This is a genomic window from Streptomyces sp. NBC_00028 (assembly GCF_045041065.1).
In the GTDB taxonomy this organism is placed as follows: domain Bacteria; phylum Actinomycetota; class Actinomycetes; order Streptomycetales; family Streptomycetaceae; genus Streptomyces.
Map to the genome: position 1 here is coordinate 1 of NZ_CP108293.1, position 56,422 is coordinate 56,422.

The following is a 56,422-nucleotide window of genomic DNA, read 5'->3' on the forward strand; positions in this document are numbered from 1 at the left end:
CGAAGCCGCTACGCGGCTTCCCCCTGCGGGCGCTCCGCGCCCGCCTCCCCGGCGGCTCCGCCGGACCGGACCACTCCGTGGCCCGGAAGCCGAATCGCTCCGCGATCCGGCACCGGAGTCCGCTCCGCGAACTCCGGAAGAAGCAGCAACTAGGGGTCAGCGGTGGGAAGTTGACGTCTCGTCACTAAATGCTGACACAGCATCAGATCTGGGTCCGGGGTCGGGGATTCTCGATCATTCCTCTGTGGGCGCTGCTAGCAGATGTATCTACCTACTGTCATCGCGATGCCGAAGCCCGTCAGAACTCTGCCAACGGTGTGAGAGTACTGATGCATGGCCGAAGACAGATCAGATGCACGGCAGCGCGTGGGAAGGGTGCCGGCCGAGGTGGGCCGGACCGCCGCGGTGCAGCGCCTGATCGACCTCGATGACCGCGATGAACTGACGTCTGCTCATGTCCGCCTGGTGGCGCAGGCGTTGGGGCGTTCCGAACGGACGGTGTGGCGGTGGCTGTTCGCCGCGCGAGAGGAAGGCCGCTACGGCCGCGTTTCTGCGGCGCGGTTCACGGTGACACCGGAAGTGCGCACGCTGCTGGCCCTGTGGGGCGGCAACGCTTCCCGCGTTCACGCCGAGTTGGTCGAGCGGGCTCGCTTGGATCCTGCCAGCGGGCCGGTGCCGTCGTTGGCGACCCTGCACCGGGCGATCCGCCGGGACCTGACGGCGGGTGAGCGGGCCGGGCTGCGCCAGGGTGAAGCAGGTCGGCGGGTGCACGACGTCTTCGCTAGACGGCCGCCCGTCCACCGCAACGCTGTCTGGGAAGGCGACCACAAGCGGGTTCCCGTTGAGGTCGATGTCGAAGGGGAGCTGGTCTGTCCCTGGGTGACGTGGTTCATCGACTGTGCGACCAGGGTGGTTGTCGGTGTTGCGGTCACTCCTCATGCGCCCAGCCGGGACGCGGTGCTGGCTTCGTTGCGGTGCGCGATCGACCGGCGTGAGCCCTACGGTCCGGCCGGAGGGCTCCCTGGTGCCATCCGGGTCGACCGAGGCAAGGAATTCCTGTGCCGCACCGTGACTGCCGCCATGGGTGGCTTCGCCGTCGCAGTAGTGGATCTGCCCCCGTACACGCCGCATCTGAAAGGCACCGTCGAGGCGCTCAACGACGCAGCCGAGGAGATGCACTTCGTCCTCCTGCCCCGCTACCTGCACCGGCAGAAACTCACTGGGGGCAAGAGCGCTGACCCGGACGCGCCGGCTCTCGCCTTCGAGGCCTTCGTGGCCGGGCTGCTGGGCTGGGTGAACTGGTGGAACAGCCAGCACCGGCCTGCCGGCCTGGAGGGCAGGACCCCGTTGGAAGCGTGGATGGCCGATGCCACCCCGCTGGCTGAGGCTCCGTCCGAGCGGCTGGCTCACTTCTCGCTCGAAAGCGATGGACGGGAGCGGACCATCACCAGTCACGGCATCAGGTGGCACCGCCGCGACTACATCGCCGACTGGATGGTCGGCCGGACCGGCACGCGCGTCTCCATCCGGCACTTGCCTCACCATGACGACGTCATCGAGGTCTTCGCTGCCGACGGCACGCATCTGGGCAGCGCGTACCTGGCCGAGGCCGCCACGGCGGAGCAGGTCCGTGCGCTCAGAGCCGCCCGCACGGCATCGGCCCGCCGCCTGCGGGCTGATCTCAAAGCCGCTGAGAAACTGCGCCGGGAGCGGTTCAAGGCGCAGACCGTTGCCGGCCCGGCCGAACGCAGCCGTACCCCGGCCCGCGGTGAGGCAGCCGGAGAATTGGAGGGCGGGGCGCGACGGGACAGGCGCCAGTTGGCCCGGCCGGGTCTGATTCCCCACGGCCCGGCGCCGGAGCACTGGGTGCAGCTGGTGGATCCCAAGCAGCAGGACGGATGGCGCGATGAGGACTGACCTGGCTTACGGACGCCTGCCTGACGAGCGCGAGGACCACTTCCTCGGCCTGGAGGCAGCGCACCTGGTGGGGACCGAGGCGTTGCTGACCACTCGGGACAACATCGAGGCGGTCATCGAGGCCAAGGCGATGATGTGCGCCTATGGGCCGGCCGGATACGGCAAGACCATGGCCGTGAACTCCGCGCTGCGGGCCTTGGCGCCTGACATCACCTACCGTCTGGAACTGCGGTCCGGTCCCACTCCGCGTGACATCCGCCACGGACTGTTCAAGGCTCTGCGCCTGCCTGGTGAGCCGCCCAAGCGTCCGATCGAGTTCGACGCGCTCCTGAAGAACGTCCTCGCCGAGCAGTTCCGGGTCCTGGTCTGCGACGAGGCCCAGTGGATGAGCCGCACCGGGTTCGAGTTCTGGCGTCATCTGTGGGATGACCGGCACACGGACATCGCGGTCGTCTTCGCCGGTGGCGACAGTTGCTATCGGGTGCTGCGGCGTGAGCCGATGCTCGCCTCACGGATGTACATCTGGCAGGAGTTCGACCGCATCCCCAAGCCGGAGGTAGGGCAGGTCATCGCGGCTTTCCATCCGGTGTGGGCCACAGCTGAACCGGGGTTGATCGATGCGGTCGACGCCGAAGCCGCGCACGGCAGCTTCCGCAACTGGGCCAACATCACCCACCACCTCGTGGCAGGGATGAGGAAGACCGGCGCGGACACGGTCACCGAAGCCCTGGTCCACTGGGTCTACAGCAAGATCGGCGGCATGTAGCAGTGAAGCCAGGCAGTCGGCACAGGACAGACCCGGGCGCAGCATCACGTCATGCGGTACGAGCAGCATTCACCGTCCTCCTCGACACCGGCGATGACCCAGCCTTCACTCAGGCCGCACTCGCAGCGCACCGGCTTGGCGCGGGACGCCTGGTCGTCCACCCCACCCCGGCAGCCTCCCACCCGCCCGGCCTGGCCCAGGACGTCCTGGCCGCGCTCGGTAAAACCCTCCCCCGCCACCAGGCCGACGTCCCCCGACACCGCGCGGCATGGGCCGACATGGTCCGCCCCGCTTGGACCGCGGCCGCCAGCTGGATCCACGCACAGCGCATCGGCCACCTCATCCTCCTACGCGCCCACACCCAGACCCCCGCACGCTGGATGCAGCTGACCCGCCTCCAGCGGTGCACCGGGATCCACCTCACCCTCGTCTGGCACGACACCCCCGAGAGGCTCAACGACCGGGCACAGGCATGGCGGGAGGCGTCCTGGGCCCTCATCAGCGAGCAGGAAGCCGCCCAGCAGCGGCTACGCCGTTGCGGACAGCGGCCCGCCCTCGCCCAACACGGCCCGAACACCGCAGACACAGAGCCCGCAGCCCACGCCGTCGGGTGGCTGCAACAAGTCGGCCATCCACTGCACGCAGGGCTCCTCGCCGCCCAGCTCGCCTGCGGCCAGCCCACACCCCAGCAACTCGCGCGTGTCCGCCTCACCGACCTCGCCCCGGACGCGACCGCCCTGGCCCTGCCCCACCCCGGCCGCTACCGCTCCCCGACCGGACCTGGCACCCCATACCCGTATGGGCGCGCTCCGCACTCATCGCAGCCCGCGCCTGGCAACACCACAGCGGACACCCCTACAGCAGTCGGCGCTTGTTCCAGCACACCAACTTCCACCACCACAACCAGCTCTACGACCTCGCAGCCACCGCCGGCATCCACCCCGCCATCACACGGCTGACCGGCGACCCCGCCTGGCCCGCACCCCACGAGAACAGCAGACAACGCTCCTTGCGGCCACAGCGTGATAGCGATCGGCAACCAGCCGACCAGCACACTCTGCACAAGCTGTCAGCACAGCCTCAGCAGCTTCTGTCAGCCCTCATCAGGCACTGACCAGCACAAACAACCGGGTCTGCCACTGACACCCCAGCAACAAAACCCCACCGACAAAACACCACACAACACCACTCCGCAAGGGCGTTGATGGATCGTCACTCCGTGACGATGACCGGATCACTCCGTGATCCGGTCATCTGACCTTCGGTCAGATTCGTTCTGTGGCGGCCTGCTCCGCAGTCCGCCACAGAACCTGACGCCCCCTCCGGGCGCGTCAGAGGCACCTACAGGGACGGCCTGTCCCCCCTGCTCTCGGGGATACGCGTTTCCGGCCATCTTGAATGTGTGTCAGTTTGGCTCAATCGATTGATTCTGGCCTGATTCACTACCCCTGCCGCCGCTGCGTAGCGCAATGTAGCGAACTCCCTTGGGTTTTATAGGCGTTGGAAACATTCTGCTTATTGGGTGATCGATAGGCCATGGCTGGTTTTCCAGGAATATCTCAACTCTCTATTCTCTGAGGCCTGTTCGGAAAATACAATTGGGCTACCCGGTAAGGCGGCAACCTCACTGGGCGTACATTCCCGAAAAAGGAAACGAAGGGTAGTGCAATGGCGAAGTTGAAGCCGATTTCTCCGGCGCGGATCGCGGAGGCCCGTGAGGAGGCTATGCGGTGCTAGCCCGTCTGATGGGCCGTCTGACGCTGGGCGAGCACGTGGTGCGGCTGGGCGTGACCATGGACGGCGAGGAGAAGCCCTTGGCGGCGGCGCTCCGTATCACCGTGGAGGGTGACGGCGGCCTGGACGATCTCGTGGGCGCCGAGGAGAAGTACCTGGACAACATGGCGTTCTTGCTGATGGTGGGGCTGGCGCAGCCGTTGTCGTACGGCACGTTGTACCTGCGCTCCCCTGCGCCGGAGGCGGAGGGTGCGGCGTATGTCATCCGGGCCTGGCACTTGGCCTACTGCATGCTCAGCGAGTGCACCGCGTCGGAGGCGGCCGAGTTGATCGGTGAGCGTGAACCGGCGGTGTTCGTGGACGCGTTCGGGCTGCACGGCAGCGACGAGGACGACGAGGGTGAGTCGGTCTATCCGCCGGTGGCCTACACCGTCCTGTAGCTGCCCCGTGAACCGCCGGACGCGGGACAGGGTGGGTGGGGGCGCCGGTTGAGGACCCCGGCACCCCCACCCGCGTTCGACGCGGAGCGTCGTAGAGAAGCGAGGTAGGGGCGGTCCGCATCAGCGGGCCGCCCCTGCTTCGTGCATCGCGTAGCGATGCCACTGCCGATCCTGTCCGGGCGCGGAGCAGCCCGGGTATCCGCCGCGTAGCGGCGGCGCGACGCGTCTGCGGAGCAGACCGCGCGCAAAGAATTCAGGGAAGTCAGGGCAGGAAATAGGTGGCGCCGCGCCTCTTTTCAGGTGCTCCGTATTCTGCTGCGCCACCACGCCTTATTTGTGGATGGGATTGCCTGCTGGCGGGGAACGGCAGATCCGGTGGGTCGGCAAACCCGTCTATCGTAGGTGATGGCTTGCCGTTTGAGGGAGGCTGTGCGCTCGTTTGGTCGCGCGCTGTTGTCGGAAGCGGTGTCGGCGGGCTGGTGCCGGCTCGCTTGTGTGGGGATGTGTCGGGTTGGCTGCGGGAACGGGTTCGGGCTTAGCTTCTGTGGTCGGGGGATGCTGGTTGCGGCTCCTTTGCGGATGTCGACCGGGCGGTGCGCTTGAGCCGGGTCTGGCTCCGCACGGTCGGGGAAACCTGCTCGCCGCCAAATCGGCATGCCCAACGGAGCTGTTCGGTGTGATCATGCTGTGCGTCGACAGAGCGGGGAGAGCGTATGGCCGGCCTGACCGTGACGGTGTGTCTGCCGCCCGGGGTCGCGGACGATATTGAGGGGGCGCTCGGCGCTGCTCTCGCGCCGTTCGATCTGAACGGTGACAACCCCCCGGGTCGCGGTATGTGGGATTCACGTCGCGTCCTGGGTGGCAGCGACGGTCGGGGGTTCGCGGTCGTGCGCGGATACGAGGATGATCCCCGGCTGGTCCATGACGAGCCTCGATACGACGGCACTCCTGCTCTAAGCGCTCCGGGAGTCTGTGCCGGTGGACCGCGTGCCCTGCTCGACTTCTCGCGGCCTCAAGCCGCTTCCCAGCGAGCGCCAGCTGCGTCCTGGGACCTGTGGCAACGCTTGTCCGGGATACATCCTCCAGCGCTGCCCCTCGAGTCTTCGTGGAGCGTTGGCGAAAGGATCCCCATGCGTTCCCGGGCGGCCCGTGGGCCGACGGAATGGTCGCCGCCTACCGGGCCCAGCCACTGATCAAGGCATACCTCGATCACCCCTGGAGTCTCGGCTTGGGGTTTCCGGGCGCCCCGTTCCATACGGAGCATCCCGTCATCGGCTTCTCCCGCAGTCGTGCTGACTACATCCGTGAGTTCTCCTGGAAACGTCCGCCGGACACTGACGTACTCACCGTGGACGGCTGGTGGCTTGAGGGCGACGGAAGAAGTGCTGTTCACGCGTCCTGCGACCCGCAATCGTGTCCTCACGATCCCCCAGGACCCGCTGTATGGCCCGGCAGCGAGGCCTACCTGTCGCAACTGCCCGGCGCCACGATTGTGGTACGGGTGCACTGCCACTGCTGACGCCTCCACACGGTTGGGCCAGAGCCACTATTTCGCGCGCGGTAGCTGTCGGGTGGGGCGGCCGACCCGGGGTAGCGCGCCGGCTGGAAGGTCGGCGGGCTGCTCCCTGCCGCCTGGCCCGGACTGCGGGCCGGCTGTGTCCGGCCATGGCGCGGAGGCCCCGGCCGATGCGCAACGAGAAAAAGGGGACGGCGCGCCGATCCCCCGAGGCACGCCCCACCCGTCCCCGCCCTTTCCTTCTCCTTATCTTTTTTGCTTGTGGGGGCGTGGGGGGTGTGCAGAGGGGGATGTCGGGCTGCAGGCCATGCCTGGTCAGGTGTGGTGAGCTGCGGACACTCCATCAGACGGCGTTGAGGTGCGGGCTGTTGTGGGTGGGGTCTTCGGCGGGGTTAACGGCCGGGTTATGGGGCTGGTTGTGGGCGGGGTTATCGCATCGTGACGCTGGTCAGGCCCTCGTGGTCACCGTTGTGGTCAGGGGCAGCTGATGTCGTGGGTGGTGGGCACGGCGCCAGACAAAGTCGGTGTCGGCATCTATGGAGGGGCTCGCTGACGATGGATACGGATCCGGGTGCGGGTGCGGGTGTGAATGCGGGTGGCGGGGACCGGCTCGCGGTGGCGGTGCTGGCGCAGTACCGGATGGCGACCACCGAGCAGATGCACCGGCTGCTCGCACCCGAGGTGCGCATCGAGCAGACCCGGCGCAGGCTGGCCAAACTGCGCGCGGAAGGCCTCGTCGACCGGATCACGTTGCCGCAGGTGGGTCGGACCCGGGTGTGGTTCACTACCGACTACGGGGCCGAAGTCGCAGCTGAATGGCCCGAGTTACGCGGGTGGCGGCCCGCCTGGCTGGGCGCGGACCCTACCGCTGTGCGGCTGCGGGCCGGACACGGCCTGACCGTGACCGAGACCGGGCTCGCGTTCGTTGCGGATGCCCGCCGGTGTGGGGATGTGTGCCGGCCGTTGGACTGGCTCCCCGAAGTCCACCACCCGCTGGGTAGCGGAGAGGCCGTCATCCCGGACGCGCTGCTCTACTACCGGCGCCGTCTCGATGAGGGCGACAGTGAGGGTGAGGGGTGATGCTGCGGGCGCGTCGAAGTCGACCGCGCCACCATGGGGCCCGAGCGGCTCGCCGCGAAAATCCGCGCCTACGAACGGCTGTTCACCTACGTGCCGGTGACCGCCGGCCGGGCCCGCGCCCCGATGCGCGAAACACTGGCGGAAGAGGACTGGTGGCGCCGCTACCCGATCTTCCCGCGGCTGCTGTTCGTCCTGGACGGCACCGGCCCCACCGGTGTGGCCAACCGCCTCACCGCTCTGACCGCGAGTGCACGACTGACCGGGCCCGTCTTCCGCGCCAGCGTGCCCATCTACACCGCCTCCCTCACCGACCTCCTACACGACGGGCCCTCCGCACCCGTCTGGCAGCCTGCCACCACACCCCAGCAGCGCGTCAGGTGGACGGACTCGCAAAGCGACTGACCAGCTGGCGCTAGAAGTGTGTCGTCCGCTTTCCGATCGCCTGCGGTCCCGCATTCTGTCTCGGCTTGAGGGGTAAACACGAAGCGCCATGTGCCTGACCGCAGGCATTGTGCAGGCACGATGGGGGTGGGGTGCATGCGACCGGTGGTCAATCTGCAATCCCTTGAACAGAAGTTGCTGTTGCTAGCTCTTCTGTTCGTGATTGGCGGGTCGATTGTCGCAAACCTCTTCGCATGGGACGTGAAGTGGCAAATACCGCTCATCTATGCAGTGCTCTATGTCCTGTTGTCAGTCGTTGTTGAGGTCCGTGATCGGCAGGCCCCAACAGCTTCCACGCACTATCGCACCAGTGACGAATTCTTCCTGTCGTTTGCCCGTTTTGTGCGCACTGCCGAGCGTCACGTCTACACAAGCTACGTGCGCAACACACCGCCGCCGAGTTTCCAATCCCCTGCTGCACAGCAGTACTTCAGGGCTGCGGCCGACTGGACTCGTCGCAACCCCGGCGCCTCATTCCACCGCATCATTGGTGTCCCTGACCAGGAGCCCGGACGGAGCGAGATGCGTCTGTGGTTGCGAGAGCACTACGAGGAGATGCGCGATCTTGGCAACTACCACGCCCGCGTGGTGACCACCAACAGCGGTGTCGACGCGGTCAATATGGCGATCATTGACGACACGGCGGTCCTGTTGCTCCTGACTGCGGATGGATCTTTCATGAGCGGACACAGCCTGGAGACGGCTGAAGCCGTCAATTCCTTTCGGGACTATTACAGGTCATGGTGGGCGTCAGCGGAGCCACTGGAAAACTACGCACAGCGCACCGGCCTGATGGCTCCCGGCCCCTGAGCTTCACCGAGCCGGGGCCAGAGCTGCTTTCAAAAGGGCGTTATCGTACCGTCGTGGCGCTTCACTCGCCGTCCACTTCGGGGAGGGGCTCCTCCGCGCCTGCGTGGTGGCCCATCACACTCTCGGACACGCGGGTCAGCTGGACCCAAACGCAGGTACCTGACCGCCGAGGGTGCCGTCGATCCCGCCTGTGGCGTTCACGGACCAGGTAACGGTGGGCCTCCAGCTCCTTCAGCCCGGTGCGTACCGCGTCCCGGCCGTCCAGAAGGCGCCTAGATCGGTCAGGGGCCGTTCATGTGAGTGTTGACCGTCAAGGACTGCTGTTCCCCTTTGTTTCCCGGCCGAACGGGCACAGGTGGGGCACGGACTCACTCATTCGTCATCCGAACCTTCGAGCCCGAGACGGTCCGGCGTTTCGATGAGCGCCGCCTGCCTCTGGGCATCGGGCTCCCGGCTGGCTACCTCGCGGATCATCCGAGCAAGCCTGTGCCGATCATCGGCGGAGAGTTGGTTGAGAGTGGACGCGACGTCTTCGAGCCACGGCACGCAGACATCCGGATCAACGTCGTCGTCGCTCAAGTCGATGGAGACCATGAGGTTCGCCAGGGCATCAGCGAGAGCGATCAACAACGGGTCCGCCGTCGGCCGCCGAGAGGACTCCGGCAGTACCTCACTTACTGCGGCGATGAACTCAGCCTGGGTGTCACGCTGGAACCACGTGTACACAATCGCTTGAGGGTTGCCTCCAACTTTGGTCTTCGGAGGGTCGGTCCAGAAGTCCAGATGCGCCGGGTCCGGGTCCGTGGCGAGGTAGACCCAGCCGTTGAGCCAGCGTGTGGGTGGCTTCGATATGACCTTGACGAGTTGAGTGAAAGGAATGACGCTGCTCTTCGCACCGCCAACCCTCGCGCTCAGCGCTCGCTCGATCTCGACTCGATCGGAATAGACCACGGCTTTGCCGTTAAAGCCCCTGAAGGTCCGCAGCGTCAACACTCCTCCTAAGTGAGAGTGGACTGCGATGAACCTGGGCACCGCTCGGCCACACCGACAGCATGCACGCTGTGCAGTTTGGCTGGTAGGCCTCAGTTCGGAAGATCGCATATGTGGATGAAGCCTGCTGGCTTGCCTCGTCCTCGACCCACCGCTCACCCCGAAGCCCATCCCGTCTGCCGTCGGCCCACACACCGTGGAGCGGGCGTGGTTCCTGGCGTCCAGGTGGAGCGCGCCACTGTACGAACGACCTGGACGCCAGGGGCCGCGTCTGCTCGGCTCTGCCTGGGTCGACGGCGGACGGGGTGGGAGCACCACGCGCGAGCATTGGGGCGCCGGGTCGCATCTCCTTCTACGGCTGCCCCCTGCGATTGGCAGGGGGCAGTAGAGCGAGCACGTTAGCAGCGTGCGACCTGAGCGGTGTCACCCCAGGGAGGCGGAGTCTTCACAGACCGCATCGCGCTGGCCCAGCCTGCGGTGATAGCCGAGAAGGATGACGTCCGTGTACATGTTGTCCTCGCCCATGCCGAAGGCGACAATGTCCTGGCTCATCAGAGCCTTGTAGAAGGTGTTGGCCGGGGTGTTGTCGGTGGCCATGTCCGCGAAGTACCCGTTGTTCTTGTATCCGTAGAACATGAACTCCTGGATGACGCGGGAGTAGATGCTGGCGTCGTTCAGGCGGTCCCGCAGGGTGCGGCCGTCGCTGCCGACCGAGGTCAGCTTGTTCATCTGGAACATGTCGGCCGCGTGTGCGTTGGCGACGGTGGAGGCCCGGTCGACGATCGTCAACGCGGGGACGCCGTTGACCGCGCGTTCCTTGTTGATCTCGCACACGATCCAGTCGACGTCCGGGAAGTCAGAAGACTTCTTCACGGCGGTGATCGACGACTGGGTGGCAGATGCGACGGGTGCGGCCCCCGCCGGCACCGGGACCGCCGTCAGCACGGCGCACGCCAGCAAGGTGACGATGCCACGGCGCACACCATGCCGGGGAGCAGGAGACAGGGAAAGGATCATGCCTGCTCAACGCACATCCATCCGGACGGTTGCGGGGGCGTAGCCCATCAGGGCTGCCGTCGTCCACACGGACTGAACCTTGAGTGACGCAAGTCTGCGTGTCGTCGAAAGGAGGTGCCGAGCAACTCAGCGGGCAGCCTTCTTCTGTAGGGCCCATACGTAGTGCCATTTGCCGTGTGTGCGTTTGAGTCTGGTGTCAGCGAAGGCCTGAATGGTCGGCCACAGGCCAGTGGCACCGGCCGCGAGCGTCGAGCTGACACCGAGCGCACCCTGTAGAGCCTCAGGGCGGACTGCGGCAAGGACGGCGCTCGTAGTACCTAGTACAGCGCCAGCGCTGCTGAGGGCCCGGGACCGGGCCGCGCTGCTCATCTGCGCGGTAGCAGCATTAACCTCGTCACGGATGGAGAGCGCGATCCGTTCCAGGGCCACCTGGGAATCCACCGCTTCGAGCGCGTCGTCGAGTTCGAGGAGCCGGGAACGCATGAAGTCGCGATACAGGCGATAGGAATCGAACTCTTCCCTGGTGACCTGAGCGAAGTCGGTGAGGCTGAGACCGTCGATGAAGGGCAGATCGATCTCCAGGACCGGTCGAACCACACGGCTGGCAAGGGGCTTGGTTCCCGCCAGATCTACAGCTCGGCCATGCGACACCACGAAGTCGATGGACCGGTCACTGAACGAGGGCAGAGGCCCCGGTCTGCTGTCATTGCTGCCGTCGTCGCTATGCCTCAACCCCGAGCGTCCTCGCGTGTAGACCGGCAAGTACCAGGCAAGCCCGCTCCGCAGGAGGGGTTCAGCGTCCAGGAGCCACCGTCCCACCTGGGCAAGATCGCTGGTCACCATTCCGTAGTGATATGTCTCCGTGACGGATGGCAGGATCTCCTCTTCTCCGTACGTCCCCATGACGCTGCCGCCACCAGAGTCGCGAGAGTACTGCCCGATTTCGTGTACCGATCCGATGCCGTGGTCGGACAGCAGCATCGTGTCCGCGACCAAGGCGATCCTCTTGGTGACGTGAGTGAAGCTCCCCAACTCGGAGGACAGTCCGACGTAGTACGGGCAGGCAGCGGTGGCCTTCGCGTTCAGGAGGCGCTCGTAGTTGGGGTAGAGCGTGCGGGCGTAGAGGTGGGCGACGTCGCTGGGAGCGGCCCTTCTCCGCTCCGGAAGTGAGTCGAAGAACTCGTTCATCCGGACGGCTACAGCCCGGTTCTGGTACGCGCGACGATCCCGCCACGCTCGCCATCCACGTCGAAACATCCGCACAGCATTGCCGGTAGCCGAATCCCCCGTCCAGAAGTCGACATCCCAGCAGAGTCGATGCGAACAGGTGCCCCCTGTGCCTGCCCTGCGTGCCCGTGAGCACCTCAGCCGCTTCGACCGAGAGTGACCAATCTTCGGTGACACAGACTCGCGTCGATCAAGGTGCAATGGCACGCACTCAAGCTCCGATGACATAGGACAACGAGTGTCCACGGCACCCGATGGCAGGACCCTTCGGCACAGTCACAGGGCGGCGGACACTAAATTGCCGCGCTCATGAGGGACCCCTGTACGCCAGAGGGCGCCTCCCCGGGCGAGATCCGCCCGGGGGGCACGCATCAGGGGCGATCTATGGGTTCGGTGTGCTCGATGTCGACGTACTGGATTCGCAGGTACTCGTGCACCGCCTGCTCGGGAACGCGGAAGGACCGGCCGACGCGGATCGCGGGGAGGTGACCACTGCTGACCAGACGGTAGACCGTCATCTTGGAAACACGCATGACTGACGCGACTTCTGCGACGGTCAGGAACACCGCTTCGTTGAGCGGGCGATCCGGGTCGTCTGCGCCACGGTGCGGCCGACCTGCCGTCCTCGGGCTTTCGCGGCTCTCATCGGGCTGCGACGGTGCAGGTGCGGACGCAGTGTCGTCGGTCTCTGACGTCCAGCCGAGCAGCTCCTGCTTGCGCCGGGCCAGGCTCTCCTCATCAATGACCACGGCGGCCTCGGCCTGGTGCAACAGGTTACCGATCATGATGTCGGTGTCGATGGAGCGGCCCTGCTCGTTGTCCGTCATGCCAGCTCCCCCTCTCCCTCTTGAGACGTACCCGTCTCGACTGATTCCGCGTCAAAAATCCCGCCGACCACCGCGCGCAATGCCTCCCGGGTCTTTGCCCCGTGCTTGCGGACACCTGAGGGCTGAATATCCAATAGGTCCGCGATGCGCAGCTCAGACTGCTGCTCGATGAAGTACAGCAGCGCGACCTGCCTGCGCCTGGGCTGGAGTTCGCGAATCACCTGCCAGCAGCGCTCCAGATCCTCCCGGGCAATGACCGCATCGACCGGGTCGGGTCCGACGCGGGAGTACAGCCGGCCCAGTTCAGGCTGCAGGCCTTCCCCGCGGGCCTCTCGGCGCAAGCCGTCGATCCACTTGTTGCGGCACACGCTGCGCAGCCAGTTGCGACGTGCTTCCGCGTCCAGATCGGCGAGTTTTCCCACCCCTGGATAGCGGCCATGAACGTCTGCTGCACAAGATCCTCGGCTGCGGCCTGATCACCGCCGGTCCGCACCATGGCGTAGCGGGTCAAGCCGGCCGCTTCCAGATCCCATAAGGCGGACACCTGCTCCGCCTTGTCCTGACGTCGTTGCGTCACACCGTTCTCCCCCTGATCCGCTTCTGATGGAACGCCGACATACACCTGCATGGCGGGCCCCCGCGGCCTCGTTCCTGGACGACCACCGTGCCGTGCGGGGCTTTCTGTACCAACGCGATCAGGGTGGTCCTGCGCTTCCATTCCGCCAGGAACGCGGCAGCACCCGCAAGAGCGGCAAGCAGACACACCGTCAGCCAGAACCCGGGCCGGCCGACGAGCGGCCCGAGCCATCCTGTTCCGTACCCCAAAAGGCTGTTCACATCATGGAGTCGAATAAACAGCCCAAAGTGCTGCCTGCGCGCATCAAGATTCTTTTCCGGACTCGCCTCTGCTCAGCTCGCCGACAGGGACCGGCTGTTGATGGCGCCGGAGAGGCTGCGGCAGTGCCTGCACGCGGGCTACGGGCGAGAACGTCGATCTTGAGAGGTAGACGTCGAGGAACTGGATCTGTAGGAGAGCAGGTGCATGTTCAGGAACCAGGCGCTGCATCGTCCGATCCTGGCGCTCTGTCGGCGCGTAGGGCCTTCGCGGTCAGTTCGCAGGCCCTGGCCACATGCTCGCGAAAGGGAGCGACCCTCGGGTTGGTCAGACCAGGTGACGCTCGCCGAAGGCCCTGATGGCTGCCTTGACCTCGTCGCTGCCCTGCTCGTATGCCTCGTGCAGAGTGATCATGGGCCGCTCCCGGAGGATCCGGGCGGGCTGCCGGACCGTTCGGTGAGGCGGCGCAGCTCGTCCAGGACGTCGTCGAGCTAGCGGGCGATGAGCTTGGATCTGTTCGGTGATGACGTAGCCGGCGGCTGCGCGATGACGGCCGGAATGACAGTCCAGCCTGCGAGGGGCAAGGGCCAGGCACACCACGGACGGGTGGACGGTGTCGTCGGCGGGTCAGGTGATGCCGGTCATGACCTCATAGGCCAGCGCCCAGCCGGTCACGAAGCCCCGGCATCGCCCCGCAGCCGGCGCCGACACATCTACGAGAGGCAGCCGACTGGGCCGGTCACGACGTCTCGGGTGTGGTCACCCGCTTCCGGCCCCCGGCCTGCGAGACCCCCAAGGGGGGCGCCCCGAAGCACATCCGCGGCGCGAGATCGTCGACGCGATCCGCTACGTCGTCGACACCGGCTGCAAGTGGAGCGCCCTACCCAGCGACTTTCCGCCCCGGCGGACCTGCTACGGCTTAGACCACCTTTAAAGGGCCTTTAAAGGGTGTCGGAAGTAGGAGGGGCGCCCTGACCGACCCGGCATTGCGCGAGGTAATGGCATCCTTGGCCGGTGTTCTCATCCGATCATGCGGGCGCCGTGTTCTTCGATGTCGACGGCACCCTCGTCCCAGGTACGAGTTCGTCGGTCTTTCTGGCTGGCTTCCTTGGCCATCGGGACGAGTTGGCCAAGGCCGAGGACGCCTACGCCTCCGGCGTCCTGGACAATCGGCAGGTCTCCGAGCTGGACGCCGCCGGCTGGGCGGGAGTTCCCGAAGACCAGGTCTCTGGCTGGCTCGACGGGCTTCCCTTGGTCTCGGGCATCACGCAGACGGTGGCCTGGTGTTGGCAGAACGGATTGGTGCCCGTACTGGCAACCCTCGCCTGGTCGCCAGTCGGCAGCTACCTCACTGACCGCTTCGGCTTCCACGCGTTCAGCGGACCACGGCTGGAGACCACCGACGGCCAGTTCACAGGCCGGGTCGCCCGTCACTTCGACGAGTACGACAAACGAGATTTCGCCCTCACGCAGGCACGGGAGTTGGGACTGGCTCCCCGCTCGTGCGGGGCAGTCGGAGACAGCCGCTCCGACCTGCCACTGTTCGCATCCGTCGGGTTGAGCGTGGCGTTCAACGCATCGGCCGGAGCGCGCGAAACAGCGACCTTCACGGTGGACGACAACGACCTGCAGGGCGTACTTCCCGTCTTGAGCCGCCTGGTCACAGCCACTCCTTGATGGCCGCGACCAGGACGGTCGCCTCGTAGCCAACCGCGATCTTGCCCTACCTCGTGGCCACGGCCCGGTGCCTTTTGAGGCGGTTTGATACCGCACTCGACCGCGGGCCGCTCACGGTAGTCGACCGCGTCGAACTCCGACGACCGGCCGCCACGGGAGTCGCGTTTCTTGCGGTTACGGGCCTGGTCAACCTTGTCCGGGACGGCGCAGAGGATGCCGCGTCGCCGCAGGTAGGCGCGGTACTTGCGAGAGGCGTACGCCTTGTCCACGCGGACCCGGCGCGGCCGGGTGCGGGGCCTGCCCTGCCCCAGGCGAGGAACCCGGATGCGACCCAGGACGACCTCGAACTGCGGCGGGTCACCCCGCTGCCCTGCGGTGATCACGATGGGCATGGGCTTTCGCCGCCGCTCGACGGCCAGGTGCAGCCTCGTGCTCAAGCCGCCGCGCGAACGGCCGAGACCGTGGCCGGCCCGCTCGGTCCTGACGCCGCAGGACGACTCCTCCTGGAGGCCCCCTCACCCAGACGTCCGACCCGATTCCAGGGCGGCGACGAACGAGTACGGCCAGCCGGGCACGAACTGGTCCAAGGACCGGCCACTGCGGCCATAGACGTGACAGAACAGGCGGTCAGCGCTGGCCGGGGCGCCCGGGCGGAGCCAGTGGCTGATATCGACCGCGAGGACCAGACGCCCGTCGGCGGCCTGCGGCATGGGCAAGCCGGCCAGCACCTGCCGCAGGCGGGGCACATCGACGTTCCCGCCGTTCAACGCGTCGTACATCGCGCCGTACCCGCGCCGATGCTCGGCCACCAGCGTCAGGTCCACCGCCCTCACCGGCCCGTCCGCACACAGCAGCGCGTCCACCAACTCGAACAGTTCGTCCCCGCGCCCCGGTCAGGCAGCCGAATAGATCGTCCCGGTACCGGGGCGCCACCACCAACCGCTCTCCCCCTACACCTTGATGCAGCAACCCCACCCCGCGGCCTTCGCCTGTCCTATGTCTCTGTGCCGGACTCAGCATCAGACGAAGCTCCCCTTACTCTCGGGCAGTTCCCGTTTTGACGATCAAGTTCGAAGGACCATGCGAGTGGCCGAGGCCGCGACCAGGGTGCAGTGGTGCTACTCGACCCGCCACCAGCCCTGTCCGATGTGCCAGTCCCCCACCCAATGCAGGAAATCGCCCCCAGACTGAGCGGACGGGAAGTCGGTGGTCAGCGAGTCGCTGACCACATGGGCGGCGATCACCCTCATGACCAGGCGGCTGACCCGCCGCACCGCCCGGCCCGCCGAACGCCGCGACATCAGCCCCCACTACCTCGCACAGGCGCATGACCGGACCGGCCATCCGCCGCCTCCCACACCCTTCGGGTGTCAACAAACGTGAACGTTCCCGACCTCTTGCACAATGCACTCATGCAGCCGCTACCGGTTCCCTGCCCCGCCCACCTCATCCCCAACGCCAGCGGCACCAAGGCCTTCCACCAGGCATACCGGCAGGCCATGGCGCACGGCGTCGTGTTCGTCGCCGTCGAATCCGACGGCCCCCGCTGGACCGTGAAGGCAGACACCCTCACCGCGGGCCCCGGACACCCCGCCGACAACACCGTCAACGACGCCATCCGAGCCGCGATCCTCCGCCTGATCCACACCCGCGAGGTCGGCGCGGACGCCTACACAGGACCGATCTACTTCATGATGCACAACGTCCCCAGCGAGGAACGAGCCCGCGAACTTGCCGCCGCACTCCACGCCGCCCTGCACGGCAACCTGGAACCGCTCAACCGCGCCGTCCCCCAGACCTCCTGACAAACGCCCGCCAGCCCTCACGAACAGTGCCGACTCAGCCGGCCGGCGACAGCCCGGCCCCCAGCGCCGCCACCACCACTACCGACAGGGCGACCATCACCGTCCGCACAGCCGTCCCACCCTGACCCGCCGACCGCTCGTCAGCGAACAGGTCCGCACCGGCACCACACCACGAACACCCCGGGCAGCACCACGCCGAGGAACCGCCCATCAGCCAGCAGGCCCCGAGCAGCGCGGCCGGGCCAACGCTCGCCTCCACTCTCATGACCTGGGCAAAGAATCCTGCCCCCGCAAGGAAACGTCCACCGTCCACATCCGTCCACGCCTCGACAACTACGCCCACATGACATGACCGGCTCAGGAACAGGCGCTGACGTGCATGCCCCCTCGACCAGGACCCCGATGACCTCGGCGAGGAGGTCGAAGGGCCCGCCGTCCGGTGTCAGGGGGCGGGGCAGGTATGTCACCCGGGTGCGCTGCAACGAGTTGGCCAGCATGCGCGCGTTCCAGGAAAACTTCCACACCCGCAAGCTGGAGCTCGGCGACTGCACACGGCCCTACGCAGCCCCGTGCCAGCATGAGCACTCGTGCCAGCGCTGCCCGATGCCACGGGTTTCCCCCAGGCAGCGGCCCCGGCTGGCCGAGATCATCCGCAACCTCGCCGAGTGCATCGCAGATGCGCGGACGAATGGCTGGCTCGGCGAAGTCCAAGGACTCCACGTCAGCCTCACCAGGGCCAAGGACAAGCACGATGCCCTCGACCGCGCTCTGGAACGCGGCAACAACACCAGACGGGGCGGTCCCACCGACCCCGGCATGCCCGTGATCACCAGGCCGCAGTGATGTCCCACGAAGGCCAACGCGGCGTTCACCGACTCCCCGCTTCCGGGAAGCAGCAGGTGGCGACCAGGCCCGAGGGTTCAATGCGCGCAAGGGGCGGCGCTCCGAAGCGCGCCAGGCAGTGCCAGACCTTCTTGAGGTCCTGCGGGTCGTAACGGCCGCAGGAGGCCGCCTCGCCGATCATGCGGGGATCGATGCTGCCGTTGGCCGCGAGCTCGGCGCCCAGGTCGACGTACTTCTGTCCGCGGTAGTCCGGGTGGCGCCGCAGATGCTCCACGGTCAGGTGGTAGCCAGGGTGCCATTCGACAGGACACGGAAGTCTGCGGGCATCGGCATCTACGGCTGTCCCGCGGTAGCTGGGGTCCAGGACAAGTGCCTCCACATCACGGTCGAGCCTGAGGGTCCCGTGGATCTGTGCCTCGATGTGACCGTCCAAGGCGTCCAGCGCGTCGGCCTCGGCCAGGTCGATCAGAGCAAACCGGGTCGCGACACCGAACGCCGAAGGTCCCGTCGAGCTGTCCGGGTAGCAGAACGTCGCACGCTCGAGGGTGTGGGCGGCGAGCCTGAAGTACGAGGAGCCAAACCGAGGCGCCCCGCCGATGGAGGCGTGCCGGTAATTCAGCGCGCCGTAGACCGGCCGCTCGTCAGCTGCGGCGCAGTCATAGGCACCACCGAAGATACGGCTCTCCCAGCGCCACCGGTCCCCACCCCGATACGCACTCAGACCGCCGTTGCTGGTGCCGGTCACGAACTGCGAGCGGTAGACGCCGTCTTCCGCCATCCTGAGAAGGACCGGACGCCCGCCCACCAAACGGTCGGGATGGAAGTTCATCGTCAACCGCAACCGCGAATCGAGCGGGCGCCCGACCGACAGGCCCGCCACATGCCGCAGAGCCTTCTCCTGCAGCCACCAGGAACCGTCACCACCCATCCGCGCAGTGTCCACGAACGCCCTCCGTCACGACACCCGGAATATCGCGACCCCACGCCACCAAGCCGCAGTCCGAATATCGTCGCCCATCGCCTGGACGCGACGTCCGGGCGGCGCAGCAGACCAGAGGTCACCTCCGCGGCAACGGACTCGTCTCGTGTCAGCTCCTCGACGACCTCCACCTTGCCTGCCGCTTCAACCTTCGCGACGACGGCGGGACAGCGCAGGGTGTCCGGGGCGATCGCGGCAGCGACGTCGTCCTCGCGGGACAGTTCCTTGACTGAGAGTCAGACCGAAAATCCTTTGACCCCAGTGAACGGCCGAAAGAATGACCGTTGTCTGATCGTAGGGAGCGATCCGGATACGTTCGCGCTGCGGTCACCGTGACCGTTCGCCGTACGCCTCCTTCCGGGCCCTGAAGGCCCTCGTCACCCACCGCCGCGAGCAGCAGGCGGCGTTCCGGCCACCGATATCTATGACATGCACCGCATGCTCAACAGGCTCGGAGCGAAGTCCGCCGCGGGCACTGTACTGGCGGGCGGCCAGAGCCATGCTGACATTGTCAACGGTCAGCAAGTTGCGCTCAGGCAGGTCGATCTCCGCTGGTACCGGACCTTCTTCGGGCGGGCCATCGGGTTCTGCCGGCGGCCTCCTTTCCCTGTGCTGCAAGTCGTGTGGCCCGACGCGAATGACCGCTTTCACTGGAAAGAACACTCTGAGGCGAGGCATCGGGACTCACAGCCTCAGTCGTGGCTACCCCCGAGTGAGCACCCTGTCGGGATCTGGACGACCGAACTCTGACCTCTCACGTGCCGACCAGCGACACACCAACACCGTCGCGAAAGCTACTGAAGCAAGATCATTTTGCGGAGGAGTTCGAATCCGGCTCGGCCGTAGAGCTGCCTCTTGATCTTCTTGATGCGGTTCACGGCACCCTCGATGCTGCCCGAGTTCCAGTCCACGGTGAGCCCGGCTGTCACAGCGTCGAAGTCTCGATGCAGGTGGAGTGCGAAGCCGGTGAGGCCGGGTAGCTGGCTGGCGTCGACTGCGTCGATCCAGGTGGGGAGTGTCGAGCCGAGGCGGTCGGTGAGTATCTCGCCGAAGCCGCGGACATGTCCGGCGACCTTGTCCAGTTCGGAGCAACGGGCCAGGACATCCTTCAGGCCAGCCCTGTCTTCCTCGGTCAGGACCGTGGGGTGCCGGGTGAGCCAGCCGGTCACCTGCCGCACCGACGGCGGCCGCGGTGCCGCGGTGGCCGGAGTCCTGCGGAGGGTGGCGATGTGGGCGCGGACCATCTGGTGGGTGACGGGGGCGCTGGCGGCAATGAGCTCGCCGTGCAGTCGGGTGACGCTGGTACATCCCTCGGCGAATCGCCGCTCCAGGTAGGGCTTGTAGGGGTCCAGCCTGCTGGATCGGGGCCGGTTCTTGCGGAAGGTGTCCTGCCAGCGTGCGGCATTCGCGTACCGGAGCACGGTGTTGAGACCCCAGCCCAGGTGCCGGGCAATCGCCCGGCGTGAGCGGCCTTGGGCGAGGAGCTCGTGAACCAGGGCGTGTGCTGCCTTCTTCCGTTCGGCCCGCCGGCCGACGGGCGCCGAGTCGTCCTGCGGCCGACCGAGGTCGGGAGGGGTCGTGCCTGGCAGCACGCTGGTCGGCGACGGGTTGCGCAGGCACTCGCGGTGGGCGGCGACGCAGGTCTCCACGGCCCGGCCGAGGCCCTGCCACAGATGGAACCGGTCGGCGACCTGCAGAGCGGCGGGGGCACCGCGGCGGGCACCGTCTGCGTACGCGCCGGCTCGGTCCCGGCAAATGATCTCCACGCCTGGGTGCTCTATCAGCCAGGCGGCCAGTGAGCTGTTTCAGAGTGGCCACCGATGGGGTGACGGCGTCGAGGTCGCAGCGCACGAGGCACCCGTGCCGTTGAGGGAGGTGTTCGAAGTCTCAACTCGTCAGCGCAGGTGCCTCGTTGATTCGCCATCCTGCCGTACTCGACCTCCCGCATGCGTTGGTCGAGTGGGTCACCATGCTCATCGTCACCCGCGAGGGTGACCGCCGCTGCAAGCTCCCTCCGCACCAGCGTGCCCTGGTCGCCCTGGTGTACTTGCGCAAGAACGAACCCCTGCCCCAGATCGCCGCCGCTTTCGGGATCTCTGTCGGTACCGCACACGCGTACACCACTGCGGTCATCGGCCTGATCGCCGTGCGCGCCCCGGGACTGCTGAAGGTCTTGCGTGAGACCGACCCGGAGTACGTCCTGCTAGACGGGACCCTGGCGGAGTGCGACCGGGTCGGCGACAGCCGGGCCGACTACTCCGCCAAGCACCGCCTGCACGGAGTGAACCTGCAGCTGGTCACCGACCCGGCCGGCGCACTGCTGTGGATCTCGCCCGCACTGCCGGGCCGCACACACGACCTGACCGCCGCCCGCACCCACCGGATCATCCGGATCTGTGAACGCCAAGGAGTCCCGATCCTGGCCGACTGTGCCTACATCGGCGCCAGACCGTGGGTGACCACGCCACGGCGACGCCCGCCCAGAGGCGAGCTGTCCCCGACGCAACGGACAGTCAACCGAGCGCTGTCCCAGGCCCGCGCAGCGGTCGAGCGCGGCCCGGCACGACTCAAACGATGGCGGATCTTCCGCAAGGCACGTTGCAGCCCGAATCGAATGACGTCAGTCGCGGCAGCCGTACTCACTCTGGAGCGGCAACGCTGAAAGAGCTCAGTGGCCCGGCTTCGCGGGTCGGGAGCACATCGACCACGCGATGGTCTTCGACGCTGGTCAAGACAGTGGAGTAGGTCTGGCCGCGACGGATCGCGAAGTCGTCCACGCCCAGCACATGCGGCGTGCTGAACCGTGGATCGGGCAATGTCATGACCCTGCGTAACAAGGTCATCCGTCCCGCGCCGAGCCCAGCTGGGCAGCCAGCCGGGCGCCAGCCCGCCTGGCCAGCGCGAGCCCCACTCGCTCCAGGGCGTGGTTGAGCCGCGTGGTGAACCGTGCGTGCGGGGCAGCCAGCCGAGAGAAAGGCTCGGCGAACGTCCGGCGCGGGCAGTCCGCCACTCCGCAGATGAAGCGCCGGACCGTCAACCGGATCACGAAGCCCAGTTCAGCGAGCGGAAGGTCTTTCAGCCTGCACTGATAGCAGTTCGTGGACTCGGTCCGAGAAGCGACCACAGTCCGGACATGCCGCCCCCACCGCGCGGCCTCTCGCCACCACCTCGACTGTGCCGAACGCGGCTGTGACCGCCTCGACATCCACATCGTCGATTCCGTCGAACACCAGCGAGTCGCAGAGCGCTGCATCGGTCTGCATGACCAGCGCCATCACCGGCCATAACCGGCTGCAGCAGCGGGCGGCGGGGACCTGAGGGAGCGTCAATTCCGATCGCTGAACGACAAGGCGTACGCGGTCTCACGCGAATCCGTCTCCTCGCAATCGAACACCGCGATAACTCTCCGCGACCGCTCCCAAGATCTGTGCCAGAACCGAGTTTTGACACCGGTCGGCGCGGGTCAAAAGTGCGTGGCGATCCCGAAGACGCGGCGAAGTTCTGCCATGTCGTGCCGGTCGCGTTCCGTTGGTTCGTATCCCTGATGGAAGTAGACCTGCTGCTCGGCGGACAAGCACGGGATGGGCGTCCCCTGGATGGTGCCCGTCACGAAGCAGGAGGAGGGGTAGGCGAAGGGACGTTGCGGTTCGGGCGACGCCTGCACTGCTGAGCCGTCCTCACTGAAGACCAGCGGATGAAGGTCGATCTCCAGGCCGTCCGGAGCCGTCACGACGAATCGGATGGGCCTCCAGTTCAGGCTCTCCACGAAACCTGCCGCGGAGAGAGCCCCCAGCACGGCGGCTTCCTGGTCTTGCCGGTGCATCAAGTCCAGGTCGCGATGGTCTCGGGTCTGCTCGCCGATCAGAGCGTCGATGCCCCATCCGCCACCGACCCAGACGTCGGCCTCCGCCCGCTTCAAGAGGGCCAGGACGAACAACACGTCATCAGCTGTCATCACCCGACGCAGGCTAGAAGTGTCAGCGGCGGGCAGCGAACGAATTCTCTCGGCGGGGGCAGGGCAGGCCCCATCCAAGGAGGCCCGCTGAGGTCGTCAGTCAGCGGCCTGCTCGGCGACTGCGTTCCCGTCATCCTCTGCGCACCTGTCTCGATTCTCAATAACTGGTCGCGTATCCGCCTCCATGGGATCGCTGCCCGTCCACATGGAGCGCATGCCTTCGCACCCGGGTGTCGTCGGCAAGGCTGCGCCTACACGGCGATAAGCCTCAACCAGAACGCCAAGAAGGGCGGCGAAGGCCCAGAGGTAGCCGGTGTGGTTGAGCCAATCAAGTTCAGTACCCACAGGGCCGTCGCGATGATTCCCGCCAGCAGAAGGTGAGCCGACATTCCTGCTTCGGAAGCCGGCCATCTGACCTGGGGTGCACCTCGCACGCTGTCAGTCACTTCGGACGACCGGTGGAGTTCAGCGTCGCCGGCAGCGGTCCCGCAGCTCGTCGACGACTGCCTTCTCGTGAGGGTTGAGGTCCCCGTCGGCGGCGGCGACCCGTTCGGCAGCCTCGACAACGTCATGGAGATCCCCAGGCTCGGCGTCGATACGGCGCCACACCTCGTCCGGATCGATGTTGACGACGTTGGCCAGTTCCTCGTCATCGATCTGATGCCGTTCCCGGGCAAGCCGCGTCAGCCGGTGGAAAAGCAGGCTCTCGGCCTCAGTGATCTTCCCGTCCGCGTTGATGACGAGCCACGCGACCCACAGCATCAGCCGCGGATGCCGCGTGCCCCGGATCAACGTGTCGGCGAGCTCGATCACCCCTGCCTCGTCACGAAACACGGACCTGGCATGGCGTCCCGCAGCCACGGTCGTGTAGCGGTTCACGAGGATGGTCAGGGGGATGCCCACACCGGGGATGCCGAACTTGATGATGTTGCGTTGCAGGAGGTGTTTCCCGACGATCGGAAGGCTTTTCGCAGCGGCAAGGACTGGACCGGAGTAGTACTTCTTGAGGACTTGCCGCACCAGGCCGGGCACAAACTTCATACTGCCGCGGGCCACTTCTCCGGCCTTGATGCCGAACGCCACCCGGACAAGCTTCATCATGTCTTCGGGATCGTCCACGTCCAGAGGAATCCGATAGATCACCGCGATGTCGTGGGCCAAGCGCATCTGCAACTGGGTGATGAACGTCAGGTCAACCATGAAGGTGACGAGACCGGCCGGAACAGTGGCAGCGCTGGCGCCGCCCAACGACCCGACCGTCGCGGCGACCGTTCCGGTGTAGAGGCTGGAGGTGAGCCCGCCTTCAATCATGGCGTTCTTTGCCGCCAGCTTGATCTGCCTCTCGACGATACCGTCCGCGGGCACACCCTTGTACTTCTGCTGGAAGTACTCCCAGGTGGCCTTCTCGGTGTACGTCCGCAACGCCTGGGCGCAGAGTTTCGTGAACCATCCACCCGACTTGATGTCGTCCGCACTCAGCCCCTCGACGAACTCCCGCAGCCGCTCCCGTTCCTGTTCCACAGCAACGCGGTCAGCATCGTCGTCGCCAGCATTGACGGAGCCGGGCAGCACTTCGGTCACAGCGGGGTCCCCTCCCATCAGCGATCTGCAAGGCTGCCAGATACAGGCAACCAACCACCGCCCGAACGCCATATCGAGATCCAGAGACGCCCAGCAAACGCCCAGCGATCCACTGGCCTTCCCCCCACAGCAGGGCACCCCGCCACACCCGGCGCCGCATGCGCACACACTCGTCGCAGACACGTACGGCCCACCGGCATTCATCACGCCGGGCCTCGACAGAATGCGACCTCATCAACACCGAGCACGGTCAGCATCTGCGGGAGGCCCATGGCTCCTAAATCAGCCGCAGGAGCATCGGCCCGCTCACCGGCACGGCCACGTGCCCGCCGTGCGTCAACGCGACCTTGTACGGCAGACGTTCAAGCATCACCGAACGACGGCCGTGGCTGAACACCAGTCGGTCAGCCTGCCCGGCGAAGGTCCTCTTGCTGCAGGCAGGGTCGCCGCAGAAGAACCCGCGGACCTGAAGGTCGATCGCCGCTCCTGCCCTGCGACCACAAAATCTTCGAATCCTCGGCTGTACCGGCTGCGCGCAAAGCAGCAACCAAGTGATCGTGCTGCTGGCCCCGGCCGCATGTGAGATGACGCCGGCCGCCAAGGCGTACACCGAGACGGCCGAGGCCGCCGCACGCCACCGCATCTACCTGATCCCCGAGAGGTAGGCCCACGAGCCGCGAGTACGGCCGCCGGGGACAACCCCTGGGGCGCGGGCTGGACCCCCACCCGAAACTTCTGCCATAATTTGCTTTACGTGCCGGGGTGACCGGCGCACCGCTGACGGGAGGGTCGGTTCTGCCATGACCGCGCAACCAGAGCCTCGCCTGGCCGACGCCACCGAGATCGCGGCCGAACACGACCTGACACCCGCACGCATCACCAGCCTCTACACCCAGCACACCACGAACGCGGCCGGCGAGGCGTTTCCCGAGCCCGTCGGCAAGCGCGGCCGCGCCCGCCTGTGGGACCACGCCGCAGTCACCGAGTGGTTCGCCCACCGTCCGCCCACCCGGCTCGCCGAGCACAAGCCGCTGGCGCTCGACCCGCAGACGCTGCTGAACGCCGCGGACGCCTCCAGGTACCTCGGCTACAAGAACCCCAGCCAGGTCACCACCTTCGTACGCGACCACCCCGGCTACTTCCCGGAACCCGACGAGGTCGAAGAACTGGGCACCGCCGACAACCCCTACCGCCGCCAACTGTGGAAAGTGGCGACCCTCCAGACATGGATGGCCACCCGCCCCGGCCGCGGACGACGCGCCGGAACCAAGCAACGCCCGCCCCTGCCCAAGGTCTCCGCAGACGGCGACCCGGACGAGCTGCTCGGAGCAAGCCAGGCCGCGGCCCTGCTGGGCTTCGCAAGCGTCGGCTCCTTCTCCAGCAGCCTCTCCCAAGGCAACCTTCCCCTGCTGAAGACCACAGACGGGGTCGCCGAGAACGCCGGACGCCAAAACGGACGCCGCCGCTGGACACGCAGACGCATCCTCGAACAGGCAGCCCAACGGTCCAGGAAGTAGATACCTGGTGGTGAGTGGATATCCGCTCACCACCCCCGTGAAGGCGACCCCCGGTGTGGGGAGTTGATCCCTTGCGGGCCAGGCGCCGCACAATGGCCGACACGGCACGGCTTCACCACCACACCCAGCAGCAGACAATGCTGCGGACCGGCCATCTTCTTCATCCGTCCGGATGGCACGGTCAACTCGCAGTTGGTGGGCCCGACCATGCCCCGACCACACCCCTGACCACGAGACCGTTGCTGAGCCGTGACCTTGGTCAGGGTCCCGTGGTCGGGGTCATGGTCAGGGGCAGGGGGTTGTCTGCTGCTATGACCCGTTCCCCTTCAGGTGCTCCGGGCCCCGAACCGGCCCCAGCCCTGCTGAACCCCTGCGCCTGCAGGTCCTGACCGCACTCGCCCTGTACCGCATGGCCACCACCGGCCAACTGCGGCAGATGCTGCGCCCCCACAGCCCCCGCCAACTCATCTCCCGCGTCCTCAACTGCGCACCGCCGAACTGGTCGACCTCACCCCGCTACAGCAAGCAGACCGATCACGCACCCACGCCTGGTACCTCACCCCCGACGGGGCACGCCTCACCCGCGACCTCCCCCTCCTGCGAGGACGGCCCCCCCCCTACCCCATCACCTCCACCACCGCCGCCTCCCTCAAGACACCGCACACCTTGTGCGTCGTCCGCGCCCACCTGCCCTCCGCCACCGACGCCCGCCGACTCGGACACGAACACGGCCCCTGGGACTGGCCCCCCGAAGTCGCCCACCCCATCGGCGAAGGCGAACGCCTCGTCGCCGACGCCGTCCTCCACTACACCGCCACCGAAGGCCAACACCGGCGCAAGCTCCACGCGTTCGTCGAAGTCGACCGCACCACCATGAGCAGCGAACGCCTGGCCGTGAAACTGATCGACTACGCCAGGCTCTTCCAGTACGAAACCCAGCCCGTCGGCCGCCGCCGAACCGCCACCACCGGCCCGGCATGGCTGCGCTGGTACCCCGTCTTCCCCCGCGTCCTGTTCATCCTCACCGGCGCCACCCGAGGAAGGCTGGCAGACCGCATCAGCGATCTGCAGGCAATGACCGCCCAACACCCGCTCGTCGCCGGCCTCGCCCGGGAGGTACCACTCGGTGCCACCATCCTGGAGGACATCGAAAGGCACGGCCCGTCCGCACCGGTATGGGTACCGCTCGCCGGAGCCGATCCGCGCCCGTGGACCAGCTTGTGATCAGATCGACCGGATCTGAGTTCCGAACAGCCTGAGGCCTACGCGTTCCGGCCAGCAGTGCCAGTTCTCCGGCACCCATAGGGCTGAAGACCTATCCGCCTCGCGGAACTGGCCGTCCGAGCGCCCTGGCCGCAACCGTCCCGCGGACCTGCAGGGCTCTGGAACTGGGGGGCTCTCACGGCCCTCTGGCCTGAGCATCCTTTTGACCGAATCGCCCAGTCCAAGCCTCGACTGGCCATCGTTCGCTGAACAGAGTGGCCAGCGGTGATCCACGTGACTCAAGACCGCGGTAGTTGGCCACATGAAGCGCAGTGCACTTGGCGCGCCATCGATGAGATCGGGATGAGGCGAACAGGCTCCTCCATACGGAGCCCGGATACTTCTTCCCCCGTGTGGGCAGCAACGTGGTGCTCGATTGGCGTCACTGCAAAGAGGGGGACTCGGGTGGCGGACGATGACGACCCGCCGACGGGGTGGGGTGAGGGCGAGTGCCGGATGTGGGAGGCCTACCGGCGCGGTGAGTGGTGCGAGGGTGTGCCGGAGGTACGGGGAGAGGCCGTGCGCCAGCTGCTGTTGACCGCGCCGCCCCCGCGCTCGGGCCACCTCGCCCGGATCCGGCTGCGGGACGTGTGGATACGCGGGGAGCTGGACCTGTCCGAGGCGGCCGTACGCGGGGCCGTTCGGCTGCGGCGGTGCCGCTTAGATGAGGCGCCGCGCCTGGACGGCGCACAGTTGGAGGCGCTCGAACTCGACGAGTGCCAGCTCCCCGGGCTGCGAGCCCACAGCGCCCAAACCGCCCGGGAGTTCAAGGTCACCGGCTGCACGGTGAACGGCACCCTGGACCTGCGCTCGCTGTCCGTCGGCACCCATCTCTTCCTCGACGGCGCCAAGGTCCGCCCCGGCCCCGGGGAGGCCGCCATCGACGCCCGGTCCGTCGCCGTGGACGAATCCCTGTCGGCGACCGGTCTAGACTGCGCAGGCACCTTCTACCTGACGAATGCCCGCGTGCAGGACCTGCTCATACTCCGGGGAGCGACGATCAGCACCCCCAACGGAAATCTCCAGATGTCCGAACTCACCGTCGGCGGCGGCCTGTACATGGGACGCGGCTTCTCCTGCTCCGGAACGGTCAACCTCTGTGGAGCCTCGATCGGGGCGTCGCTGGAGCTCCTCGACGCCACCCTAACCGGCCCGGGCCTGGACGCGGGCGACTATGCCCTCCACCTCGGCTGCGCCCAGGTCGGAGGCGACATCCAGGCCGAGCGGGGTCGTCGTCGACGGACCGATCACCCTCGCGGACACCTCGATCCGCGGCAGCGTCGTCCTCAAGGGCGCCCGTCTGAACCACTCTTCTGGTACGGCACTGACGGCGGCCCGCGCGCACATCGGCGGCGACCTCGACTGCCGTGACGGCCTCTCCGCACACGGCACCGTCGACCTGTGCGACGCCCGGATCGGCGGCTCGCTTCTGCTGGACGGGGCCGAACTGACGGCACCCGGGGGCGACTTGGACGCCCTGAGCGCCAACGGAATCGACGTGGGCGGGGTGGCACACTTCGGTCGCGGCCTCACCGCTCACGGCAGGGTCGGCATCAGTAATGCCACCGTCCGCAGTTACGTGTCTTTCCACGGGGCGATCCTGGACGCGGCCGGAGCAGAGGAAGCCCTCGCCTGCCACGGCACGACCGCGGCCCAACTGTCCCTGCAGTTCGCGGAGTCGCCCAAGGGACATGTTGCACTCAGCCGAACCAAAGTGATGCTGATCCGGGACATCCCTGCCAACTGGCCCACGTCCCTCAGACTGGACGGCACTGTGTACGACATGCTGCGTCCCACCCTGCCCGCCACGGAACGCCTCCCCTGGCTGATGCGAGACCCGGAGGGCTTCAAGCCCCAGCCCTACGAGCAACTGGCCGATGTCTACCGACGCCACGGCCGGGACGCCGACGCCCGGACCGTCCTGGTCGCCAAACAGCGCAACCTGCGGCCGACCCTCGCGTTCCCCGCCCGGCTGTGGAGCCTGCTGCAGGACGCAGCGGTCGGCTACGGATACCGCCCGCTGCGGGCGGTATGGCTGCTGGTGTGCCTTCTGGCTGTCGGCTCCGCACTCTTCGGGACGTGGCACCCCGAACCCGTGGGCGGCGGCCCGTACCCCCGCTTCCAGCCGGTCATCTACACCCTCGATCTCCTGCTGCCGCTGGTCGACCTCGGCCAGGAACGGGCATACGAGCCGTCCGGGGCCATGCAGTGGGCGGGGATCGTCCTCATCGGCACCGGCTGGCTGCTGGCCACCACCATCGCGGCCGGCGCAGGCCGAGTCCTACGGAGAACCTGATTCGATGGTCACCACACTCGGCACGGCACGGTCGACGTATCAGGCTCACGACGCCGAACTCCACCTGATTCCTCCCTGACGGACACATCGGACTGCGCACCAGGCCCAGGACACAGCCGCCGTCACCGCGTATCTGGCCGCCGTGACGGCAAGCACGGCTCCCTGGTCTCCCGGGCCTGGTGCCGACTGGTCGAGGACATCCTGCAGACCGTCCTGCGGCACCGCGCGCTCGGCTGGGCATCATCACGTGTACGCCGGCAAGCGGTGAGGCTCACACCTGACGGAAGAGTGGGGCCAGCAGGTCATCGCCCGGCCAGACCTCCTGCTCCGCGACAAGGCACGTGAGGAATAGGTCGGCCTCGGCCATGACGGCGGCCCGCTCCTGCGGGCCGTAGGTGAGGGCTTGTCCGGAGCGGGCATCGAAGACGCGCACGTGACTGTCAGGGCCGGCACACACGAGGGGCCCTCCCGATCTCGGGCCCAGGCCATATTCGGCACTGGAACGGAGCAAGGAGCCACGGCGGTCGAAGCGGTGGCTGGGAAGGCCGTGCCGCCGCCTCGAAGACCGGCCGGTTCGCCAACGATGTCGTCCTGCCGTCGGCGAAGGCCGTCTCCTACACGGACCTCTGCGCGGACACGGAGCGGCTCCTGCTCCTTCTGGCAACCGACCAACCAACTCCTGCGGGCCCTGTGTTGGGCGTGTCGCGGATGGCGACCAGCTTGAGCGGGCTGCAGCCTGAAAGCATGACCGACCTGAGCCAAGATCCCCGCTTCCTCCAGGACCCCTACCCCACCTACGCGGCCATGCGGTCCAGTTGCCCCGTGCAGCCCCTGGCCACCGGGTCCGGTGGGCACCCCAGCTACGTGGTCACCGGCTACGCGGAAGCCCGGGAAGCCCTCGGCGACGCTCGGCTCTCGAAGGACACGGCCGCGTTCTTCGCGGGCAAGGAGTCACGGCGTCGGCTGCACCCGGCGGTGGCACACACCATGCTGGCCACCGATCCACCCCAGCACACCCGGCTGCGCAAGCTGGTGACCAAGGCATTCACGAACGGAGCCGTCGCGCAGCTGCGCCCGTTCATCGCCCGCGTCACCGACGAGTTGCTGGATCAGTGGCCCGTCGGTGAACGGTTCGACTTCGTGGCCGGCCTGGCGGTGCCGCTGCCGGTCATCGTGATCTGCGAACTGCTCGGCGTGCCTGCAGGCGACCGACGCGACGTCCGGCGCTGGTCCGGAGAGCTGTTCGCGGCAGGCCACCCCGACGCCATCGACTCGGCCTCGCATTCCCTGGCCGATTACATGACGACCCTCATCGCCGCCAAGCGCCTGAACCCCGGCAACTGCCTCCTCGACGGACTCATCTCGGCTCGCGACGGAGACGACCGTCTCAGCGAAGAGGAACTGGTCTCCCTGGCGGTACTGCTGCTCGTGGCCGGGCACGAGACCACCACCAACTTCCTCGGCACCGCCACCCTCGCGCTGCTCCAGCACCCCGCCGAGCTGGATCGCCTCCGCAAGAATCCGGACGATATCCCAGCCGTACTCGACGAGTTGCTTCGATTCGACTCCCCCGTCAGTACCGCCACCTTCCGGTACACCACCGAAGCCATCACGCTCGGCGGCACCCACATCCCGGCCGACACCCCGGTCCTGATCGCCCTCGGAGCCGCCAACCGCGACCCGGCCCGCTTCCCGTCACCGGACCTGCTCGACCTAGACCGGAACGCCACCGCCCACCTCAGCTTCGGCCACGGCATCCACCGCTGCGTCGGCGCTCCCCTGGCCAAGGCCGAGGCGGAGATCGCCCTGCAAGCGATACTGAGCCGGTTTCCCGGAATCCGGCTCGCTGGACCAGCCGACCGGCTGGAGTGGCGCCACACGCGCCTCGTCCGCGGGCTCATATCGCTTCCCGTCCTGGTGTAACCGTCCAGCACAGCGCGAACGCCTACCTGCACGTTCACGCCGTGCCAGCGGTGCTTATGGGAAAAGTCGGCGCGTCCGTCGCCGACCCGGTCGGGGAACCGTCGCCCGCTCTCGGTTCCGCTCCTCTGAGGTCAGGAGCTGGCGCGGCCGGGTCTGAGAGAAGACGTTTGTTCGGGCGCGATTGGTGCACACGATGAGCTGACACAGCCTTTATCTGACTAAACGGAGAGGCAGCACCATGGGCATCATCGCGTGGATCTTCATCGGCCTGCTCGCCGGCGCCATCGCCAAGCTCCTGATGCCGGGCAAGGACCCCGGCGGCATCATCATCACCATGCTCATCGGGATCGCCGGCGGTCTGCTCGGCGGCTGGCTCGGCAAGGTCGCCTTCGGCGTCGACTCCATCGACGGGTTCTTCGACCTCTCCACCTGGATCGCCGCGATCGCCGGCTCCGTCATCCTGCTCGCCCTCTACCGCCTCGTCACCGGCAGCCGGCACTCGCACCGCCACGCATGACCCACTGAAGGCATAACGCCTCCGGACACCCCTGAGACGGCTCCCTTCCCTGTTCACACGGCGGGAGCCGTCAGCCTGTACGGGTTGACCACCGGTGGCGGCCCACCCACTGGTTCCCGGCGGCCAGGGCCCCCGCTTCCTGTCGCTGTCCGCGCCGTCGCATGCGCAGCTCGGCGGCTTGATCGTGCTTACCGTGGGCAGGCGAGCGGCGCGCCGTGCATCCCGGCTAACTCGTGTCGCGGGGTGGCCGAACTCGCCTACAACGCCACCTCACGCGGACAGCCCATAGCCCAGAGCAACAGGCTGCTTGGCGGCATAGTCGGAGAACGTGTGAACGCCGAGGCTCCTGATTAAGAATGGGCATATTGGGCGGGATGCCCTGATCGGCGTCCTCCATCATGGGAGAGCATGACCAACCATCCGTCGGGCCTTGAGCCCGGTGACAGCGACGACGATCGCCCCCAGGCCGGGTAGAACGGGGCGGACCAGCCCGTACCCCGTCACAAGTTCACGCTCATCAACGTCCCCGCCGTGCAGGCAGCCGTCGACGTGTCAATGGCCCCCCTACGCGCGGCGATCGCCGATTCCACCCGCCTCAACGCTGGGTGGTCGGACGTCATCTCCAAGCAACTCGCGTCCCAGGCGAATCGCGCCAGGCCCCCAAACGCGACTGCCCCGAATGCCTCAGCCCGCCCAGGCACTGTGCTGCGCCTCCTGCACCGTCTCCCCTACCCGCCGTACCCGCTCAGGCCGGGGAGACGACCCGGCGCGTCGGGTGACCCGACCTCCATCGCAGGAAGGGCAGCATTCGGGGTAGGTGCTGGAGATGCCCGGTGGCCTGCGCCAATGAAGGATGCAGGACTTCGTGGCGCTGTCCGTGGCGGCGACCGGAAGGATGAGTCGATATGGCACGTTCGCGTGCGGAAGCGAGCATCAGGCATCCACGGCACGAACGCAGGGGCGAAGCTCGGCTGCCTGCGGTCGTCGCGACGCTCGCCGCGATCGCCCTCTACTTGTTCCTGCCGCAACGGCTGCTGATCGCTCCGCGCTACGTCCTGCCCGCCCTGGAGTGCCTGCTGCTCATTCCGCTGATCGCGATCAACCCGAAGCGTCTGACCCGGCAGACCAAGGCGTTCCGGGTGCTGTCTCTCACGCTCGTGGCGGTCATTGCCGTCAGCAATCTCGTGGCGTTGGGCATCCTGGTCCACGAGCTGGTGTACGCCGGAGTGAAGGACGGCCGGTCCCTGCTGATCGCGGCGCTACAGGTGTGGCTCACCAACATCATCGTCTTCGGCCTGGCCTACTGGGAGCTGGACCGCGGCGGCCCGGTCAGCCGCACCCAAGTGCCCCGCTCGGCACTGCCCCTGGCGGATTTCCGTTTCTCGCAGGACGAGAACGACGACGCCATCCAAGAAGTGGCCGACGGCGCCAGCGGCACCTCGGACTGGGTCCCCACTCTCGTGGACTACCTCTATGTGTCGGTCACCAACTCCACGGCGTTCAGCCCGACCGACACGATGCCGCTGTCGACCCGCGCAAAGCTCCTGATGAGCATCCAGAGCGTCTCCGCCCTGCTCACCTCGCTCCTCGTGATCGCCCGAGCTGTGAGCATCCTGCACTGACGGCCGGCCACACCAGCGACCGCCCACCGTAAGCAGTGAGAACTGGTGCAGGCAGCCCTGGGGCTGAACGTCCTGCCCGCTCTCGGGGGCAAGCCCGCAAACATGTCCGAGGAACTCCCTGGCCGCATCCGCGTTCGCGGCGACGCCCACCGTCACCCAAGCGTGTCCGTCCCACTCCAACAGCGCGCGTGGCGCGTCGGGGACGACATGGGAGGCGCGGGCTCCGTCGGTTAGGGGGCAGCTCTGCGGGTGCCGGTCGCGTCGGGCTGCCCACTTGTGAAGGGGCTCCTCTTCCGCCATCGTCCGCGCCTCCTGGCCCTCGTTGTCGTCAGACCCTAGACCAGGCCACCGTCTGCCCTTCAGGGGTGACGATGATCTCGAACTGATCCAGGCCCGGGGCGCCGTCGACGCGCCATCGGGTGACAGTCTCCTCGACGTGGTCCCACAGGCGAGTGGGTCCGCCCTGGCGGACGGTCCAGGTCTCGCCGTCCTGAACGGCGGCGGCCCAGGCGCGGGCGTCCACGTCGATCAGGAGGTGTTCGGTTCGGCCGTCCTGGTTCAGGGTGAGTCGTTGCGTGCGGGGGGGCGGCGAGTTGGGCGACGAAGCGCGTACCTCCAGTCGTCCAGAGCGTCCGCAGCGACCAGGGTGGTGCGTTCCTCACCGTCATCGATGTCGGGCAGGAGGGTGAGCGGGGGCGGGAGCTGAGGGCGAGCGATCATGAATGGGACTTGACACCCCACGCCATGGGATGTCCGACAGCGGGGCGTTGACGCGCTTCGGCGATCGCCGCGAGGGTCACCGAATGGTCTACGGACCGCCCGGAGGCAGCAGCTCGGGACGTCCGGCCGGGCCGAACTGGCCTGCGGTCAGGTCGTCCATGGGCAGGCTGGTCAGCCGGACGCGTTCGTCGACACCGATGTCGTCCCATCGCTGGTACATCCCGTCCGGGAAGGTGATCCATCGCCAGCGGTCCTCGGTGTTGAGGATGTCCCCGCTCGGCACCTCGCGGATGAAGGCGCGGTGGTAGGGATGGATGTTGTTGGTGAACGGAGTGGGAAGCCCGGAGAAGACGAACGTGCGCAGCACCTCGTAGTGCGGCGGAATGATTGACTTCTGCTCGTTCTCGAGCAGATCCCGGTTGCCTTCGGCGATCAGCCCGGTAGTGATCTTGTTCCATGCCGCTCCGTAGGAGCGGGTAGGAAATCCTGGGGCGAAGGCCGGCAGGCCGGCGGTGTAGGTCGTGTACTCATTGAACCGGTCGTGCAGATGGCCGAGCTTGATGGCCTCACTCGGATGGTCCAGGAAGGCTTCGTGCAGCCAGGCCAGGTCGAAGAAGATGTCTCTGCCGATTCTCACCATGATGGCCTGCTCGATGAAGGCCGGGTCGCTGTCCAGCCCGCCGACGACCGCGCCTCCTGCCATACGCCCGAGACCGGCCCAGAGGAATTCCGTCGGTGCTGTCTGGTACAGGTCGCGGTAGTAGCCGTACAGGTCGACGACCCTCGCCCGGTTCGCGGCCCACCCCGCTTCCGGTAGCCACTCGGCATTCTCGCTGTCGCGGGCCTTCGCCAGTGCGCGGTTGCTGTAGAACGAGCGCCGGTCGGAGTAGTGCATCTGCAGGTCGTCGAGGCTCGGCAGAGGTTCGGTGTCGAGGCGGCCCATGGTCATCGGGCCGACCTTGCCGTCGCTGGGCGAGATGCCGCGGGACTCCTTGTACGCGCTGACGGCTGCGGCTGTTTCGCCGCCGAAGTCACCGTCGGCGCCGAACATCGGCAGATCGAACTGAAGGTCCAGCAGGGCCCATTGAACGCGCCGCACTGCCATCCCCTTCTCCCCCGGCCCCATGACGTGGGAGTCGGCTGCGCACGCCTCCAGCACAGGGTCGCCGGCGAATCGCGGACTGCTCAGGCTCATCGTTCCGAGGCCCCGTCAGGATCGGTCCTGACGACCCTGTACCTGTGCTCCATCAGCGACAACGACATGCGGGTTCTCCTCACGGGCATCTTGCGTCTCATGGTTGGCAACAGCCGGACTGTTCGCATCCACACGGGAGCCGGACGAGTGCCACCCCCCAACAGGACTCGGCTGGGCGACATCCGCGGTGGTGGAGGCCGCGGCGACCGCGCTGGACCTCACCGACTGGATGGCCACCCGCCCCGGACGCGACAAACGCACCGGCACCCACCGCAGCGCCCCCGCGCCCTGGCCGACGTTCCCACGGACGGCGACCCGGACGAGCTGCTCGGTGCTACCAGGCGGCGCTGCTGGGGTTCAAAAGCGTCAACTCCTTCTCCTCCAGCCTCACCCAAGGCGACCTCCCGCTGCTGACGACTCTGGGCGCTCTCACGGAGATGCGCGGGTGATGGCGCGGAACCCGACGCCGCCTCCTCGGACAGCCCAGCGCGGCTCGGGACGGTGAAACCCGACCAGGCCCTCCGCTCGGACGGGGGCTTCCGCTCAGTCGAGAACGCCGGTCGCCTCGATCCCGACCAGATGACCGGGGATGTCCAGCGCCGCGACGCCCAGCAGCGAGGCGGGGGGCGCGGCGGTGACTCCCAGCTTGGCAGCCGCCCGACTGAGCCCCTCCATGAGCAGGGGCATCTTGTCCGCGCTCCAGTCCACGACGTAGACGGTCAGCTTCGCCACGTCGTCGAAGGAGCCGCCGGCCCCAGCAGGGCGGTGCCGACGTTGAGGTAGCACTGCTCCACCTGGGCGGCGAGGTAGCCCTCGCCGACCGTGACACCGTCGATGTCCCAGGCGACCTGCCCGGCGGCGAAGACCAGTTTCGAACCGGTCGCTTTCGACACCTGCCGATAGGCGTCGACCTGCGGCAGTCAGTCGGGATTCACCAGGGTGATGGCCATGCTGACCCCGACCGACCTGACAACGAAGGACACCACCATGCCCAAGCCCCTGCTCGCCGAATTCACCGCCCGCGAGAGAGCGAAGGACGAGGTCGCCCACCTGATCCTCGACTACGCCGAGAAGGTGCGCGAGGAGGAGGCCAACCTCGTCTTCGACGTCCTGACCAAGGAGGCGAAACCGCGTGCCTTCCGGATCTACGAGGACTACCGGGACGAGGAGGCCTTCCAGGCGCACCTCAAGGCTCCTTACAGCGGCCCGTTCAACGCCGCGCTCGCCCCCTGATCGAGGAGGACCGCCTCGGTGCTGACCTTCCTCGTCCCGGTCGGCTGACCTTCGCCGACTCAGCCGTCGATACGGTGCGTGCTCCAGAAGGACGTGAGATCCGTGCTGGTCGCTGCCTGGGCCGCCGCCTTGAACTCGGCGGTGGTCGAGACGCCGTACCAGTGTGAACTCGCGTAGCTCTTCAGCAGGTTGGTCATCGCCGTGTCACCGATCAGCCGCCGCAGATCATGCAGGGCGCATTTGCCGTAGCCGTAGACGACGGTTGAGTACCGGGACGAGTGGGCGTCCCAGTAGGCCATGGAGTTGGTGATCTTCTCCGCAGAGGAGGCCCAGGAGACGCTGTTCCAGCAGTTGGCGCCGGTCTTGCCGAGGGCGAGGTCGGTGGCGTAGTCGGTGAACGCCTCGTCCAGCCAGGGGCTGTTGTACTCGTCGTCGCCGACGATGCCGTACCACCACTGGTGGCCGATCTCGTGGGTGAGCGCGGTGGTGCTGACGAGGTCCAGGACGAAGCCCGGGTACTCCATGCCGCCGAACCAGTAGTTGTTGTCGATGACAGCGTCCAGCTCGCCGTAGGGGTAGGCCCCGAAGCGGCCGGCGTGTGCGTCGACGGCTGTTTTGGCGGTGCTCAGCATCGACTGCGCGTCGGAGGAGCTGATGCCCGAGACGGAGTAGATGTTGATGGGCGTCCCGGCCGCCGAGGTACCGGAGATCTTGCTGAACGGGCCTGCCGCCCAGGCGAAGTCACGGACCTTCGTCGCGGTCGCCGTGGTGACGGTGCGCCCGCTGGATCCTGGGGTGTCGGTCGAGGTGCCGGTGGCCGGGACCAGGAGCGAACTCGGGTGGTCCAGCGTCACCTTGAAGTCGGCGGCCAGGGAGTAGAACGACTCCCCGTTGTTGGTGTACGGGTCCAGGTGCCAGCCCGAGCCGTCCTTCACCGCGAGCACGGGCAGGGCGTTGCCGATGTTGTTGAACGCCCCGTCATGGCCGAACCGGTCGGCGCCGCTGGGCACGGTGATGCCCAGGTCGAAGCCGATAGTGGCGGACTGCCCCTGTGTCAGGGGTGTCGGCAGGGTGATCTGGAGCGCCGTGCAGGCGACGGAGGGCGAACCGGCCGTGCCGCCGGTGACGTTGGTGACCGTGATCGGCATCGCGTCGCAGGTGCCGTGGTAGTTGTCCCACAGGCGCAGGTACACCTCGCTCAGCGCGGTCGAGGAGGTGTTGGTGAAGGTGGCGCTCTCATGGCCGGTCCAGACGGTGCCGGAGGTGTTGCTGCTCAGGTTCACCGTGTACGAGGGCGCGGCCGGCGTCCGTGTCGAGTCCGCCGGCGGGGCGGTGTCGCCGGAGGTGTCGAGGGCGATGTCGTCGAGGACGAAGCTGGTCTGCAGGCTGGAGTCCTCGGCGCCGGTGAACGCGAGGGTGACGGTCTGCCCCGCGAACGACGACACGTCGAGGGTCTTCTTCACATATCCCGTGGCCTTGTCAAGGTTCGACCAGGTCGCCAGCGTGGTGCTGCCGATCTTCGCCGTCAGCTTGTCGTAGGCGGTGGACGAGGTGGTCTCGGCGGTGTCAATGTGCAGCCAGAGGGACAGGGTGGCGGTGCTGCAGCCGGACGGGATCGTCACGCTCTGCGAGAGCGTGTCGGTGTGCGTGCCGCCGGTGCCGTCGAGCCAGGCGAAGCTGGTGCCGCCGTGCGCAGACTGGCCGGAACGGCTGGTGATCACGCTCGTGGACGACTGTGTCCAGGGCGAAGTGCCGCTCTCGAAGCCGCCGTTGACGACCGCCTGCGTCGGCGCGCAGGCCGCAGCCGCGTCGGTGGCGCCGGACGCCGGGTGGACGGGGAGCAGGGACACGGCGGCCAGTGCGGCGACGGCGAGGGTGCGCGCGGCGACGGATCTGTGGGGGATGGTTCTCACGCGTAACTCCTTTACGGCGACCGGGATCCCGGTCTGCTCGGCGGCTACCCACCGGCTGGGGTGCGCCGGTGGGTAGCCGTGGGCTGCGTGTATCGATTGACGGGAGCATGCCATACGGGAGGGGGTGATGGGGTGGGCACACCGGCTCGCAGGCCAATTCACCGAGCGTGGATCCAGTGGGCCGGGATCCGTCGCCGGCGCCATGGCCCATGAGATGGCCGCACTCGCCCTGGGACTTCCATGCCGTTGCGCAGGTCAGTGGCCGCGTTCAGGGGATCCGCTTCGTCAGCGCGCGAAATGCTTCCGGATCTCCTCGCGGCTGTTCAGACTTGCACCCTCGCCATCGACCACCCAACGTCCGTCGGCAGTGAAGAGTCCGGCGATGGCCTCCGAGTCGCACCCGGCGTCGCAGTACTTCAGTCGTTCGATAGTCAAGGAAAAGCGATCCTTTTCCGGCTCAAGCACAGCAGCCCGTCCTTGGAGGGTAGAGGCACGCACCTTCGACCAATGCCGTGAGCCCACCCTGCCCGGTGCCGCAGGAATCAGTGCCATCGGGGCGTCGGCATGCCATCCGGGTCCAGTCCGTATGGCCATAACCTCATGAGAAACCCCGCCTCTTCGGCCGCGAAGAGCCAAATCAACCTGTCCCCGCGGCCGGCCGCCTGCCGGGCCACGGCCTCAGCGCCATCCCGGTCCCCAGCCTCCTCCCGCCGCATGGCCAGGCGTACCGGTACGTCGGACCTGCCGTGGTCGGCGGCCTGCCGCGCCAGGGGCTCGACACCCTCCCTGTCCCCAGCCTGGTCCCGCAGCTTGGCTAGTTGCGTCAGTCCGCCGATGTCCCCGCGGCTAGCGAGCTGCCGGACGCTGCATCGGCCTGCATGACCAGAACCGTCACCGGCCCCGGTCGACGACCGTGGAGGCCCGCAGAGACCTGATGGAGCGTCACTACCGCCTGTCCGACGCAGAGGCGTACGCAGTCTCACCCGAGACCACCCCCTCGCCATGGAACGCTTCATGTTCCGTCTCAGATTTTCTGGTCGCTCCGCAAGGCCGGTCATCACTTGATCTCTGCGCTGCCGCAGACGAAGCCGCTGTCCTGCAGATGGGCTGGCGTGAGGCGGACCTGCGTGAGGTGCTCGGCGAGGGCGAAGGCGGCGATCTTGTGGACCTCCATGAGGTGCGCAGCAGTCTTCCACATGCGATCGACGTCCTCGGCCGGCCCGGTGAGGGTGAAGGCCGAGGGAGCCCAGGACCCGTCGGCCTCCTGGCGGTCGCCGAACCAGTCGCCCAGCAGGACCAGGTACGGCGCCCAGTCGAACTCGGTGTCGAGCGCGCACAGCTCGGCGGCACCCCAGGGGAACTTGCAGACGTGGACACTGGAGTCATCCGTGAGCTGCGCGGCGGTGCCTTCGACGTTGAGCCGCAGGAGGCCGCGCGCGATGTCGACCGCTGCTGCACCAATTTCATCCCCTCCGCGTGATCAAGCCGTACTTTCCGCCGGTGTCGCCGACAAGCCCGCAGGCCAATGTGGGTTCGGCATGCCGTCATCGCTCATGTGCGCCCGCTGCCAGATCCCTTTCCAGTTGACCGGGGTCTGCGGGACGAACCGGTGCCACTGCCCGCACGGACATGGCGCCAGCACCCACGCGCACCCACGGCACATCTCTACCCAGCCGTGCCCGGTCGAGTTCGACTCCAGCGGTCTCTCGTCCCCGCAAGCCGGGCAGCCGTGAAGATCGACACCGTCCAAAATCGCGTTCTGCCGCCGGACGTACTCGGGCAGCCGCAGCGACGGATGGCGAGAGGGGTCTTCGTACCAGGCGCGGTCCGGGCCGTCCCACCTGCTCCGCAGCCACCACGGTCGCGGGTTCGCCAGAGCCCGCCGCCCGGCCCGCTTCTCTGCCCGACGTTGCACGGCGTACTCCTCCGCTCGCGCGAGCCACAGGACCCGCGCCTCATGCAGTTCCTCAACCGCCCTCACCAGCGCGTCCGGATCCGCCTCCAGCCGTCGGGGGATCGCGGCGCTGAGCGTGAGGTGGTGGTACGTCGCCCGGAAGCCGTACGGCGCAAAGAGGGTGGTGCAGGTCCGCAGGGCGCTGTGCCGGCGGCGGAGGGGGAGGCGGACGTCGTGCACGCGCGCTCGGTGGGTCAGGAAGCTGGTCATGGTGTGGGCCCCAGGTCCAGTGCCCGTGCCAGGGCGGCGGAGACGGCGGCGGCGTGTGCCGGCACCTGTTGGTCGGCCCAGGTTCCGGCGAGGCTCAGGAAGTTTTGCAAGTCCCGATGGGCACCTGTGACGAGCGTGCGTACCAGGTCTACTGGCAGCTCGATCACCGGACTGCCCTTCTCCCCATACACGTCCAGAGTCAGGCGGACGGTGTCGCCGACGCGTTCGGCCACAGAGGACGGGTCGTGGCCGAAGCTGGCGTAGCCGGTGCCGTCGAGCACCTCCAGCCAGTCCCGCCAGGTCTCCAGGCCGCAGCAGCAGCCCGGCTCGACGAAGACGGTGCCGGTGGCGCTATCGGTCACCCGGAACCCGCCGGCGGCAAACAGATCAGGCATCGTCAGCAGCCCGTGCAGGAATGTGCCGAGCGGATCGATCGGGCACGGCCCGTGCTCCTCCTCCGGCTCGAAGTCATTACACTCGGCGATCCGCATCACCGCCGTGCCGACCTCTTCCGGAGTCAGTCCCCCGCCCAGAACGAGATAGCCGCACGACTCGTGTTCGCCAACCGGCCAGAGCGCGAAGCCGTCGCCAGCGAGGATCTCCAGAACGGGTTGCATCACAATCACACGGGGATGATGCCGGATCCACTTCCACCCCGCCACGGGCTTTAGCTGCGGTTTCGGGCTCAGCGCGGGCCTGCGATCTGGGCAGTTTCACGGGTTCGCTCCGGGTAGGCGGTGCCGACGCAGCGCATGGCGATCTGTTCGGTGATGCCGAACAGCCTCATGAGCTTGAACGGGTCGCCAGTGGTGAAGGCTTCGTCGAGGATGCCGTCCTGTCAGGATCGAGTGCGGTTCTCTGACTGACAGCAGGCGGGGTTGGCGGAGGTGGGCCAGCGTTGGTGGCGGTAGGTCAGCCAGTCGGTGGTGACGCGGTGCTTGAGTTCTTCCAGGTAGAAAGTGTGTCGCAGTAGGCCGCGGCGTAGCTCGAGGGTCCCTCGGGCGAGGTTAAGGCCGACGGTGTGTGCGGTGCGGATCCCAGTGGCGGGGATGGCGTGGATAGCGGCCAGGGCGATGGTGAGCCGCGCGAACGGGGTCGCGCCGTGGTCTAGGAGAGGCCGGCCAGCAAGTCGGAGACAGCGACCTGCCGGTCCGACAGTCCGAACACGAACTGCAGCACACAGACAGTGGCCAGCTGAGCAGGCGAGAGACCCGGACGCCCGTCCCTGGAGTACCAGTCGGCAAAGTCCTCGTCGCACCACAGCCCATCGAGGCGGTCCCGTGCCCATATCGCCGTCGTGCCAGCCGGGTTGCTCGCCCGCGCGACCTGCGCGGTCAGAGGCGGAACGTGTGACTCGCGTTGAGGGGTCAACGCCTTCCCGCGCCGACCTCGCGCTTGAGCCGGACGATGTACCAGGTGATTGCGCCGACGACCGAGGCAGCGCCGATGAACAACATGGTGAACCCCACCCACGCGACCACGGACAGGACTGGGTCACCCGCCTTGGACGGATCGTCACAAGTCACGGCTGAACCGCCGTCCAGGGGACAACTGATGGCGTCGCTGCCAACCGTGAACAGGATGGTTCCGACGAGCAGGTTCCCGATTGTGGAGGACCACAGCGCCAGGGCTCGCTTTGGGTGTCGGGCTGCCCACCGTTGCGTCGCTGTCTGTCGCATTGAATCCCCCTCCAGAACGCGTTGGGAACATTAAAGCCCGTGAGCCCCGGGGCAGCATCGCCCTCGCCCTCGCGCTGGCGGTTAGGGCGGGGGCTCCAGGCCGCCCGAGACTCCACGGGAGGCCGGGACGATATATGCATGCCCAGCTTGGTGATGACGCCGTCCAGGCCGAAGGAGGCGATACCGGGCTCGAAGGAGTGCCAGAACACCCAATCCGGGTGGCCTACGCCGCCGGTGTCGCGCCACCAGCGGCCGAAGGCTTCGGCCAGCTCGGTCTTGCCGATGCCGCCGGGCTCGTGGACGACACGACATGTTGGAGGCGCGCGGCGACATCAAGGGTGTAGAAGTCGCCGTCGCGGCCGAGGAATTCGCCCACCGGTTCCAGGTCCCGCCCCTGGCCGGGCGCGGCCTCGGTTTCCTCGCGGATGCCGGTGAGGACGTCACCCATGTCCTCGGCGGGCTCCCGGGCGGATTACAGATTGGGGAAGCGCACCTCCCCGCCGGTGTACAGGACGGGGCCATCCAGTCCGCCAGCGGCAGCATCCCCTGCACCGAAGGACGCTCGTTGTTGGGGGCGAGCTGCACGCCCCCAGCGCTGACGGCGTCGGCGACCCGGTCACCCGCGAAGAGCCGCTCGTAAAACGAGGTCATGAATTCGGCCGCCGCGACCGCGTACAGAGCTGGAAGACGCCCTCGACCGCCACGGTCCCACTCAAATCCCTGGAACACCCCCGCAATAATCCCCCGCACTCCCTCGCGCCGCTCCACCGCACGGCGGGAGGCCCCCGATGCGCTGAGGATGCGCTGGGAGAAAGTTCGGCCGCCGGCGTCACAACGTCGGCTCGTTACGACATAACGCTTGTGTTGTAGGTGTTTTCCATCCTGAGACTTCGCAGCTGTGTCCGGCGGATCTTCTTGGATCTTCCTCGTACACCTGGTTCGGACCCTACGGTGGTGACAGGCGGACGACGGTTTGGAGGAGGACCGACGTGATTACGGGGTGCGTCATCGGGGAGAGCCTGCGGGCAGGTGCGGTTCTGGAGTTGACGGGGCTTCGTGTGTGCAGGGTCGCGCGGACGGACCTCTCGGGCTCAGCCCAGGGAAGCCAGCCACCGGTGTGGACGGTGCTGGAGTTCGAGAGTGACGCAGAAGACGACGCTCCCCTGGCGCAGGCGCTGGCAGACGGCCTGTCGCCCGAGGGTGGCTGGTACGCCGATTACCGTTCAGGCGAGGAACGGGTGGTGGTCTTCGCAGGCCGGATTTTTCGCTACACGGGGGCCGACGACCCTCGCCGCGCTGAGGCGGTGGCGTACGGGCTTTCGGCGGGAGTGCCAGAGCACCAGCTCGACTGGAAGGACTAGAGAGAGCCTGTGTGAAGGGGTCACACGGAAGGGTTCTTCGCCCACTGACTCGTGTGGGGCGTCTTGAGCGTGCGGCGTCCGATCATCATGGTGATGAGCGCCCAGTTCAGGTGTGCTTCGCAGGGCTGGGGCAGGCGTTCGTAGTCACGTGCGTTCATGCACCAGCCGATCGAGCGCTCGACTTTTCAACGGCGGTGCAGGACGACGAAGTCCTTGGCGCCTTTGGGCCGGGAGAGATGCGCAGGTTGAGCCAGAGGCGTTCGCGGGCCCAGTCCACGAGTTCCCCGGCCTAGCCGCGGTCGGCCCAGACCTGGGTGATCTGCGGCCGAGTGTGGCGCAGGCGCCAGAACACGTCGCGGGCGGCGTCGCGGTCTGGATGTCGGCGGGCGTCACCGTGATCATCACGGGCAGGCCGAGTGAGTCGACGGTGATGTGTCACTTGCGGCCGTTGATCTTCTGGCCATGACGTCGTCAACCGGCCCCAGCATGACGGCCCGAAGCGGCCAATTTTTATGAAGACCACCAACGGCACGGAGCAGCCTACGCCGCCGATGTCAGCCGTCGTGTCCCGGAGAACCAATGAAGCTACCGATCACCATCCACCAAGCACGGCTCGGATCCATGGAGTTCAAGGTCATCCGACCAGCCCGGCCTCTGGTTCACGCAGTCCTCATCGACCATGATCGGCACCTGGACGCCTACCTCGATCAGGATGCCGCGCAGCGAATCGGCGGACTATGGACGCTTGCCGCCTCTTCACCGCGCTCACTGGTCCACCTGCCGATGCGTGGGAACCGTGGCCCCTCCCGCGAGCTGCCGGAAGAGGGCACGCGACAGCTTGACCTCGTGCTGCTGCACCACTCGCTCCAGTTCGCGCCCTCACGCTGGAAGGAAGTGCGCGGGCGACTCGGCCCAGGGCGTCCGCAGGCGGTGACGCTGCCCGGCCCAGGACACACCGGCGAAGCCGTGATTGATCACGAGGCACGGCACTACCGGGAGAACCGGGATCTGTTTCACCAGCATCTCCACGCCGAGACCCTGTTCATGACCGGCAGCGCGAAGGTGTTCAGGGACACCGCCCAGCACTTCCTCGACGTCGCCCGGAACGGCCCCGGATACGTCCCCGTCCATCCGAGCTATCCGCACTTCTGCACCGAACTCCACTCCAACGACGGCATTCTCGGCGACGCGCGCGAGATCCACATCGAGTACTGCGACCAGTGGGATTCATGACCCCAAGCGACAGGAACCCGCCGACCATGACGTTCAACGATCACCTTCAGCACCTCGTTGAAAGGGCCCTCGCATCCATCCCGGCCGCCGATGCCGGCGACATCTACGCTGTCTCCTTCCTCATCGACAACGAGGACGACGACCCTCGTCAGCCGACCCTGACGGTCGGCTACAACACTGAAGCTCAGGCTCGACGCAGCATCCAGGACGCCTCTGACCATGCAGAAGCCCGCTGGAACTACGCTTTCTGGATCCAGAACGAACTGACTGTGGTCGGCGACCTGACCAGCGACCCCGGCGGCGCCATCGCTCGCCAGGGGTGGATCACCGAACTTGGATTTTGGTACGAGGAGCCGGCCGACCTCGCCGACTGGGATTCAGTGATCGGGCCACTCGCCGCGCAGATCCAGTCCCACTTCAACCAGACCTGCTGCCAGCTCGCCCGAACCCTCCATACGACCGGCGTCATCGAGAGATCTGTCGGTCGAAGCGTGCCGGTGATCGTCCACGAGCTGGAGTACTACGAGGCGATCGCCCGGCAGACCGAGGCCGCCAACCCGCCCGGCCTCGCCGACGAGTTCACCTCATGGGTCCGCAATGGTTGAGGCATTCGGACAGTTCCCATACCCGAGTCCAGCATGAGCCATCTACCCGGCCGAAGCTATCGAGGCCCACCGCGCGTCCATCGCCCGCCGAGCCCTGCGCCCCAGCGAGGAATACCGCACCCCACCTCCGAGGAATGGGACGCCTTCCTCGGCCACTTCGAACGACGCAAGCTCTCCTTCGGAACCTGCGGCCTCGCCTTCGGCACCGCATGCATCCACGAACACGCGTGCATCCGCTGCTCCATGCTCCGCCCCCGCCCTGCCCAACGCGCCCGCCTGACGGAGATCCGCGACAAACTTCTCGCCTGGATCACCAAAGCCGAACGCGAAGGACGGCTGGGCAAGATCGAAGGGCTCGAGATCAGCCTCGGCGGAGTCCAGGACAAACTCGCCTTGCTCGAGGCAGAGCAAGCCCGCACGGCGGACCGTCGACCTGGGGATGCTCTCCTTTGCCAACCTCGCCGGAGGCACCTCAACGGCCGACCACCCGTGACCACGACACTTTTGGATCACTCGCCGCGCGAGCGCAAATGGCCCACACTCATGACGGCCGGTGAGTTGATCGGGGACGCACTAATAACAGCTGGCTGCCGTCTATGTGGATCTGCCAGGGTGACGGGCGTGACGCGCCACTTTCTACCCGGTCTCGAGCTTGCCCAGCGATTCTACAGGCAGGTTGTCGTCCCGATCCTGAACACCGTGCTGCAGGATGTGCCGTACTCGGCGGCGCTGATTGGCTACGGCTCGGAGGTCCAGGGTTTTGACACCGCCCGCTCCACCGATCACGCCTGGGGACCGCGCGTAGAGGTCTTCCTCGCCGACCAAGACTTCCAGGCCCTCGCGCAGCAACTGGAGGCGGCTCTGGACCGGCAGCTGCCGGCGCAGTTCCACGGTTACCCGGTCCGGTTCCCTTTTCCCGACAACACCCCACCCCGGCACTGGGTACACGTCAACGATCTGCACGCCTTCTTCACCGATCAGCTCGGCACCGACCCGGCCCAGGGTTTGTCGGCGCGTGAGTGGCTGATGATCCCCACGCAGCTGCTACGGGAGTTGACCGGCGGCGCGGTCTTCCACGACGGTCTCGGCCTGCTCGAGTCCTACCGCAGTGCCCTGGCCTGGTACCCCGACGATGTGTGGCGCTACGTATTGGCCTGCCAGTGGATGCGCCTGTCGCAGGAAGAAGCGTTCGTCGGGCGCTGCGGTGAGGTCGGTGACGACCTGGGCTCCGCGGTGGTCGCCGCGCGGCAGGTGCGCGACCTGATGAAGCTGTGCCTTCTGATGCACCGCGTCTATCCGCCCTACAGCAAGTGGATAGGCACAGCATTCACCACACTGCCGTGCGCCCCCACGCTCGCCCCGCTGCTTTCGAAGGCGTTGTCAGCGCGAAGCTGGCAGGAGCGCGAACGGTACCTGTCGTCGGCCTACGAGTTCGCCGCCGGCATGCACAACGACCTCAAGCTCACCGAACCTCTTGATGTGCACGTTCGCCACGTCCACACCAGACCGTTTCTGGTCCTGGACGCCCACCGCTTCACCGATGCCCTCATCGGCACAATCAGCGACCCCGCCCTCCGTGCACTGCCACCAGTCGGCACCATCGACCAATACGTCGACAGCACCGACCTCACCGACCGGAACCACACTGGCCGCCGCATCCTCTATATCGCCGGCCCAGAACTTCCCACTGCACCGACCGAGACCTAAGTTCTGCAGCCCAGCACTCAACTGGACGTCCCCCCAAGACCGCAGTGTGATCGCACTCCCAGCCCAGCGTGCAGCTCCTCGTGAAAGGCTGGGAGCATGATGGGTGGACCGTCCGAGAACCCAGGACTCTGGGCATTCCTGGAATCACTGCACCGCGGCGAGTTCCTTTCCGGCACCGTCACAGCGATCGAACGGTTCGGTGTGTTCGTGGCGCTGGACGACGGACCCGACCATCCCGTCTTCCCCGGCGTCGGGTTCATCTCCTTCGCCGAACTGTCCTGGCGACGCTTCGAGGCTGCCACCGACGTCGTGCAGGTCGGGCAGCGCGTCTCATGTGAGTTCCTCCAGTTCGACACCTGGAACCTGGAGGCCAGACTGTCCTTGAAAGCCGCACAGCCGGATCCCTTTCAGGTATTCGCCGACACCATCGCGGTGGGGCAGAAACTGCCTGGCCAGGTCACCAAGCTGATCCCGTTCGGCGCCTTCGTCCAGGTCGCCGACGGAATCGAGGGACTGGTCCACCTGCGCGAGCTGGCCTGGACACCGGTGGAGACTCCATCAGATGTCGTCCAAGTCGGCGACGAGATCACTGTGGTCGTTACCGAGATCGACCGAGAGCGACGCAGGCTCTCCCTCTCTCGACGACAAAGCTCATCCGCCGGTGTGTGACGCGCTGCCTTCCTGCGATCGATCGTGCGCAGTGCTTTGGTCCAGGCGTACGCGCGGACCCAGGCGCCTTCCTTTTCGCTCATTGGGGAGAGGACGGTGGAGGGAATGGGGTAAAGGATGCCCATGATCGCGGCGCCGATATGGTGCAGGCGGGTCGTCACGCTTCGTCTGCGAACAGGGGTGGCGTGGTGTGGAGTTCGTTCATCCAGGCCAGGAGCCTGGGAAGGTGTGGTGTCGGTCCCGAAAGCGAGGCAGGTGCCGTCGCAGCTGATGCATCCGAAGGTCTGCGCGATGCCGTAGCCAACGGCGGCAGTTGACGCGGCCCATGCGACGGCCAGTCCGCGCTCCAGGGCCTCCAGGCGAGGCGGCGGGTGGCCGGTGAGGTCTTCCACTCGGTGGTGCCGGCGAGGAACAGGACGTCGATCGAGTCCCAGGGGGTGAGCCCGTGCTCGCTGCCGTCCTGGGCGGCGAACGCGGCCGGGATGCCCAGGGCACGGATTGGCCAGGGCAGCGACTCGGGCGATGGTGGCCGCGGCGTTCATCGGGACGTCGGGGCGACGGCCCACAGACAGAGCTCGGCGCCGTAGCGTTCGACGGTCGCCATCAGCAGGTGAGCCAGGTCTGCCAGCCGGGCCAGCCCTTGCCGAACTTGCCGTTGTCGCACACGTACAGGGCACCGGGCGGGATCACGTTGCCCTGGACTGGGGTCGTCATGCGGGCCACGAGTCCGGCCTGCACGGCGGCCTGTACGTCAGCTCCGGTGGGCGTAGGCACGTGCAGCACGGTGGAGGAGCGGGAGAAGGAGTGGAGAGACCCCGGGCGCGTAACAAGTCAAGTTTGAGCTGAGCCCATCATCTGTAGCCTGTCGGTCTGTTCGAGAGAGTGAGGGATCGACTGGTGTCTGGCGGGCCGTGGACGGGTGATGTCCCTGGACACAACGACGAGGTTCACGAGCGATGGCTGAGGCTGCAGAACAGGCCGACCAGAGCGCCCGATTATCGGGACGAATGGTATGACGAACAGTGTGGCGGGTGCCGGTTCTGGATCGCGTTGAGCGGCGAGCTGGGGCGGGACTGGGGTGCCTGCACCCATGCAGAGTCGACGTTGGACGGGCGGATTCGCTTCGAGCACGACGGTTGTGTCTCCTTCGTGGTCCGCGCAGACGGCTCGTTCGGCTGACGGCAGCAGCTGAGCGGCCGCCAGGCCAGGCGATGGCTGGAAGGCCACTTCCTCGTCGCTGAAGCCCTTGCTCTGTCGGAACGGGCGGCCGCTGAAGACCTGCTTGAGTCACCAGTCACCGACGTCGCTCTTTGCCCACAGCGAGCATGTGCGGGTGCCCGCACCCTGGGGCACCGTGCCGACTGACTGATCGTCCGAGAAAGTCCACGGCCCGCGGGCGAAGAGCTTCTCTTGCAATCAGCCGGCCTCCCGCGCGACCCAGCGGGACTGATCATTCTCCCGGGTATGGTCAGCCCCTCGGCCCAGGTCGGCCCGAAGACTGCGGCCAAGATCCCTCTTCCACCAGACCCCACGCTCTGGCCCGCAGACGGTTCACGGAGTCTCTGTCGCCATGGCAGGCGAGGATTTCGTGTGGCGAAGGCCGGTGACGCAGACGGCCTGGGAGATCGTGCCTTCGACCCCGGCCCGGATCGCGTAACGGTCCTTCCATTTGTCGTCCGTGAGTTCTTTACGCGCCATCCCGGACGCCTACCAGGCCATGTCCTTGGCCACGTCTTCCTGGGCTGCGGCGATCTCTGTCGCGGTGGAATCCGTGATGTCTACATCGCATGCCTACTCGAACCGCGGCAGCAGGTCTGCGAGCGCCTGCTTCTGAGCCGGGTGCGTGATCGGTATGGGGTTCAGGTCGGTGCTCTGGCATCTCACCCGTTGATCACGACTTCAGACGGGCCCTGGATCAGCCCTAGATCATGCCTCCGGCGGCGTTGATGGTCTGGCCGGTGATCCAGCGGGCGGCGTCGGAGGCGAGGAAGGTGACGATGTCGGCGATGTCGGCTGGTTCGCCGATGCGGCCCAGGGGTGTGCGGGTCCTGGCGTCGTCGATGACGTGGGTGGGCACAGTGGCGAGGACGTCGGTTCGGGTGAGGCCGGGCAGGACGCTGTTGACCGTGACCGATCTGGAGGCCACCTCCCAGGCCAGGGTGCGGGCGAGCTGGTCTCCGGCGGCTTTGCTGGCGGCGAGCAGGGCCATGCCGGGCAGTGGGGACACGGTCAGTGCGGAAGAGATCAGGATGATGCGGCCGTGGTCGCTGATGCGCGTGGCGGCTTCGCGCAGTGCCATGAACGTGGCCCGGACGTTGGCGTGCAGGTACTGGTCGAAGTCATCATCGGTGGCGCGGGCCAGTGGTCCGGCGGTCGCTGTGCTGGCGTTGTTCACCCACACATCCACCTGGCCGTAGTGATGCTCGGCCTCGTCGAAGAGTTCCTTGACTGCCTCAGGTCGGGCGATGTCGGTGCGCACTGCGGTGGCCTGCCCGCCCGCGTCCTTGATCAGCTTCACGGCCCGCGCAGCTGTCGCCTGGTCGCGGGAGCCGATGACGACGCGCATCCCCTGCGCGGCGAACCGGTTGCTGATCGCCTGCCCGATGCCGCGTGATCCGCCGGTGATGACCGCGACCCGATCCTCGGTACGCATGACCCCTCCAATTAGTCGACGCTATCGATAGTCCATAGCATCGACTGTTTTGGTGGAGGGTGTCAACTGTCCAGGTAGTAGACTGCCTGGCATGGCCGCCGCATCTGATGACGCACTCGTCGAGACGCTGATCGGCGTCTTCATGAAGATCGACGGCCTGTTCAGCACAGCGAGCCGCCAGCTAGGACTGACCCCCCAGCAAGCACAGCTGCTGTGTTTCGCCCAGCATTCGCAGCCCTCTTTCGGCGAGCTCGCGACCCTGCTGCACTGCGACAAGACCAACATCACCGGCCTGGTCGACCGGCTTCAGCGACGCGACCTGATCACCCGTCAACCCGACCCCCACGACCGCCGGATCACCCGCGTCCACCTCACCCCCCAAGGCAAAGCCCTCACCGGCCAGTTCCAACAGGCCATCAACACCACCCTGACCACCCGCTTCACCTCCTGGCCCCCCACCCAACGCGACAGCCTCGTCCACCTCCTCCGATCCGCCACCACAGCACTGCGCCCCTGAACTCAGCAGACGCCTTAAACCCCGGCACGCCACCACGTGCCGCCGTCGGAGCAGTCAGGGGCTTGCCTCTCCGACAATGCCGTCACAGCGCTTGCCTCGCGTGCGTCGCGTCCGGATCAGCTGGCGGATCTGCCTGATCGTTGGTCTGGGTGTGCTGTTGGCCTACGCGCCTGCCGAGTTCGACGACCCACTCCGCAGGCGCAGGCCGGGCGCGGCGACCGTGCTCGTCCTCGCGTGCCCGCTGCTCCGCAGTCGCGATCGTCGCATCGATCCAGCGCGGCCAGAGCGCATGCCAGACCCGCATTCTGCGCATCTGTCAGGCAGCTCGGCGTGCGGTGCGCAGCCGCCTACGGCGGAAGCCGGTCGGGGTGGATGGCGCTGAGGGGATGGTCGAGGATGCGCGGCAGGCAGTTCTGAGCCAGGGTTGCTGATCACGTGGGCTGCCGTCGCCTTGGTGACCCGACACATCGGCCGCGGTCCACGAGCCTCGCCATCTCGATGATCTTGCGCGATGCGGCATTTCATACGCTGGCGATATGTGCCGCCGGTGAGAATGCCGATGGCAAGCGGGCGGAAGGGGGGCAGGGTGCGACTCGAAGGCTGGCACTGGGTCGGCACGTTCACGGGGGTGGCGTTCCTGACTGTGGCGGCGCTGCCGTTCGCCGTGTTTGCGGTGTGGGTCCTGGCGCGTCGGCGCAGACTCGCCGGTGCCACGGCGGCGGGAGCGTGGCGCATGTCGCTTGCTGAGGTCGGCATCGTCTACGGGACGGTGCCACCGGTCTGGCTGATCCTGCTGCCGGGCGACGAGGGCCGGGCGGTCGTGAGTCTGCTGCCGCTGCGGGATCTGTTCGCGATGGATGCTGGCCAGATCATCGGCAATCTGCTGGTGTTCGCACCGCTTGGGTTCCTTGCCCCGCTGCGGTTCGCGCCGCTGGCATCGGTACGGCGGGTTCTGGCACTCGGGGCCGGCTGCTCGGTCCTGGTCGAGACGGCGCAGTACGTCCTGCGGCTGGACCGGGTGTCGTCCGTGGACGACGTGTTGCTCAACACCGCCGGGGCCGGTCTCGCCGCGCTGATGTCACGCCGCTGGTGGCGCGCCGCCGGTAGCCCGCTCGCGTCCGCGGGAGGAACGGTTGGGGAACGGGCCTGCTAGGTCACGGCTCTTGGGCCTGGCCCACGCCGCAGGCTGTCAAGGTTCAGCGAGAGCACTCAGCCGTCAGTGCGACAGGACAACGCGGCGCCCCTTGGTGGAAACGGATTTGTCAAGCTTGCGCGGCCTTGCCCTGACGGACGGAGACGATCCGAGCTGCCTCAGGAGCACCTCACGGCAGCGCTGCAGGCCCGGCAGGCAGGCCGGACATGAGAGCGGCTGCGCGGGGGGAGCCGGACGGTGCTCAACGAGAGAACTCGAGAAGTCGTTGGTGTGAGGGACAGCCCGGTTCCGGCGAGGCATATGCCCGGCGGAAGCGGCGGCGCCGTGCCCGGCCGGGCGGGACCGTTGACCGCGCGCAGCAGCGCCTCGCGTGCGTCGTGGTCGTTCAGGCCGAACAGGTCGGTGGTGATGAGCGAGCTCAGGATCGCCGGGGTGCCGGTCTTCGCAATCCGCACCGGGGTGTTCTTCTCCTGCCGTGCCACCATCGCCGTCCACTCCGGCGTGGTGAACCGCTCCGGCTCGAGATACGCCGGAGAGAACAACGCCAGGAACCGACCGGGTTCCAGGGCCGCGTTCATCTTGCACGAGTGGTCGCCCGCGCCCCAGTTCCAGCAGTCCAACTCCACCTGCAGACCAGTTTCGAGCAGCTGCCAGGCGATCCACTCCGCCCACGCCCGATCCGCACCCGCACCCGCACCCGCACCCGCATGACTGATAAACCACTCCCCGCCCGACGTGCCAGACGTCGCCTCTGGTCCGGCAGCCTTCCTGGACCCGGCCGCTCGATCACCACTGTCGCCCAGCGGCAGCCCGCACCAGTGCTCGTGCCGTCGGCGAAAAGCGTCCAGCTCATCGCCTCCTGCGGCAGCATCAGCGGCTCCTGCGCGTCTGCACCCTCAGCACCGCTGCCTGGATCTCCAAGAGAGCGGAATGCATGGGTTCGACTACCTTTCCGGCGCCCAGAACCGACAGCCACGAGCTTGAGGTTGTGGTGAACTCGCAAAAATTTGACGGGAGTTGTGAAGGGATACAAGAATTCGAGTCGCTCGCTGTGTCTGAAGTGAGCCAAGTGACGCGAGTGGCCTATCCCCGGACTTCTTGGTCTCTGCCATGTAGGCCGCTCGCGCCCATCCACCTCCCACACTCCTGATTCCACAGAGGCAGAACTTGACGCGCTCCCCCCGCTCCAGAACCTCGGCCACCCTCGCCGCAACCGCATTCCTCGCCTGCGCCACACCCCTGCTCGGGGCCGCTTCCGCGAACGCCACGACAGCAGGCGGCTGCCAGTCCGCCACCGTGCAGTACCGCATCGTCGACGCAGACGGACGCCCGGTCGGCGCCGACTGGACCTCGCAGGGCGGCTTCCATCAGTGGGACACCGCCCCCGGCACGGTTGAGGTGCGCCTGGCCCCGGGACAGACGGTCGGCGACGGCTGCAAGTACCCGGTGTCGCTGGCCGAATACACCACCGAAGGCTCCAACTGGTACACCTCCGGCCACCAGAACCTCGTCGACCACGCCACCGTGTACCTCACCGCCGCCGACGTCGCGGACACAGACGGCGGCAAGCACACCTGGCAGACGCTGACGGTGAAGACGCCCGACTGCTTCGGGCAGATCGACCTCTACGGCGACGACATCATCTACGACGGGAAGACGGAGGACGGCCACGGCCCCGCGCCGTACCAGCCCGACAATGTCGTCACCCCGTACCACCTCATCGCCGCGTGGAACGGCGGGGACAAGTCCTGCACCCCCGACCAGCCCGACTCCCCCACCCCGACGCCCTCGGAGTCGACGCCGGACACCCCGAGCACGCCGCCCACCAGCCAGCCGCCCGCCCAGGAGACAACTCCCCCCGCCACCCCCACGACGCCGTCCACCGAAACCACACCGCCGACCACTCCCGACATCCCCCCGATGGAGTCGACGCCACCGGCCACCCCGACGCCCTCGCCCAGCGACAGCACCCCGCCCCTGGCCGAGACCGGCTCCAGCGCACCGGTCGGCCTGATAGCCGGCGGCGCGGCCGCAGTGATCGCCCTCGGCGCCGGCGCGATCTACACGACCCGCCGCACGCGCCGCTCATGACCACAGCCGCAGGGCAAGGCCTCACACCGTAGGACGTCCGACAGCTCCGCCGAACCCACACCTACATCCGACGCGTAGGAGACTGGGCGGCGGAGCTGCCATTCACAGATTCGCTTTCGTGCTGCTCCCAGCAGTGCGATGTGCCGTCCCGCACTGCGTCCAGAGCGTGTTCGCCGAGGCCGACGCACTCTGCGAAGGGCGGTGGCGCGGACTTCCTTACCCAGCGCCCTGCGTCGTAGGACGGATCCCGTCGGCGCAATGAGGGCCTCCACCGTCCCGTCCAGGCTCCCGCACCGGGCCGGAGCGGGAACCGCAGGCCCGTTTCTGACCTGGTTCGATGCCGGGGCCGGCGGGCGCAGCGTAGGACGGCGAACAGGACTTCGCTCTAGGTTCGGCAGCCTCACGGCACAGCAGCGGCAACCTTACGGCCGCCCGCATCAGGAGGCATCATGCGCAGGACCATGTCCGTGGTGGGCGTCATCATGATCGTGGTGGGCGTCGCGTTCACCGTACTGAGCCTGCTGACCTACGCGAACAAGGACGACCGGCAGCTCGCCGAGCATCGTCTCTACGACCTCCAGCTCTCGCCCGAGGACGAGGCGCGAGCCAGAGACGACCTCCGCTCCATCCAGGACCGCGAGCGGCTCAACATCGAGGTGGCGATCGGCGGCACGGTTGCCGCCGTGGCGGGCGGCGCGGTGGTCAGGACTCTGCGTCGGGGGCGGCCGACGCCTGCTCCGTCGCGTTGAATTCTTGCCGCGAGACCGCGGCTACTTGTTCCTGCGACCACCGCGCCAGCAGTTGCTCGGCCTCTCGGGTACGCGGATGGTTGGCGCCTTGGATCCGCACCATGTCGGTCAGCAGGGTGCTGAGCCGATCTGCGGCAGTGGTGTGGTCACCATGGCGGTACAGGAGTTCGGCCTGCTGTTGCCGGGCCCGCAGGGTGCGCGGGTGGTCGGCGCCCAGTACCCGTTCGAGGGTGGTCCTGAGCTCCCCCAGACTGCGCAGCGCGGCAGCGGTGTCGCCGGCGACACCTCGCCAGAACGCCAGGTTGACCTGGCAGGTCAGGGTCGTGGGGTGCTCGGCGCCGAGCGCGAGTTCGGCGTCGTCGGCCGCTGTGACGAACTGCTCGACCGCCTCGCCGAGTTCGTTGGCGATTCCGTGCCAGTAGGCGAGGTTGTGCCGGGCTATGAGGGTGTCGGGGTGCAGCCGGCCGAGGACCGAGGCCAGTCCGTCCACCGCCTGCTGGTGGGTGGTCACAGCGAGCCGCACATCGCCCGTCTCCCCGATCCACCGGCTCAGGTTGGTCAGGGCCGTCAACGTCCTTGGATGGCGGGGCCCGAGCTCCCGCTCCAGTTCGAGGGCGATCGCGGCGTACCCGTCGCGTGCGCCTCGGGCGTCCCCGGAAAGCCCGCGGCACAGCGCGACATGGTCGTCGGCGTCGGTCACCACCGGGTCACCGGCGGCGAGCGCCCCCCGCGCTTCGGCGGCCAGGGTGACGAAGTCGGCCAGCGCGGCGTCGATGAGACCCGACTCCATCCGGAAGCGCGCCTCCTGCAGTCGGATCAACAGCGTGTCCGGATCCGTACGGCCGAGGCTGCCTTCCGCCTCGCGTCGTAGCCTCCCCAGCGACCGGAGTGCCGCCGCGGTGCCCCCGAGGTCGCCCTCCGCCTGGGCCGCCTGCGCCCTCAGCATCAGAACGTCCCGGTGACCGTCGCCCAGCCGCCGCCGGGCCTGGTCGGCCAGCCCCTGAGCGATGTCCCGAGCAGCGGCGGGACGGCCAACAGCGGTCAGATGCCGGCCGAACCGGCGCAGCAGGGGATGCAGGCCGCCGGCGCGCCAGAGGTGGCCGTCGGCGCGCGCCAGCAGCACTTCGGCGCTGCGATAGAGGACGGTCTCCGTCTCCGGCTCGCAGTCCGGCGCGGACCATACCTCCTCCAGCGCGTCGGCC

The 56,422-nt window shown here is 67.3% G+C and carries 55 protein-coding genes and 8 pseudogenes (1 of these 63 cut by a window edge); 31 read left to right on the forward strand and 32 right to left on the reverse strand.

Going from position 1 to position 56,422, the window contains the following annotated elements:
- The 3 genes from OG885_RS00005 to OG885_RS00015 all read left to right on the forward strand — a co-directional run.
- A partial coding sequence (locus tag OG885_RS00005; protein WP_405724191.1) for a hypothetical protein occupies window positions 1-188 on the forward strand: 188 nt, incomplete at its 5' end.
- A 145-nt stretch (window positions 189-333) separates the two neighbouring features.
- Window positions 334-1,917, forward strand: a complete 1,584-nt coding sequence (locus OG885_RS00010; protein WP_405724193.1) for a Mu transposase C-terminal domain-containing protein — start codon at window positions 334-336, stop codon at window positions 1,915-1,917.
- Window positions 1,907-2,683, forward strand: a complete 777-nt coding sequence (locus OG885_RS00015; protein WP_331728792.1) for an ATP-binding protein — start codon at window positions 1,907-1,909, stop codon at window positions 2,681-2,683. Before OG885_RS00010 ends, OG885_RS00015 begins: the two co-directional genes overlap by 11 nt.
- Before the next feature lie 44 nt (window positions 2,684-2,727).
- On the opposite strand, the gene OG885_RS00020 is transcribed toward OG885_RS00015, so the two are convergent.
- A complete protein-coding gene (locus OG885_RS00020) occupies window positions 2,728-2,943 on the reverse strand; it encodes a hypothetical protein (RefSeq protein WP_331729501.1) in 216 nt (71 codons plus the stop codon).
- 18 nt (window positions 2,944-2,961) lie between these two features.
- On the opposite strand from OG885_RS00020, the gene OG885_RS00025 reads away from it, so the two are divergent.
- The 5 genes from OG885_RS00025 (at window position 2,962) to OG885_RS00045 (ending at window position 8,704) form a co-directional block, all read left to right on the forward strand.
- The gene (locus OG885_RS00025) at window positions 2,962-3,642 is read left to right on the forward strand and encodes a hypothetical protein (RefSeq protein ID WP_405724196.1); all 681 of its coding nucleotides are present in this window, start codon (window positions 2,962-2,964) and stop codon (window positions 3,640-3,642) included.
- A 771-nt stretch (window positions 3,643-4,413) separates the two neighbouring features.
- Window positions 4,414-4,857, forward strand: coding sequence for a hypothetical protein (locus OG885_RS00030; RefSeq protein WP_405724198.1), 444 nt, complete (start codon window positions 4,414-4,416; stop codon window positions 4,855-4,857).
- 2,071 nt (window positions 4,858-6,928) lie between these two features.
- Window positions 6,929-7,453, forward strand: coding sequence for a replication-relaxation family protein (locus OG885_RS00035; RefSeq protein ID WP_405724200.1), 525 nt, complete (start codon window positions 6,929-6,931; stop codon window positions 7,451-7,453).
- Window positions 7,454-7,486: 33 nt separating this feature from the next.
- Window positions 7,487-7,855, forward strand: a complete 369-nt coding sequence (locus OG885_RS00040; protein WP_405724202.1) for a hypothetical protein — start codon at window positions 7,487-7,489, stop codon at window positions 7,853-7,855.
- A 135-nt stretch (window positions 7,856-7,990) separates the two neighbouring features.
- A complete protein-coding gene (locus OG885_RS00045) occupies window positions 7,991-8,704 on the forward strand; it encodes a hypothetical protein (protein WP_405724204.1) in 714 nt (237 codons plus the stop codon).
- Window positions 8,705-9,076: 372 nt separating this feature from the next.
- Here OG885_RS00045 and OG885_RS00050 read toward each other — a convergent pair whose 3' ends face one another.
- The 5 genes from OG885_RS00050 to OG885_RS00070 form a co-directional block, all read right to left on the reverse strand.
- The gene (locus tag OG885_RS00050) at window positions 9,077-9,694 is read right to left on the reverse strand and encodes a hypothetical protein (protein ID WP_405724206.1); all 618 of its coding nucleotides are present in this window, start codon (window positions 9,692-9,694) and stop codon (window positions 9,077-9,079) included.
- A gap of 423 nt (window positions 9,695-10,117) precedes the next feature.
- Window positions 10,118-10,711: a CAP domain-containing protein gene (locus tag OG885_RS00055; RefSeq protein ID WP_405724208.1), complete on the reverse strand. Its 594-nt coding sequence runs from the start codon at window positions 10,709-10,711 to the stop codon at window positions 10,118-10,120.
- A gap of 126 nt (window positions 10,712-10,837) precedes the next feature.
- Complete coding sequence (locus OG885_RS00060) at window positions 10,838-11,899, reverse strand: hypothetical protein (protein WP_405724210.1); 1,062 nt, start codon at window positions 11,897-11,899, stop codon at window positions 10,838-10,840.
- 410 nt (window positions 11,900-12,309) lie between these two features.
- The gene (locus OG885_RS00065) at window positions 12,310-12,504 is read right to left on the reverse strand and encodes a helix-turn-helix domain-containing protein (protein ID WP_405742497.1); all 195 of its coding nucleotides are present in this window, start codon (window positions 12,502-12,504) and stop codon (window positions 12,310-12,312) included.
- A gap of 257 nt (window positions 12,505-12,761) precedes the next feature.
- Window positions 12,762-13,187, reverse strand: coding sequence for an RNA polymerase sigma factor (locus OG885_RS00070; RefSeq protein ID WP_405724211.1), 426 nt, complete (start codon window positions 13,185-13,187; stop codon window positions 12,762-12,764).
- Window positions 13,188-14,330: 1,143 nt separating this feature from the next.
- Between OG885_RS00070 and OG885_RS00075 the strand changes: the two are divergent.
- A pseudogene (locus OG885_RS00075) lies at window positions 14,331-14,519 on the forward strand (transposase); the annotation flags it as partial.
- 95 nt (window positions 14,520-14,614) lie between these two features.
- Window positions 14,615-15,277: an HAD family hydrolase gene (locus tag OG885_RS00080; protein WP_405724213.1), complete on the forward strand. Its 663-nt coding sequence runs from the start codon at window positions 14,615-14,617 to the stop codon at window positions 15,275-15,277.
- Window positions 15,278-15,423: 146 nt separating this feature from the next.
- Here OG885_RS00080 and OG885_RS00085 read toward each other — a convergent pair.
- From OG885_RS00085 to OG885_RS00095, 3 genes and pseudogenes are all read right to left on the reverse strand, one after another.
- A pseudogene (locus OG885_RS00085) lies at window positions 15,424-15,714 on the reverse strand (transposase); the annotation flags it as partial.
- An 84-nt stretch (window positions 15,715-15,798) separates the two neighbouring features.
- Window positions 15,799-16,252 (reverse strand): annotated as a pseudogene (locus tag OG885_RS00090) (transposase); the annotation flags it as partial.
- A gap of 143 nt (window positions 16,253-16,395) precedes the next feature.
- Complete coding sequence (locus OG885_RS00095) at window positions 16,396-16,578, reverse strand: hypothetical protein (protein WP_405724215.1); 183 nt, start codon at window positions 16,576-16,578, stop codon at window positions 16,396-16,398.
- A gap of 111 nt (window positions 16,579-16,689) precedes the next feature.
- On the opposite strand from OG885_RS00095, the gene OG885_RS00100 reads away from it, so the two are divergent.
- Window positions 16,690-17,082, forward strand: a complete 393-nt coding sequence (locus OG885_RS00100) for a hypothetical protein (protein ID WP_405724217.1) — start codon at window positions 16,690-16,692, stop codon at window positions 17,080-17,082.
- A 495-nt stretch (window positions 17,083-17,577) separates the two neighbouring features.
- Window positions 17,578-17,925, forward strand: a complete 348-nt coding sequence (locus OG885_RS00105; protein ID WP_405724219.1) for a hypothetical protein — start codon at window positions 17,578-17,580, stop codon at window positions 17,923-17,925.
- Between the two features lie 25 nt (window positions 17,926-17,950).
- Here the strand turns inward: OG885_RS00105 and OG885_RS00110 are convergent, their stop codons facing one another.
- Window positions 17,951-18,853: a DUF3626 domain-containing protein gene (locus OG885_RS00110; protein WP_405742499.1), complete on the reverse strand. Its 903-nt coding sequence runs from the start codon at window positions 18,851-18,853 to the stop codon at window positions 17,951-17,953.
- The gene (locus tag OG885_RS00115; RefSeq protein ID WP_405742500.1) at window positions 18,757-19,125 is read right to left on the reverse strand and encodes a DUF6192 family protein; all 369 of its coding nucleotides are present in this window, start codon (window positions 19,123-19,125) and stop codon (window positions 18,757-18,759) included. Before OG885_RS00115 ends, OG885_RS00110 begins: the two co-directional genes overlap by 97 nt.
- A gap of 217 nt (window positions 19,126-19,342) precedes the next feature.
- Here OG885_RS00115 and OG885_RS00120 point away from each other — a divergent pair, with 217 nt between their 5' ends.
- A complete protein-coding gene (locus tag OG885_RS00120; protein ID WP_405742502.1) occupies window positions 19,343-19,654 on the forward strand; it encodes a DUF4262 domain-containing protein in 312 nt (103 codons plus the stop codon).
- A 44-nt stretch (window positions 19,655-19,698) separates the two neighbouring features.
- Here the strand turns inward: OG885_RS00120 and OG885_RS00125 are convergent, their stop codons facing one another.
- Window positions 19,699-20,670 (reverse strand): transposase, encoded by a 972-nt coding sequence (locus OG885_RS00125; RefSeq protein WP_405724221.1) that lies wholly within the window; start codon window positions 20,668-20,670, stop codon window positions 19,699-19,701.
- A gap of 146 nt (window positions 20,671-20,816) precedes the next feature.
- On the opposite strand from OG885_RS00125, the gene OG885_RS00130 reads away from it, so the two are divergent.
- Window positions 20,817-21,566, forward strand: coding sequence for a transposase family protein (locus OG885_RS00130; protein WP_405724223.1), 750 nt, complete (start codon window positions 20,817-20,819; stop codon window positions 21,564-21,566).
- Window positions 21,567-22,367: 801 nt separating this feature from the next.
- Here OG885_RS00130 and OG885_RS00135 read toward each other — a convergent pair.
- Both OG885_RS00135 and OG885_RS00140 read right to left on the reverse strand, forming a co-directional pair.
- Entirely contained in the window at window positions 22,368-22,859 is a 492-nt protein-coding gene (locus OG885_RS00135; RefSeq protein WP_405724225.1) for a nucleotidyltransferase domain-containing protein, read from the reverse strand.
- A gap of 465 nt (window positions 22,860-23,324) precedes the next feature.
- Window positions 23,325-24,440 carry a TerB family tellurite resistance protein gene (locus OG885_RS00140; RefSeq protein ID WP_405724227.1) on the reverse strand — a complete coding sequence of 372 codons (1,116 nt, stop codon included), beginning with the start codon at window positions 24,438-24,440 and terminating at the stop codon, window positions 23,325-23,327.
- An 800-nt stretch (window positions 24,441-25,240) separates the two neighbouring features.
- On the opposite strand from OG885_RS00140, the gene OG885_RS00145 reads away from it, so the two are divergent.
- The 3 genes and pseudogenes from OG885_RS00145 (at window position 25,241) to OG885_RS00155 (ending at window position 29,516) form a co-directional block, all read left to right on the forward strand.
- Window positions 25,241-25,957, forward strand: coding sequence for a hypothetical protein (locus OG885_RS00145; protein WP_405724229.1), 717 nt, complete (start codon window positions 25,241-25,243; stop codon window positions 25,955-25,957).
- A gap of 409 nt (window positions 25,958-26,366) precedes the next feature.
- Window positions 26,367-27,181: pseudogene (locus OG885_RS00150) on the forward strand (replication-relaxation family protein).
- 1,213 nt (window positions 27,182-28,394) lie between these two features.
- Window positions 28,395-29,516: a membrane-associated oxidoreductase gene (locus OG885_RS00155; RefSeq protein WP_405724231.1), complete on the forward strand. Its 1,122-nt coding sequence runs from the start codon at window positions 28,395-28,397 to the stop codon at window positions 29,514-29,516.
- A gap of 271 nt (window positions 29,517-29,787) precedes the next feature.
- Here OG885_RS00155 and OG885_RS00160 read toward each other — a convergent pair whose 3' ends face one another.
- A complete protein-coding gene (locus OG885_RS00160) occupies window positions 29,788-29,949 on the reverse strand; it encodes a hypothetical protein (RefSeq protein ID WP_405724233.1) in 162 nt (53 codons plus the stop codon).
- A 311-nt stretch (window positions 29,950-30,260) separates the two neighbouring features.
- Between OG885_RS00160 and OG885_RS00165 the strand changes: the two genes are divergently transcribed.
- From OG885_RS00165 to OG885_RS00175, 3 genes are all read left to right on the forward strand, one after another.
- Entirely contained in the window at window positions 30,261-31,439 is a 1,179-nt protein-coding gene (locus OG885_RS00165; RefSeq protein ID WP_405724235.1) for a cytochrome P450, read from the forward strand.
- Between the two features lie 238 nt (window positions 31,440-31,677).
- Window positions 31,678-31,956 (forward strand): GlsB/YeaQ/YmgE family stress response membrane protein, encoded by a 279-nt coding sequence (locus OG885_RS00170; RefSeq protein WP_059193317.1) that lies wholly within the window; start codon window positions 31,678-31,680, stop codon window positions 31,954-31,956.
- 905 nt (window positions 31,957-32,861) lie between these two features.
- Window positions 32,862-33,578 carry a hypothetical protein gene (locus tag OG885_RS00175; RefSeq protein ID WP_059193318.1) on the forward strand — a complete coding sequence of 239 codons (717 nt, stop codon included), beginning with the start codon at window positions 32,862-32,864 and terminating at the stop codon, window positions 33,576-33,578.
- Between the two features lie 108 nt (window positions 33,579-33,686).
- Here OG885_RS00175 and OG885_RS00180 read toward each other — a convergent pair.
- From OG885_RS00180 to OG885_RS00195, 4 genes and pseudogenes are all read right to left on the reverse strand, one after another.
- Window positions 33,687-33,878 (reverse strand): annotated as a pseudogene (locus OG885_RS00180) (DUF6087 family protein); the annotation flags it as partial.
- Window positions 33,879-33,906: 28 nt separating this feature from the next.
- Complete coding sequence (locus tag OG885_RS00185; RefSeq protein ID WP_405724237.1) at window positions 33,907-34,101, reverse strand: hypothetical protein; 195 nt, start codon at window positions 34,099-34,101, stop codon at window positions 33,907-33,909.
- A gap of 285 nt (window positions 34,102-34,386) precedes the next feature.
- Window positions 34,387-35,403, reverse strand: a complete 1,017-nt coding sequence (locus OG885_RS00190) for a peptidoglycan-binding protein (protein ID WP_405724239.1) — start codon at window positions 35,401-35,403, stop codon at window positions 34,387-34,389.
- Between the two features lie 633 nt (window positions 35,404-36,036).
- Window positions 36,037-36,413: pseudogene (locus OG885_RS00195) on the reverse strand (RidA family protein).
- Between the two features lie 67 nt (window positions 36,414-36,480).
- On the opposite strand from OG885_RS00195, the pseudogene OG885_RS00200 reads away from it, so the two are divergent.
- Window positions 36,481-36,774: pseudogene (locus OG885_RS00200) on the forward strand (putative quinol monooxygenase).
- Between the two features lie 11 nt (window positions 36,775-36,785).
- On the opposite strand, the gene OG885_RS00205 reads toward OG885_RS00200, so the two are convergent.
- The 7 genes from OG885_RS00205 to OG885_RS00235 form a co-directional block, all read right to left on the reverse strand.
- Window positions 36,786-38,639: a M1 family aminopeptidase gene (locus OG885_RS00205; protein WP_405724241.1), complete on the reverse strand. Its 1,854-nt coding sequence runs from the start codon at window positions 38,637-38,639 to the stop codon at window positions 36,786-36,788.
- A gap of 285 nt (window positions 38,640-38,924) precedes the next feature.
- Complete coding sequence (locus OG885_RS00210; RefSeq protein ID WP_405724243.1) at window positions 38,925-39,104, reverse strand: hypothetical protein; 180 nt, start codon at window positions 39,102-39,104, stop codon at window positions 38,925-38,927.
- 592 nt (window positions 39,105-39,696) lie between these two features.
- Complete coding sequence (locus tag OG885_RS00215; RefSeq protein WP_405724245.1) at window positions 39,697-39,837, reverse strand: DUF6461 domain-containing protein; 141 nt, start codon at window positions 39,835-39,837, stop codon at window positions 39,697-39,699.
- 282 nt (window positions 39,838-40,119) lie between these two features.
- A complete protein-coding gene (locus tag OG885_RS00220; RefSeq protein ID WP_405724247.1) occupies window positions 40,120-40,803 on the reverse strand; it encodes a hypothetical protein in 684 nt (227 codons plus the stop codon).
- A complete protein-coding gene (locus tag OG885_RS00225; RefSeq protein ID WP_405742504.1) occupies window positions 40,800-41,420 on the reverse strand; it encodes a hypothetical protein in 621 nt (206 codons plus the stop codon). The genes OG885_RS00220 and OG885_RS00225 overlap by 4 nt, the downstream gene beginning before the upstream one ends.
- Window positions 41,421-42,170: 750 nt before the next feature.
- Window positions 42,171-42,482: a hypothetical protein gene (locus tag OG885_RS00230; protein ID WP_405724249.1), complete on the reverse strand. Its 312-nt coding sequence runs from the start codon at window positions 42,480-42,482 to the stop codon at window positions 42,171-42,173.
- A gap of 223 nt (window positions 42,483-42,705) precedes the next feature.
- Window positions 42,706-42,930 (reverse strand): hypothetical protein, encoded by a 225-nt coding sequence (locus OG885_RS00235; RefSeq protein ID WP_405724251.1) that lies wholly within the window; start codon window positions 42,928-42,930, stop codon window positions 42,706-42,708.
- A 676-nt stretch (window positions 42,931-43,606) separates the two neighbouring features.
- Here OG885_RS00235 and OG885_RS00240 point away from each other — a divergent pair.
- Window positions 43,607-43,843: a hypothetical protein gene (locus tag OG885_RS00240; protein WP_405724253.1), complete on the forward strand. Its 237-nt coding sequence runs from the start codon at window positions 43,607-43,609 to the stop codon at window positions 43,841-43,843.
- Window positions 43,844-43,863: 20 nt separating this feature from the next.
- Here OG885_RS00240 and OG885_RS00245 read toward each other — a convergent pair whose 3' ends face one another.
- Window positions 43,864-44,001, reverse strand: a complete 138-nt coding sequence (locus OG885_RS00245; RefSeq protein WP_405724255.1) for a hypothetical protein — start codon at window positions 43,999-44,001, stop codon at window positions 43,864-43,866.
- Between the two features lie 421 nt (window positions 44,002-44,422).
- Here OG885_RS00245 and OG885_RS00250 point away from each other — a divergent pair, with 421 nt between their 5' ends.
- From OG885_RS00250 to OG885_RS00265, 4 genes are all read left to right on the forward strand, one after another.
- Window positions 44,423-45,076, forward strand: a complete 654-nt coding sequence (locus OG885_RS00250) for a hypothetical protein (RefSeq protein ID WP_405724257.1) — start codon at window positions 44,423-44,425, stop codon at window positions 45,074-45,076.
- Window positions 45,077-45,102: 26 nt separating this feature from the next.
- The gene (locus OG885_RS00255) at window positions 45,103-45,681 is read left to right on the forward strand and encodes a hypothetical protein (protein WP_405724259.1); all 579 of its coding nucleotides are present in this window, start codon (window positions 45,103-45,105) and stop codon (window positions 45,679-45,681) included.
- Window positions 45,682-45,924: 243 nt separating this feature from the next.
- On the forward strand, window positions 45,925-47,388 hold the full coding sequence (locus OG885_RS00260) for a DUF4037 domain-containing protein (RefSeq protein WP_405724261.1): 1,464 nt from the start codon (window positions 45,925-45,927) through the stop codon (window positions 47,386-47,388).
- A gap of 96 nt (window positions 47,389-47,484) precedes the next feature.
- Complete coding sequence (locus OG885_RS00265; protein WP_405724263.1) at window positions 47,485-48,057, forward strand: S1 RNA-binding domain-containing protein; 573 nt, start codon at window positions 47,485-47,487, stop codon at window positions 48,055-48,057.
- 20 nt (window positions 48,058-48,077) lie between these two features.
- Here the strand turns inward: OG885_RS00265 and OG885_RS00270 are convergent.
- Both OG885_RS00270 and OG885_RS00275 read right to left on the reverse strand, forming a co-directional pair.
- A pseudogene (locus tag OG885_RS00270) lies at window positions 48,078-48,599 on the reverse strand (DUF6248 family natural product biosynthesis protein); the annotation flags it as partial.
- A gap of 61 nt (window positions 48,600-48,660) precedes the next feature.
- Window positions 48,661-48,831 (reverse strand): hypothetical protein, encoded by a 171-nt coding sequence (locus OG885_RS00275; protein WP_405724265.1) that lies wholly within the window; start codon window positions 48,829-48,831, stop codon window positions 48,661-48,663.
- 123 nt (window positions 48,832-48,954) lie between these two features.
- On the opposite strand from OG885_RS00275, the gene OG885_RS00280 reads away from it, so the two are divergent.
- Window positions 48,955-49,236: a DUF3027 domain-containing protein gene (locus tag OG885_RS00280; protein ID WP_405724267.1), complete on the forward strand. Its 282-nt coding sequence runs from the start codon at window positions 48,955-48,957 to the stop codon at window positions 49,234-49,236.
- A gap of 742 nt (window positions 49,237-49,978) precedes the next feature.
- Here the strand turns inward: OG885_RS00280 and OG885_RS00285 are convergent.
- Entirely contained in the window at window positions 49,979-50,710 is a 732-nt protein-coding gene (locus OG885_RS00285) for an SDR family NAD(P)-dependent oxidoreductase (RefSeq protein WP_405724269.1), read from the reverse strand.
- A 91-nt stretch (window positions 50,711-50,801) separates the two neighbouring features.
- Between OG885_RS00285 and OG885_RS00290 the strand changes: the two genes are divergently transcribed.
- Both OG885_RS00290 and OG885_RS00295 read left to right on the forward strand, forming a co-directional pair.
- The gene (locus tag OG885_RS00290; RefSeq protein WP_405724271.1) at window positions 50,802-51,227 is read left to right on the forward strand and encodes a MarR family winged helix-turn-helix transcriptional regulator; all 426 of its coding nucleotides are present in this window, start codon (window positions 50,802-50,804) and stop codon (window positions 51,225-51,227) included.
- 586 nt (window positions 51,228-51,813) lie between these two features.
- On the forward strand, window positions 51,814-52,380 hold the full coding sequence (locus tag OG885_RS00295; protein WP_405724273.1) for a VanZ family protein: 567 nt from the start codon (window positions 51,814-51,816) through the stop codon (window positions 52,378-52,380).
- A gap of 158 nt (window positions 52,381-52,538) precedes the next feature.
- Here the strand turns inward: OG885_RS00295 and OG885_RS00300 are convergent, their stop codons facing one another.
- Window positions 52,539-53,228 (reverse strand): toll/interleukin-1 receptor domain-containing protein, encoded by a 690-nt coding sequence (locus OG885_RS00300; protein WP_405742506.1) that lies wholly within the window; start codon window positions 53,226-53,228, stop codon window positions 52,539-52,541.
- 319 nt (window positions 53,229-53,547) lie between these two features.
- On the opposite strand from OG885_RS00300, the gene OG885_RS00305 reads away from it, so the two are divergent.
- A complete protein-coding gene (locus OG885_RS00305) occupies window positions 53,548-54,471 on the forward strand; it encodes a hypothetical protein (protein WP_405724275.1) in 924 nt (307 codons plus the stop codon).
- A gap of 449 nt (window positions 54,472-54,920) precedes the next feature.
- The gene (locus OG885_RS00310) at window positions 54,921-55,220 is read left to right on the forward strand and encodes a hypothetical protein (protein WP_405724277.1); all 300 of its coding nucleotides are present in this window, start codon (window positions 54,921-54,923) and stop codon (window positions 55,218-55,220) included.
- Here OG885_RS00310 and OG885_RS00315 read toward each other — a convergent pair.
- On the reverse strand, window positions 55,174-56,422 hold the end of the coding sequence (locus OG885_RS00315) for a tetratricopeptide repeat protein (protein WP_405724279.1). It continues 1,487 nt past the right edge of the window; 1,249 of the gene's 2,736 nt are visible here — the last part of the coding sequence; its start codon lies beyond the right edge, outside the window — the gene reads right to left on this strand; its stop codon occupies window positions 55,174-55,176. The genes OG885_RS00310 and OG885_RS00315 overlap by 47 nt on opposite strands.

Bases quoted from the DNA above. Each gene is read 5' to 3' on its own strand.
- OG885_RS00135 (WP_405724225.1), bottom strand. From the start codon at position 22,859: ATGACAGCTGATGACGTGTTGTTCGTCCTGGCCCTCTTGAAGCGGGCG.
- OG885_RS00120 (WP_405742502.1), top strand. From the start codon at position 19,343: ATGCTCAACAGGCTCGGAGCGAAGTCCGCCGCGGGCACTGTACTGGCG.
- OG885_RS00235 (WP_405724251.1), bottom strand. From the start codon at position 42,930: ATGGGTGACGTCCTCACCGGCATCCGCGAGGAAACCGAGGCCGCGCCC.
- OG885_RS00015 (WP_331728792.1), top strand. From the start codon at position 1,907: ATGAGGACTGACCTGGCTTACGGACGCCTGCCTGACGAGCGCGAGGAC.
- OG885_RS00190 (WP_405724239.1), bottom strand. From the start codon at position 35,403: ATGGCAGTGCGGCGCGTTCAATGGGCCCTGCTGGACCTTCAGTTCGAT.
- OG885_RS00010 (WP_405724193.1), top strand. From the start codon at position 334: ATGGCCGAAGACAGATCAGATGCACGGCAGCGCGTGGGAAGGGTGCCG.
- OG885_RS00170 (WP_059193317.1), top strand. From the start codon at position 31,678: ATGGGCATCATCGCGTGGATCTTCATCGGCCTGCTCGCCGGCGCCATC.
- OG885_RS00265 (WP_405724263.1), top strand. From the start codon at position 47,485: ATGATGGGTGGACCGTCCGAGAACCCAGGACTCTGGGCATTCCTGGAA.
- OG885_RS00285 (WP_405724269.1), bottom strand. From the start codon at position 50,710: ATGCGTACCGAGGATCGGGTCGCGGTCATCACCGGCGGATCACGCGGC.
- OG885_RS00255 (WP_405724259.1), top strand. From the start codon at position 45,103: ATGACGTTCAACGATCACCTTCAGCACCTCGTTGAAAGGGCCCTCGCA.
- OG885_RS00175 (WP_059193318.1), top strand. From the start codon at position 32,862: ATGGCACGTTCGCGTGCGGAAGCGAGCATCAGGCATCCACGGCACGAA.
- OG885_RS00230 (WP_405724249.1), bottom strand. From the start codon at position 42,482: ATGCGACAGACAGCGACGCAACGGTGGGCAGCCCGACACCCAAAGCGA.
- OG885_RS00055 (WP_405724208.1), bottom strand. From the start codon at position 10,711: ATGATCCTTTCCCTGTCTCCTGCTCCCCGGCATGGTGTGCGCCGTGGC.
- OG885_RS00095 (WP_405724215.1), bottom strand. From the start codon at position 16,578: ATGTCGCGGCGTTCGGCGGGCCGGGCGGTGCGGCGGGTCAGCCGCCTG.
- OG885_RS00260 (WP_405724261.1), top strand. From the start codon at position 45,925: ATGCTCCGCCCCCGCCCTGCCCAACGCGCCCGCCTGACGGAGATCCGC.
- OG885_RS00250 (WP_405724257.1), top strand. From the start codon at position 44,423: ATGAAGCTACCGATCACCATCCACCAAGCACGGCTCGGATCCATGGAG.
- OG885_RS00025 (WP_405724196.1), top strand. From the start codon at position 2,962: ATGGTCCGCCCCGCTTGGACCGCGGCCGCCAGCTGGATCCACGCACAG.
- OG885_RS00225 (WP_405742504.1), bottom strand. From the start codon at position 41,420: ATGCAACCCGTTCTGGAGATCCTCGCTGGCGACGGCTTCGCGCTCTGG.
- OG885_RS00165 (WP_405724235.1), top strand. From the start codon at position 30,261: ATGACCGACCTGAGCCAAGATCCCCGCTTCCTCCAGGACCCCTACCCC.
- OG885_RS00035 (WP_405724200.1), top strand. From the start codon at position 6,929: ATGGATACGGATCCGGGTGCGGGTGCGGGTGTGAATGCGGGTGGCGGG.
- OG885_RS00145 (WP_405724229.1), top strand. From the start codon at position 25,241: ATGACCGCGCAACCAGAGCCTCGCCTGGCCGACGCCACCGAGATCGCG.
- OG885_RS00310 (WP_405724277.1), top strand. From the start codon at position 54,921: ATGCGCAGGACCATGTCCGTGGTGGGCGTCATCATGATCGTGGTGGGC.
- OG885_RS00060 (WP_405724210.1), bottom strand. From the start codon at position 11,899: ATGAACGAGTTCTTCGACTCACTTCCGGAGCGGAGAAGGGCCGCTCCC.
- OG885_RS00245 (WP_405724255.1), bottom strand. From the start codon at position 44,001: ATGAACGCACGTGACTACGAACGCCTGCCCCAGCCCTGCGAAGCACAC.
- OG885_RS00040 (WP_405724202.1), top strand. From the start codon at position 7,487: ATGGGGCCCGAGCGGCTCGCCGCGAAAATCCGCGCCTACGAACGGCTG.
- OG885_RS00110 (WP_405742499.1), bottom strand. From the start codon at position 18,853: ATGGGTGGTGACGGTTCCTGGTGGCTGCAGGAGAAGGCTCTGCGGCAT.
- OG885_RS00220 (WP_405724247.1), bottom strand. From the start codon at position 40,803: ATGACCAGCTTCCTGACCCACCGAGCGCGCGTGCACGACGTCCGCCTC.
- OG885_RS00215 (WP_405724245.1), bottom strand. From the start codon at position 39,837: ATGTGGAAGACTGCTGCGCACCTCATGGAGGTCCACAAGATCGCCGCC.
- OG885_RS00045 (WP_405724204.1), top strand. From the start codon at position 7,991: ATGCGACCGGTGGTCAATCTGCAATCCCTTGAACAGAAGTTGCTGTTG.
- OG885_RS00290 (WP_405724271.1), top strand. From the start codon at position 50,802: ATGGCCGCCGCATCTGATGACGCACTCGTCGAGACGCTGATCGGCGTC.
- OG885_RS00100 (WP_405724217.1), top strand. From the start codon at position 16,690: ATGCAGCCGCTACCGGTTCCCTGCCCCGCCCACCTCATCCCCAACGCC.
- OG885_RS00105 (WP_405724219.1), top strand. From the start codon at position 17,578: ATGCGCGCGTTCCAGGAAAACTTCCACACCCGCAAGCTGGAGCTCGGC.
- OG885_RS00155 (WP_405724231.1), top strand. From the start codon at position 28,395: ATGCCCTCCACCTCGGCTGCGCCCAGGTCGGAGGCGACATCCAGGCCG.